56 protein-coding genes and 1 pseudogene (2 of these 57 cut by a window edge) are annotated in these 56,017 nt (G+C 70.9%); 14 read left to right on the top strand and 43 right to left on the bottom strand.

The features are described 5' to 3' along the window. Positions 1 to 367 carry the start of a sugar kinase gene (locus tag ACWEV3_RS27155; RefSeq protein WP_452616591.1) on the bottom strand. It extends 623 nt beyond the left edge of the window, so only the first 367 of its 990 coding nucleotides appear in the window; its start codon is at positions 365 to 367; its stop codon lies off the left edge, out of view. 175 nt (positions 368 to 542) lie between these two features. Between ACWEV3_RS27155 and ACWEV3_RS27150 the strand changes: the two genes are divergently transcribed. From ACWEV3_RS27150 to gdhA, 4 genes are all read left to right on the top strand, one after another. After that, on the top strand, positions 543 to 1,088 hold the full coding sequence (locus ACWEV3_RS27150) for a YbhB/YbcL family Raf kinase inhibitor-like protein (RefSeq protein ID WP_452616590.1): 546 nt from the start codon (positions 543 to 545) through the stop codon (positions 1,086 to 1,088). 251 nt (positions 1,089 to 1,339) lie between these two features. Further along, positions 1,340 to 2,365, top strand: a complete 1,026-nt coding sequence (locus ACWEV3_RS27145; protein ID WP_452616589.1) for a VanZ family protein — start codon at positions 1,340 to 1,342, stop codon at positions 2,363 to 2,365. Positions 2,366 to 2,379: 14 nt separating this feature from the next. Continuing rightward, positions 2,380 to 3,777, top strand: a complete 1,398-nt coding sequence (locus tag ACWEV3_RS27140; RefSeq protein WP_452616588.1) for a mycothione reductase — start codon at positions 2,380 to 2,382, stop codon at positions 3,775 to 3,777. Positions 3,778 to 3,919: 142 nt separating this feature from the next. Further along, positions 3,920 to 5,266, top strand: a complete 1,347-nt coding sequence (gdhA, locus tag ACWEV3_RS27135; RefSeq protein WP_452616587.1) for an NADP-specific glutamate dehydrogenase — start codon at positions 3,920 to 3,922, stop codon at positions 5,264 to 5,266. 271 nt (positions 5,267 to 5,537) lie between these two features. Here gdhA and ACWEV3_RS27130 read toward each other — a convergent pair whose 3' ends face one another. Continuing rightward, positions 5,538 to 6,806 carry a CynX/NimT family MFS transporter gene (locus tag ACWEV3_RS27130; protein WP_452616586.1) on the bottom strand — a complete coding sequence of 423 codons (1,269 nt, stop codon included), beginning with the start codon at positions 6,804 to 6,806 and terminating at the stop codon, positions 5,538 to 5,540. 88 nt (positions 6,807 to 6,894) lie between these two features. Between ACWEV3_RS27130 and ACWEV3_RS27125 the strand changes: the two genes are divergently transcribed. Further along, positions 6,895 to 7,599 carry a FadR/GntR family transcriptional regulator gene (locus ACWEV3_RS27125; protein WP_358575400.1) on the top strand — a complete coding sequence of 235 codons (705 nt, stop codon included), beginning with the start codon at positions 6,895 to 6,897 and terminating at the stop codon, positions 7,597 to 7,599. Here ACWEV3_RS27125 and ACWEV3_RS27120 read toward each other — a convergent pair. The 10 genes from ACWEV3_RS27120 to dxr all read right to left on the bottom strand — a co-directional run bounded on the left by ACWEV3_RS27120 (position 7,575) and on the right by dxr (position 18,634). Beyond that, positions 7,575 to 7,817, bottom strand: coding sequence for a type II toxin-antitoxin system Phd/YefM family antitoxin (locus ACWEV3_RS27120; RefSeq protein ID WP_452616585.1), 243 nt, complete (start codon positions 7,815 to 7,817; stop codon positions 7,575 to 7,577). The genes ACWEV3_RS27125 and ACWEV3_RS27120 overlap by 25 nt on opposite strands. A gap of 39 nt (positions 7,818 to 7,856) precedes the next feature. Then, a complete protein-coding gene (locus ACWEV3_RS27115; RefSeq protein ID WP_452616584.1) occupies positions 7,857 to 9,377 on the bottom strand; it encodes a cobyric acid synthase in 1,521 nt (506 codons plus the stop codon). 525 nt (positions 9,378 to 9,902) lie between these two features. Continuing rightward, on the bottom strand, positions 9,903 to 10,760 hold the full coding sequence (gene map / locus ACWEV3_RS27110; RefSeq protein WP_452616583.1) for a type I methionyl aminopeptidase: 858 nt from the start codon (positions 10,758 to 10,760) through the stop codon (positions 9,903 to 9,905). Between the two features lie 140 nt (positions 10,761 to 10,900). Then, positions 10,901 to 11,296, bottom strand: a complete 396-nt coding sequence (locus ACWEV3_RS27105; protein ID WP_132494124.1) for a type II toxin-antitoxin system VapC family toxin — start codon at positions 11,294 to 11,296, stop codon at positions 10,901 to 10,903. After that, a complete protein-coding gene (locus tag ACWEV3_RS27100; protein ID WP_452616582.1) occupies positions 11,293 to 11,565 on the bottom strand; it encodes a type II toxin-antitoxin system Phd/YefM family antitoxin in 273 nt (90 codons plus the stop codon). Before ACWEV3_RS27100 ends, ACWEV3_RS27105 begins: the two co-directional genes overlap by 4 nt. A gap of 56 nt (positions 11,566 to 11,621) precedes the next feature. Beyond that, positions 11,622 to 13,409 carry a penicillin-binding transpeptidase domain-containing protein gene (locus ACWEV3_RS27095; RefSeq protein WP_452616581.1) on the bottom strand — a complete coding sequence of 596 codons (1,788 nt, stop codon included), beginning with the start codon at positions 13,407 to 13,409 and terminating at the stop codon, positions 11,622 to 11,624. 175 nt (positions 13,410 to 13,584) lie between these two features. Next, positions 13,585 to 14,421 (bottom strand): GNAT family N-acetyltransferase, encoded by an 837-nt coding sequence (locus ACWEV3_RS27090; protein WP_452616580.1) that lies wholly within the window; start codon positions 14,419 to 14,421, stop codon positions 13,585 to 13,587. 195 nt (positions 14,422 to 14,616) lie between these two features. Continuing rightward, positions 14,617 to 15,771, bottom strand: coding sequence for a flavodoxin-dependent (E)-4-hydroxy-3-methylbut-2-enyl-diphosphate synthase (gene ispG / locus ACWEV3_RS27085; RefSeq protein WP_397530863.1), 1,155 nt, complete (start codon positions 15,769 to 15,771; stop codon positions 14,617 to 14,619). A 337-nt stretch (positions 15,772 to 16,108) separates the two neighbouring features. After that, positions 16,109 to 17,392, bottom strand: coding sequence for a M50 family metallopeptidase (locus ACWEV3_RS27080; protein WP_452616579.1), 1,284 nt, complete (start codon positions 17,390 to 17,392; stop codon positions 16,109 to 16,111). Continuing rightward, positions 17,393 to 18,634, bottom strand: a complete 1,242-nt coding sequence (gene dxr, locus ACWEV3_RS27075; protein ID WP_452616578.1) for a 1-deoxy-D-xylulose-5-phosphate reductoisomerase — start codon at positions 18,632 to 18,634, stop codon at positions 17,393 to 17,395. It lies immediately after the preceding gene. A 122-nt stretch (positions 18,635 to 18,756) separates the two neighbouring features. Here dxr and ACWEV3_RS27070 point away from each other — a divergent pair, with 122 nt between their 5' ends. Next, positions 18,757 to 19,026 (top strand): GlsB/YeaQ/YmgE family stress response membrane protein, encoded by a 270-nt coding sequence (locus ACWEV3_RS27070; protein WP_132494180.1) that lies wholly within the window; start codon positions 18,757 to 18,759, stop codon positions 19,024 to 19,026. A 202-nt stretch (positions 19,027 to 19,228) separates the two neighbouring features. Then, positions 19,229 to 19,513 carry a DUF2631 domain-containing protein gene (locus ACWEV3_RS27065; protein ID WP_132494179.1) on the top strand — a complete coding sequence of 95 codons (285 nt, stop codon included), beginning with the start codon at positions 19,229 to 19,231 and terminating at the stop codon, positions 19,511 to 19,513. Between the two features lie 135 nt (positions 19,514 to 19,648). Here the strand turns inward: ACWEV3_RS27065 and ACWEV3_RS27060 are convergent, their stop codons facing one another. The 7 genes from ACWEV3_RS27060 to ACWEV3_RS27030 form a co-directional block, all read right to left on the bottom strand. Beyond that, entirely contained in the window at positions 19,649 to 21,082 is a 1,434-nt protein-coding gene (locus ACWEV3_RS27060; RefSeq protein ID WP_452616577.1) for an aldehyde dehydrogenase family protein, read from the bottom strand. A gap of 137 nt (positions 21,083 to 21,219) precedes the next feature. Further along, positions 21,220 to 22,644 carry an aminobutyraldehyde dehydrogenase gene (locus ACWEV3_RS27055; RefSeq protein WP_452616576.1) on the bottom strand — a complete coding sequence of 475 codons (1,425 nt, stop codon included), beginning with the start codon at positions 22,642 to 22,644 and terminating at the stop codon, positions 21,220 to 21,222. Next, positions 22,644 to 23,585 carry an agmatinase gene (gene speB / locus ACWEV3_RS27050; protein ID WP_452616575.1) on the bottom strand — a complete coding sequence of 314 codons (942 nt, stop codon included), beginning with the start codon at positions 23,583 to 23,585 and terminating at the stop codon, positions 22,644 to 22,646. Before speB ends, ACWEV3_RS27055 begins: the two co-directional genes overlap by 1 nt. Positions 23,586 to 23,647: 62 nt before the next feature. After that, the gene (locus ACWEV3_RS27045) at positions 23,648 to 24,940 is read right to left on the bottom strand and encodes a flavin monoamine oxidase family protein (protein WP_452616574.1); all 1,293 of its coding nucleotides are present in this window, start codon (positions 24,938 to 24,940) and stop codon (positions 23,648 to 23,650) included. Between the two features lie 29 nt (positions 24,941 to 24,969). Then, the gene (locus tag ACWEV3_RS27040; protein ID WP_452616573.1) at positions 24,970 to 26,424 is read right to left on the bottom strand and encodes a purine-cytosine permease family protein; all 1,455 of its coding nucleotides are present in this window, start codon (positions 26,422 to 26,424) and stop codon (positions 24,970 to 24,972) included. 301 nt (positions 26,425 to 26,725) lie between these two features. Next, positions 26,726 to 28,135: a helix-turn-helix domain-containing protein gene (locus ACWEV3_RS27035; protein ID WP_452616572.1), complete on the bottom strand. Its 1,410-nt coding sequence runs from the start codon at positions 28,133 to 28,135 to the stop codon at positions 26,726 to 26,728. Between the two features lie 13 nt (positions 28,136 to 28,148). Further along, positions 28,149 to 29,609 carry a PucR family transcriptional regulator gene (locus tag ACWEV3_RS27030; protein WP_452616571.1) on the bottom strand — a complete coding sequence of 487 codons (1,461 nt, stop codon included), beginning with the start codon at positions 29,607 to 29,609 and terminating at the stop codon, positions 28,149 to 28,151. A 215-nt stretch (positions 29,610 to 29,824) separates the two neighbouring features. Here ACWEV3_RS27030 and gabT point away from each other — a divergent pair, with 215 nt between their 5' ends. Continuing rightward, a complete protein-coding gene (gene gabT / locus ACWEV3_RS27025; protein WP_452616570.1) occupies positions 29,825 to 31,168 on the top strand; it encodes a 4-aminobutyrate--2-oxoglutarate transaminase in 1,344 nt (447 codons plus the stop codon). 36 nt (positions 31,169 to 31,204) lie between these two features. Further along, positions 31,205 to 31,435 (top strand): annotated as a pseudogene (locus ACWEV3_RS27020) (PIN domain-containing protein); the annotation flags it as partial. Between the two features lie 102 nt (positions 31,436 to 31,537). Here the strand turns inward: ACWEV3_RS27020 and ACWEV3_RS27015 are convergent. Together ACWEV3_RS27015 and rlmN are read right to left on the bottom strand one after the other, a co-directional pair. Further along, positions 31,538 to 32,509, bottom strand: a complete 972-nt coding sequence (locus ACWEV3_RS27015) for an alpha/beta hydrolase family esterase (RefSeq protein ID WP_452616623.1) — start codon at positions 32,507 to 32,509, stop codon at positions 31,538 to 31,540. Positions 32,510 to 32,871: 362 nt separating this feature from the next. Then, positions 32,872 to 33,984, bottom strand: a complete 1,113-nt coding sequence (rlmN, locus tag ACWEV3_RS27010) for a 23S rRNA (adenine(2503)-C(2))-methyltransferase RlmN (protein WP_452616569.1) — start codon at positions 33,982 to 33,984, stop codon at positions 32,872 to 32,874. A 145-nt stretch (positions 33,985 to 34,129) separates the two neighbouring features. On the opposite strand from rlmN, the gene ACWEV3_RS27005 reads away from it, so the two are divergent. Then, complete coding sequence (locus tag ACWEV3_RS27005; RefSeq protein ID WP_452616622.1) at positions 34,130 to 34,807, top strand: metal-dependent transcriptional regulator; 678 nt, start codon at positions 34,130 to 34,132, stop codon at positions 34,805 to 34,807. Here ACWEV3_RS27005 and ACWEV3_RS27000 read toward each other — a convergent pair. Beyond that, complete coding sequence (locus tag ACWEV3_RS27000) at positions 34,784 to 35,269, bottom strand: hypothetical protein (RefSeq protein WP_358575423.1); 486 nt, start codon at positions 35,267 to 35,269, stop codon at positions 34,784 to 34,786. The genes ACWEV3_RS27005 and ACWEV3_RS27000 overlap by 24 nt on opposite strands. A 275-nt stretch (positions 35,270 to 35,544) precedes the next feature. On the opposite strand from ACWEV3_RS27000, the gene ACWEV3_RS26995 reads away from it, so the two are divergent. From ACWEV3_RS26995 to ACWEV3_RS26985, 3 genes are all read left to right on the top strand, one after another. Next, positions 35,545 to 36,309 (top strand): VOC family protein, encoded by a 765-nt coding sequence (locus ACWEV3_RS26995; protein ID WP_358575424.1) that lies wholly within the window; start codon positions 35,545 to 35,547, stop codon positions 36,307 to 36,309. Between the two features lie 92 nt (positions 36,310 to 36,401). Beyond that, positions 36,402 to 36,872: an RrF2 family transcriptional regulator gene (locus ACWEV3_RS26990; RefSeq protein ID WP_358575426.1), complete on the top strand. Its 471-nt coding sequence runs from the start codon at positions 36,402 to 36,404 to the stop codon at positions 36,870 to 36,872. 49 nt (positions 36,873 to 36,921) lie between these two features. Continuing rightward, complete coding sequence (locus ACWEV3_RS26985) at positions 36,922 to 38,091, top strand: MFS transporter (protein ID WP_452616568.1); 1,170 nt, start codon at positions 36,922 to 36,924, stop codon at positions 38,089 to 38,091. A gap of 104 nt (positions 38,092 to 38,195) precedes the next feature. On the opposite strand, the gene ACWEV3_RS26980 is transcribed toward ACWEV3_RS26985, so the two are convergent. The 8 genes from ACWEV3_RS26980 to rpsB form a co-directional block, all read right to left on the bottom strand. Next, on the bottom strand, positions 38,196 to 38,726 hold the full coding sequence (locus ACWEV3_RS26980) for a CGNR zinc finger domain-containing protein (RefSeq protein WP_452616567.1): 531 nt from the start codon (positions 38,724 to 38,726) through the stop codon (positions 38,196 to 38,198). Between the two features lie 3 nt (positions 38,727 to 38,729). Then, positions 38,730 to 38,906, bottom strand: coding sequence for a hypothetical protein (locus ACWEV3_RS26975; protein ID WP_452616566.1), 177 nt, complete (start codon positions 38,904 to 38,906; stop codon positions 38,730 to 38,732). Positions 38,907 to 38,955: 49 nt separating this feature from the next. After that, on the bottom strand, positions 38,956 to 39,687 hold the full coding sequence (locus ACWEV3_RS26970; protein WP_452616565.1) for a class I SAM-dependent methyltransferase: 732 nt from the start codon (positions 39,685 to 39,687) through the stop codon (positions 38,956 to 38,958). Positions 39,688 to 40,188: 501 nt separating this feature from the next. Beyond that, a complete protein-coding gene (locus ACWEV3_RS26965) occupies positions 40,189 to 41,034 on the bottom strand; it encodes a phosphatidate cytidylyltransferase (RefSeq protein ID WP_452616564.1) in 846 nt (281 codons plus the stop codon). Between the two features lie 36 nt (positions 41,035 to 41,070). Beyond that, positions 41,071 to 41,628 carry a ribosome recycling factor gene (frr, locus tag ACWEV3_RS26960; protein ID WP_452616563.1) on the bottom strand — a complete coding sequence of 186 codons (558 nt, stop codon included), beginning with the start codon at positions 41,626 to 41,628 and terminating at the stop codon, positions 41,071 to 41,073. 163 nt (positions 41,629 to 41,791) lie between these two features. Beyond that, positions 41,792 to 42,538, bottom strand: coding sequence for a UMP kinase (pyrH, locus tag ACWEV3_RS26955; RefSeq protein ID WP_093262788.1), 747 nt, complete (start codon positions 42,536 to 42,538; stop codon positions 41,792 to 41,794). A gap of 241 nt (positions 42,539 to 42,779) precedes the next feature. Beyond that, positions 42,780 to 43,595 (bottom strand): translation elongation factor Ts, encoded by an 816-nt coding sequence (gene tsf, locus ACWEV3_RS26950; protein WP_132484900.1) that lies wholly within the window; start codon positions 43,593 to 43,595, stop codon positions 42,780 to 42,782. 190 nt (positions 43,596 to 43,785) lie between these two features. Further along, positions 43,786 to 44,604 (bottom strand): 30S ribosomal protein S2, encoded by an 819-nt coding sequence (rpsB, locus tag ACWEV3_RS26945; protein ID WP_242184744.1) that lies wholly within the window; start codon positions 44,602 to 44,604, stop codon positions 43,786 to 43,788. 404 nt (positions 44,605 to 45,008) lie between these two features. Here rpsB and ACWEV3_RS26940 point away from each other — a divergent pair, with 404 nt between their 5' ends. Further along, on the top strand, positions 45,009 to 45,578 hold the full coding sequence (locus tag ACWEV3_RS26940) for a M23 family metallopeptidase (RefSeq protein ID WP_452616562.1): 570 nt from the start codon (positions 45,009 to 45,011) through the stop codon (positions 45,576 to 45,578). Between the two features lie 43 nt (positions 45,579 to 45,621). Here ACWEV3_RS26940 and whiG read toward each other — a convergent pair whose 3' ends face one another. From whiG to rpsP, 13 genes are all read right to left on the bottom strand, one after another. Next, positions 45,622 to 46,581 carry an RNA polymerase sigma factor WhiG gene (gene whiG / locus ACWEV3_RS26935; RefSeq protein ID WP_452616561.1) on the bottom strand — a complete coding sequence of 320 codons (960 nt, stop codon included), beginning with the start codon at positions 46,579 to 46,581 and terminating at the stop codon, positions 45,622 to 45,624. After that, positions 46,556 to 47,530 (bottom strand): tyrosine recombinase XerC, encoded by a 975-nt coding sequence (locus ACWEV3_RS26930; RefSeq protein WP_452616621.1) that lies wholly within the window; start codon positions 47,528 to 47,530, stop codon positions 46,556 to 46,558. The genes whiG and ACWEV3_RS26930 overlap by 26 nt, the downstream gene beginning before the upstream one ends. A gap of 112 nt (positions 47,531 to 47,642) precedes the next feature. Next, a complete protein-coding gene (dprA, locus tag ACWEV3_RS26925; protein ID WP_452616620.1) occupies positions 47,643 to 48,803 on the bottom strand; it encodes a DNA-processing protein DprA in 1,161 nt (386 codons plus the stop codon). Next, a complete protein-coding gene (locus ACWEV3_RS26920) occupies positions 48,803 to 50,323 on the bottom strand; it encodes a YifB family Mg chelatase-like AAA ATPase (protein ID WP_452616560.1) in 1,521 nt (506 codons plus the stop codon). The genes dprA and ACWEV3_RS26920 overlap by 1 nt, the downstream gene beginning before the upstream one ends. Then, on the bottom strand, positions 50,324 to 50,725 hold the full coding sequence (locus ACWEV3_RS26915) for a YraN family protein (RefSeq protein WP_452616559.1): 402 nt from the start codon (positions 50,723 to 50,725) through the stop codon (positions 50,324 to 50,326). A gap of 344 nt (positions 50,726 to 51,069) precedes the next feature. Continuing rightward, the gene (locus ACWEV3_RS26910; protein WP_009943624.1) at positions 51,070 to 51,393 is read right to left on the bottom strand and encodes a DUF2469 domain-containing protein; all 324 of its coding nucleotides are present in this window, start codon (positions 51,391 to 51,393) and stop codon (positions 51,070 to 51,072) included. A 33-nt stretch (positions 51,394 to 51,426) separates the two neighbouring features. Next, positions 51,427 to 52,179, bottom strand: a complete 753-nt coding sequence (locus tag ACWEV3_RS26905; protein ID WP_358582143.1) for a ribonuclease HII — start codon at positions 52,177 to 52,179, stop codon at positions 51,427 to 51,429. Positions 52,180 to 52,186: 7 nt separating this feature from the next. Then, on the bottom strand, positions 52,187 to 53,101 hold the full coding sequence (lepB, locus tag ACWEV3_RS26900; protein ID WP_452616558.1) for a signal peptidase I: 915 nt from the start codon (positions 53,099 to 53,101) through the stop codon (positions 52,187 to 52,189). A 271-nt stretch (positions 53,102 to 53,372) separates the two neighbouring features. Then, the gene (gene rplS, locus ACWEV3_RS26895) at positions 53,373 to 53,732 is read right to left on the bottom strand and encodes a 50S ribosomal protein L19 (protein WP_132484884.1); all 360 of its coding nucleotides are present in this window, start codon (positions 53,730 to 53,732) and stop codon (positions 53,373 to 53,375) included. A gap of 192 nt (positions 53,733 to 53,924) precedes the next feature. Then, the gene (gene trmD / locus ACWEV3_RS26890; protein WP_452616557.1) at positions 53,925 to 54,737 is read right to left on the bottom strand and encodes a tRNA (guanosine(37)-N1)-methyltransferase TrmD; all 813 of its coding nucleotides are present in this window, start codon (positions 54,735 to 54,737) and stop codon (positions 53,925 to 53,927) included. A 72-nt stretch (positions 54,738 to 54,809) separates the two neighbouring features. Beyond that, positions 54,810 to 55,349 (bottom strand): ribosome maturation factor RimM, encoded by a 540-nt coding sequence (gene rimM, locus ACWEV3_RS26885; protein WP_452616556.1) that lies wholly within the window; start codon positions 55,347 to 55,349, stop codon positions 54,810 to 54,812. An 8-nt stretch (positions 55,350 to 55,357) separates the two neighbouring features. Next, entirely contained in the window at positions 55,358 to 55,597 is a 240-nt protein-coding gene (locus tag ACWEV3_RS26880; protein ID WP_010305954.1) for an RNA-binding protein, read from the bottom strand. Beyond that, on the bottom strand, positions 55,594 to 56,017 hold the 3' portion of the coding sequence (rpsP, locus tag ACWEV3_RS26875; protein WP_452616555.1) for a 30S ribosomal protein S16. The gene runs 17 nt beyond the window's last position; the window shows 424 of its 441 coding nt (coding positions 18-441); the start codon falls outside the window, past its right edge; it ends in the stop codon at positions 55,594 to 55,596. The genes ACWEV3_RS26880 and rpsP overlap by 4 nt, the downstream gene beginning before the upstream one ends.

The following is a 56,017-nucleotide window of genomic DNA, read 5'->3' as shown; positions in this document are numbered from 1 at the left end:
AGTTCTCGTCCATTGTGGACGCCGCCGAACCTGCCCGGTAGTAGTAGACCTTGGTGCCGGCGGGGCCGGGGTCCTTGAAGTAGACGCCGGTCGGCGCGTCCGGGCGCACCTCCACCAGGCCGGTGTCCACCCCGGCGGCGGCGATGGCCGCGAGCATCCGGCGGCCGAGGGGATCGTCGCCGACCCGGCTCGCCCAGCCGACGCGGTGGCCCAGCGCTGCCAGGTGGATGGCCACATTGGACTCGGCACCGCCGGCCGAGAGCGTGAACGTCCGCGCCTGCTCCAGGGACACCGGGACGGCCGGGGCGACCAGCGACATCGTCTCCCCCAGGCACAGCACCTCGGGGCCGTTGCCGGACTCCGCCACCTTCGCCTCCTCGGTCCCGCGGCATTCGTCGCCGGACAGCTTAACCGCTCGATGCTGCGAAATGCACATCCCCGTTGCACACCTTGCAACACACTGGCTCCGGCCCGAGCCCCGGCGGCCAACTAGGCTGGGAATCCGGTGATCACGCACACCCCAGGAAAGGGAGGATGCTCGAATGAGCTTGGAGCGCCCGATCGATCCGGACCCGTACTCGCTGCTGCCCGCGGTTCCGGCGTTCACCGTCACCTCCGACGACGTGACCGACGGCCGGCCGATGGCGCAGGCCCACGCCTACGACGGCATGGGCGCCGACGGCGAGAACCGCTCGCCCCAGCTGCGCTGGACCGGTTTCCCGGACACCACCAAGAGCTTCGTGGTGAGCTGCTTCGACCCCGACGCGCCCATTCCCGGCGGCTTCTGGCACTGGACCCTGGTGGACGTGCCCGCCGACGTGACCGAGCTGGCCGCCGACGCGGGCAACCGCAACGGCCACGGCATCCCGGCCGGGGCCTTCCACGTCGCCAACGACCTCGGCGAGCACGCGTTCGCCGGCGCCGCCCCGCCGCCCGGCGACCGCCCGCACCGCTACTACTTCGTGGTGCACGCGGTCGACACCGAGAAGCTCGGCGTGGACGAGAAGGCCAGCCCGGCGGTGGTCAGCTTCAACCTGGCCTTCCACACCGTCGCCCGAGCCGTCCTCACGCCGACGTACCAGCACTGACGTCGCCTGCAAACCCGCGGCGGTGCAAGTTGCGAAGTGGGGGAAGGGAAAGCGGCCTCGCCGCTTGCCTGACGCCACTGTTGCCCCGTCCAGGCTTCCACAGCTGCCGAACCGGTACGCGAAAGGGCCGCGCCTCCCGCGAGGGAAGCGCGGCCCTTTCGCGCACTGGGATCGCCCGATCGAGATGTATCTGAATCGGCACCTCGCTCCTCTTTATCTGCGGGAGGTTTTCCGGGAGTCAGGAGGCCGAGATGAGCGTGCTGCCGGGTTCGTTCGCCGCGCTGGCCGCCACCGGGGTGGCCGCGCTGCTGTTCGCGCCCTTCGTCGCCGGTGAGCACCGGCGGCACGGCGAGCTGCGCGTGGGCATCGCGCTGCAGCGCTTCGCCGTCCTGCTCTACGCCTTCGGGCTGTTCTCCTACGTGTTCCTGCCGTTCCCGTCCGGCGCGGCCTGCTTCGCGCCGCAGTGGCGACCGCTCGCCGGGCTGACCAGCCCCGCGATGCTGGCGCAGTTCGCGTGCAACGTCGCGCTCTTCGTCCCGCTGGGCGCTCTCGTGCGGGGCGGCCGGTCGGCAGCGGTGCTGGCCGGGGCGGCGACATCGGTGCTGATCGAGCTGACCCAGCTGACCGGGTTCTGGTTCGCCTTCCCCTGCCCGTACCGGGTTTTCGACGTGGACGACGTCATCGCGAACACCGCGGGCGCGCTGCTCGGCGGCCTGCTCGCGCCGCTGCGGCAGCGGCTGCCGGTCGCCACCAGCGGGCGCCCGGCGACGCAGCCGCGCCCGGTCACCCCCGCCCGGCGGCTGCTGGGCATGTGCTGCGACGTCCTGGTGCTGTGGCTGCTCGGCGTGGCCTGCGCCCGGGCCGCGGACATCGCGCTGCGGCTCACCGGCACCGCCCCGACGCGGTGGTGGGAGGCGGCCGCGCTGTGGCTCGCCCCGGCGGCGTTGCTGCTGGCCACGATGCTGATCGGGCACGGCACCTCGCTCGGCCAGCACACGGTGATGCTGCGTGCCAGGGCGCCCAACGGCCGCCCACCACCGGCCGCCACGCTGCTGCGGTGGTCCGCCGGCATCGGCGGGCTGGCCGTGGCGCAGGGCGTGGCGGAGGGAACGCTCGGGGAACCCAGTGCCGTGCTCGGCGTGCTGTGGTGCGCCGCGCACGCTTGGGGTGTGACCAGAACCCGTGATCATCGCGGAATCACGGGGCTCGTCGCCGGGTTGGAGATGATCGACGCCCGAAGAAGCCACGGCGCGCCGGACCCGGCGCGCCCGACTTGAGGCAGGATGGACCAGTGCGGCACTTCGATCTAGTAATCATCGGTTCCGGCTCCGGAAACTCGATCCTCGACGACCGGTTCGCCGACTGGGACGTCGCCGTGGTCGAGAAGGGCATCGGCCCCAACGACGCCTACGGCGGCACCTGCCTGAACGTCGGCTGCATCCCGACGAAGATGTTCGTGCACACCGCCGACGTGGCCGCGGCCCCGGCGGGCGGCGCGAAGCTCGGCGTCGACCTCGAACTGCGCGACGTGCGCTGGCACGACATCCGGGACCGGATCTTCGGGCGGATCGACGAGATCTCCACCGGCGGCCGCCGGTACCGCGCCGAGGGCAGCCCGAACGTCACCCTCTACGAGGGCGTCGCCCGGTTCACCGGGGTCAAGCAGCTGACCGTGGAGACCGCCACCGGCCCGGAGACGATCACCGCGGACCGCTTCGTGGTGGCCGCCGGCGGCCGCCCGGCGATCCCGGACATCCCCGGTCTGGACCAGGCCGGCTACTACACCAGCGACACGGTGATGCGGCTCGACGAGCTGCCCGCCCGGATGATCATCATGGGCACCGGCTTTGTGGGCGCGGAGTTCGCCCACGTGTTCAGCGCGCTGGGCGTCGACGTGACCATGATCGGCCGCTCCGGCCGGGTGCTGCGTGCCGAGGACACCGACATCTCCGAGCGGTTCACCGAGCTCGCGGCCGCGCGCTGGGACCTGCGGCTGAACCGCAAGGAGATCTCGGTCGAGCGCGACGGCGACCTCGTCCGGCTGCACCTGGAGGGCCCGGAGGGCGCCGAGGTGGTGGAGGCCGAGGCGCTGCTCATCGCGATCGGGCGGGTGCCCAACTCCGACCTGCTGGACGCCGCCGCAGGTGGTCTCGAACTCACCGCCGACGGCAAGATCAAGGCCGACGCGACCCAGCTGACCTCGGTGGACGGCGTGTGGGCGATGGGCGACATCAGCTCGGAGCACGAGCTCAAGCACGTCGCGAACCACGAGATGCGCGTCGTCCAGCACAACCTGCTGCACCCTGACGAGCCGATCTCCTCCGATCACCGGTTCGTGCCGCACGCGGTGTTCTCCGCGCCGCAGATCGCCTCGGTCGGCCTCACCGAGCAGGAGGCGCAGCAGCGCGGCGTCAGCTACGTGACCTCCATTCAGGACTACGCGGGCATCGCCTACGGCTGGGCGATGGAGGACGGGACCGGCTTCGCCAAGCTCCTGGCGGATCCGGACACCGGACAGCTGCTGGGCGCCCACATCATCGGCCCGCAGGCGCCGACGCTGCTGCAGCCGCTGATCCAGGCGATGCAGTTCGGCCTGGACGCCCGGACGATGGCCCGCGGCCAGTACTGGATCCACCCGGGCATGCCGGAGCTCGTCGAGAACGCGCTGCTCAACCTGCCGCTGAAGTGACCGTTGCGCCCGATGTGTCGGGCGTCATCTTGAGCAGTTCCAGTTTAACGGGTCACCTTAGGAGGATCGAGCTGCTCGCTGTTGCGCTCCCGCCGTGGCGGAGCGGGCCCGGGCGGCCCGGAACGTCATCGGACAAAGGAGCTTGCCTGTGCTTCACGAACGCCTCGAACCGGTCTACGAGAACGTGGTCCAGCGCAACCGCGGCGAAGACGAGTTCCACCAGGCAGTCCGGGAAGTGCTGGAGAGCATCGGTCCGGTGATCGACAAGCATCCCGAGTACGCCGAGCAGAAGATCATCGAGCGGATCTGCGAGCCCGAGCGGCAGATCGTCTTCCGCGTGCCGTGGGAGGACGACCGCGGCGAGGTGCAGATCAACCGCGGCTTCCGGGTGGAGTTCAACAGCGCGCTCGGCCCGTACAAGGGCGGCCTGCGCTTCCACCCGTCGGTCTACCAGGGCATCGTGAAGTTCCTCGGCTTCGAGCAGATCTTCAAGAACGCCCTGACCGGGCTGCCCATCGGCGGCGGCAAGGGCGGCTCGGACTTCGACCCCAAGGGCCGCTCCGACCGGGAGGTCATGCGGTTCTGCCAGAGCTTCATGACCGAGCTGCACCGGCACATCGGCGAGTACACCGACGTGCCGGCCGGTGACATCGGCGTCGGCGGCCGCGAGATCGGCTACCTGTTCGGCCAGTACAAGCGGATCACCAACCGCTACGAATCCGGCGTGCTGACCGGCAAGCACCTGTCCTTCGGCGGCGCCCGCGTCCGCACCGAGGCCACCGGCTACGGCTGCGCGTTCTTCGTGCAGGAGATGCTGACGGCCCGCGGCCAGTCGTTCGACGGCAAGCAGGTCGTGGTGTCGGGATCGGGCAACGTGGCCATCTACACGATGGCGAAGGTCCACCAGCTCGGCGGCACCGTGGTGGCCTGCTCGGACTCCTCCGGCTACGTCGTCGACGAGAAGGGCATCGACGTCGAGCTGATCAAGCAGATCAAGGAGGTCGAGCGCGGCCGCATCGCGACCTACGCCGAACGCCGCCCGGGCGCGAAGTTCGTCGCGCAGCGCAGCGTCTGGGAAGTTCCGTGCGACGTGGCGATGCCGTCGGCGACCCAGAACGAGCTCACCGGCGCCGACGCGGCCACCCTGATCGCCAACGGCTGCATCGCGGTCGGCGAGGGCGCGAACATGCCCACCACGCCGGAGGCGGTGCGCAGCTTCCAGGAAGCCGGCATCGCGTTCGGCCCCGGCAAGGCCGCCAACGCGGGCGGCGTGGCCACCTCGGCGCTGGAGATGCAGCAGAACGCGTCCCGCGACAGCTGGAGCTTCGAGTTCACCGAGAAGCGCCTCGAAGAGATCATGAAGGACGTGCACGCCCGCTGCTACGCCACGGCGGCGGAGTACGGCATGCCGGGCAACTACGTCGCGGGCGCGAACATCGCGGGCTTCACCAACGTGGCCGACGCGATGCTCCGCCTCGGCCTCGTCTGACCGAACGGGGTGCGGCTGGCCGGCGCGCCGAGGGGCGATGTGCCGGCCAGCCGCGCGACCCGTTGCCGAAGGCCGGGGATCAACGGCAGCGAGCCGGGTCTCCCGGCGGCGCCGCGTTCCCGCGACACCACCCACGGCGATCAATGGTGTCAGTGCCGTCTCGCCCGCAAATCCGATTCGGCGTCGTTCACACCATCGGCTCAGTCCACCAGATGCGAAGGGCGTCTTCGACCGGACCGGCCGAAGACGCCCTTCGCAGAACCGCGGGGTGTCAGATGGTGCGGGGGCGACCCGCGATGACGCCGAACACCGCCTGGATCGCGACGATCACCACGATCGCCGTCAGCGACGCCGACCAAGTGCCGGTCACGTCGTGCAGCACGCCGAACAGGAACGGCCCGAAGGACGCGATCAGGTAGCCGACGCTCTGCGACATCGCGGACAGCGACCCGGTGTCGGCGGCGTTGGCGGTCCGCAGCGAGATCAGCACCAGCGCCAGCGGGAACGCGCTCATCCCGATGCCGATCGCGAGCGCCCACACCACCGGCAGCGCCTGCGGCGCCAGCAGCAGCCCGAGCAGTCCGGTGAGGGTCAGCACCGCGAGCCCGATGGCCCACCAGGACTGGCTGCGGGTCCGGGTCACCAGCGGCGGCAGGATCATGTTGATCGGCACACCGATCAGCAGCAGCAGACCGAGCAGCATGCCCGCGGTCGTGCTGTCGATCCCGGCACCCTTGAACACCTCGGGCATCCAGCCCATCACGACGTAGGCGACCAGCGACTGCAGGGCGAAGTAGACGGTGATCACCCACGCCAGCGGGCTGCGCATCAGCGAACGCCGCGGACTCGTCGACGCGGTGCCCGACACCTGCCGCGTCGAGGAGCGGCGAGCCGTCGCCGGCACCCACACGCACAACGCGGCCAGCGCCACGACCGCCCAGGTCGCCAGCGACAGGCGCCAGCTGCCGGTGGTGGAGTTCAGGTACGGCGTGAGAGCCGAGCCGGTCGAGCCGCCCGCCGCCATCGCGGTGGTGTACAGCGCGGTCGCCATCCCGACGCGGGTCGGGAAGGACTCCTTGACCACCACCGGGATCAGCACGTTGCACATCGCGATCGCGGCGCAGACCAGCACGGTCCCGCCCAGCACCGTCCACGGACCGTCCACGACGCGCAGCAGCATCGCGAGCGTCAGCACCGCCAGCGACGCGCCGATGACCTTGTTGATGCCCATCCGCCTCGCCAGCAGCGGAGCGCCGATGCCGGCGATCCCGAAGCACAGCGTCGGCACGGAAGTCACCACGCTCGCCCAGGTCGTCGAGGCACCGAGCGAGTCGCGGACCTCACCGAGCACCGACGCCAGGCTCGTGACCGCCGGGCGCATGTTCGCCGCCGCGAGCGCCACGCCGGCGAGCAGCAGTCCCCCACCCGCGACGGCGACGTGCCGGTTCGGGAAGACCGGCTCCGCGGCGCCCTGGTTCTCGGCGGAGAAGCCATCCGGATGGCATCCGGCGGCGAGTCGCGTGGCATCCTGGTCAGCCACCTGGTCGGGGACATGCTGGGGTCGTGACTTCGTAGACATCACGGCCTATTATGTCAAACGTAGGATGTTTGGACGAAAGGACCTGTCAGTGCCTTTGGTCACTGCCAAACGGACCGGGCTGGTCGATCAGGTCATCGCCCAGATGCGCGAGCTCGTGGCGTCCGGGGAATGGCCGCTGGGCGAGAAGATCCCGCCCGAGACCGAGCTCGTGAACGCCCTCGGCGTCGGCCGCAACACCGTCCGCGAGGCGGTGCGCGCGCTCTCGCACGCCGGGCTGCTGGAGGTGCGGCAGGGCGACGGCACGTTCGTGCGCGCCACCAACGAGATCTCCGGGGCGGTGCGCAAGCTGTGCGGCCCGGAGTTGCGCCAGGTCCTGGAGGTCCGGCGCGCGCTGGAGGTGGAGGGCGCCCGGCTCGCCGCCGGAGCGCGCACCGACGAGGACCTGCGCGAGCTGACGGCCTGCCTGGACAGCCGGAACGAGGCGGTGCAGCGCCTGGACAGCGCGGACGTCATCGTCACCGACGCCGAGTTCCACCGGCTGCTGGTCGCGGCCTCGCACAACCCGGTGCTGATCTCGCTCTACGACGGGATCCGCGAGACGGTGGCATCCAGCGTGGCGACCACCTTCAACCCCGAGATCCCACCGGAGCAGCACGTCTCACACACCGAGCTGCTGGAAGCGGTGCGCGACGGCGATCCGCGCCGGGCGGCCGAAGAGGCGGGCGGATTCCTCGACGAACTGCTCAGCCAGGTGGGTTCAGATCCTGGTCAGGCAGAGGAGTCCGGCCAGTAGTCGGTTCCGACGTCGAACGCGTCTCCGGCGGCCGGGGCCACCCACGCCGCCGCGATCACCCCGGCGGCGAAACCACCGCCGGTCGATCCGCCGCGCGCGGGCTGCAGCCACACCGACGGCGCACCGAACCGGGTGATGACGATCTCCTCCCCCGATTCGGCGCGGTCGAGCAGCTCCACCAGCCGCTCGCGGGCTTCATCAACGGAAAACTCGGCCATGACCAAGACGTTACCGGGATCACAACCGATGACCCAGTTTCAATTGAAACTGTGGTGCACCACCGGGAGCCCGGCAGGTGCGCCGTCGTCGAGCAGTCGGCGCAGGGCGTCGGTGTCCAGGTGCTTCTCCACCAGGTCGCCGAGCAGGTCGAGCTGCCCCGCCCGGACCTCGGCGAAGACGGTGCCATCGGCCGGTTCGAAGCCGTCCCGCCCGGCGCGCCGCGCGGCCCAGCGCAGGAAGGACCGGCGGAAGGCGTCGTTCTCGAACAACCCGTGCCAGTGGGTGCCGAGCACGGACTCGGCCACACCGCCCTCGACCCGCCCGTCGGGCAAGCTCACCAGCGGCGCGAGGTCCCCGCGGCGGACCGCGACGCCGTGGTGGATCTCGTAGCCCTGGACGGGCTCGCCGAAGGCCTGGCCGCGCGGCCGGGCCAGCGTCTTGCGCGGCGCGAACTCGATCTCCAGGTCGAGCAGCCCCAGCCCGTCGACCGCACCGCTACCGGACTCGACCTCGTCGACGATGCGCCGCGTCAGCATCTGGAAACCGCCGCAGATGCCGGCTACCGGCAGCCCGGCGCGGGCGTGCGCGTCGATCGCCTCGGCCAGGCCGCTGCGCCGCAGCCAGTCCAGGTCCGCGACCGTCGACTTCGAGCCGGGCAGCACGACCAGATCCGCGTCGGCCAGCCGCGACGGCTCGGTGACGAACCGGACCGCGACGCCGGGTTCCGCGGCCAGCGCCTCCACGTCGGTGGCGTTGGAGATCCGCGGCAGCCTCGGCACCGCGACCCGCAACCACTGCGCGGCCTTCGGCGGCGCAGGCCGCCCGATCACCCCATCGGCCACATAGGACAGTGAGTCCTCCGCGTCGAGCCACAGCTCCTCGGCCCACGGCAGCACGCCGTGCACCGGGCGACCGGTCAGCGCGCGCAGCTGGTCCAGGCCCGGTTCCAGCAACGCCGGGTCGCCGCGGAACTTGTTGATCAGGAATCCGGCGACCAACGCCTGATCCGCCGCGTCCAGCAGCGCGAGGGTGCCGAAGAGCTGGGCGAACACGCCGCCGCGATCGATGTCGCCGACCACCAGCACCGGCAGCCCGGCGGCCTGCGCGAGCCCCATGTTGGCGATGTCGTTGGCCCGCAGGTTGATCTCGGCCGGCGACCCGGCGCCCTCGCACACGACGTAGTCGTACTCCGCGCGCAGCCCTTCCAGCGTGGATACGACGGTGTCCAGCAGGGCCGTCTTGCGGGCCCGGTAGGACATCGCGGTCACCTCGCCTGCGACCCGCCCCAGCACCACGACCTGCGAACTGCGGTCGCTGCCGGGCTTGAGCAGCACCGGGTTGAATCGCACCGAGGGCTCGACGCCGCACGCGGCAGCCTGCACGGCCTGAGCCCGCCCGATCTCGCCGCCATCGGGCGTGACCACGGAGTTGTTGGACATGTTCTGCGCCTTGAAGGGCGCGACCCGAGCGCCGCCGCGCGCGAGCCAACGACAGATCCCGGCGGTGACCACACTCTTCCCGGCATCGGAGGTGGTCCCGGCGATCAGCACCGCATTCACACGAAGTTCCTACCCCATCACCCGAGCTCACCAAAGGCACCACGAACCACCTGCGACACCCACGCGAAACCAGCCTGAACGTCTCCCCAGGTGAGGGCCCGTGAGTGCTTTTAGCGGCTATGACAACCAAAACCGCTCACGACCACCCACCTGCACAAACACAGGCGCCGCCCAAGACACACCGGCGTCGATACCAGGCACCTGACGCAGACAGGCCAGCGGAACGCCGATTTCGCGCGAAATCGCCGACCAATCCAAAAGCCCCTGCGGGCAGCCGAAGGTACGCACCGCAAACGCACAACCGCCGCCGCGATGCTCGAATCTCACGCCCAATAGCCGCCGCAAGCGGCGCAGCCGCTTAGCCCACCTAAGCAACTTGCACCGCCGCGGGTTCTCAGACGTCTTCTCGCGAGGACAGCCCCGACGCCGCGTATTGGTCATACGAAAGTCGGGGATCCCACAGCGAGAAGGCGTCTGAGGTTCCGCTACTCGCACCGCTTCGCAGAACGAGCCTGGAAACAGGCCCTAGGGCAGGGTCAGGATTTCGTTGCCTTCTTCGGTGATCAGGATGGTGTGCTCGAACTGGGCCGTCCAGCTCTTGTCCTTCGTCGTCACCGTCCAGCCATCGCTCCACATGTCGTACTCGTGGGTGCCGAGGGTGATCATCGGCTCGATGGTGAAGGTCATGCCCGGCTCCAGGACGGTCTGCACCGACGGCTCGTCGTAGTGCAGGATCACCAGTCCACTGTGGAACGCACGGCCGATGCCGTGCCCGGTGAAGTCGCGGACCACGCCGTAGTCGAACCGCTTGGCGTAGGACTCGATGACCCGGCCGATCACGTTGAGCTGCCGCCCCGGCTTGGCCGCCTTGATGCCGCGCATCAGCGCCTCGTGGGTGCGCTCCACCAGCAGGCGCACCTCCTCCGAGACCTCGCCGGCCAGGAACGTCGCGTTGGTGTCGCCGTGGACGCCGCCGATGAAGCCGGTGACGTCGACGTTGACGATGTCACCGTCCTCGATCACCGTCGAGTCCGGGATCCCGTGGCAGATCACCTCGTTCAGCGAAGTGCAGGAGGACTTCGGGAAGCCCCGGTAGCCCAGCGTCGACGGGTAGACGCCGTGGTCGCAGAAGAACTCGTGCACCACCGCGTCGACCTGGTCGGTGGTCGCGCCCGGCTGCACCGCCTTGCCTGCCTCGACCAGGGCCTGCGCGGCGAGCTTGCCGGCCACCCGCATCGCCTCGATGACCTCGGGCGGCTGCACGTACGGGTCGGTGCTGCGCTGGGGAGCCGGCTTGTCGACGTACTCGGGGCGCTCGATGTGCGCAGGGACTGGGCGACGCGGCGTCTGCACGCCTGGCTTCAACGGAGCTCGAACCGGCATGCCCACCACTGTAACCGCGGTGCCCGCCCGAACTCCGGGTGGCGGTCACGAGCGCTCCGCGCCCGATCTCCTCACGGTCGGGCCGCAATTTCCATTGAAATCGAAGGTTCGATTTCAATGGAAATTGCGGCGGATCGGCGTCAGCTCGCGCCCGGGGAGGCCGTGGTCAGGCCCGCCTCGGCGGCCGCCGCCAGCAGCCCCGGGTCGTAGGAGACGTAGGCGTGCAGGCCGTCCTTGATCTTGTAGGCGGAGGCCAGGTGGATGGCGTCCACCGGGCCGACGTTGCAGCGCAGCTCGGTGGCCACGTCCAGCACGTCCTGCTTCACCGGCAGCTGGTCGATCTTGGACACGATGATCGACGCCAGGTCCTCGGCGGCCGGACCGACCTCGCGGAACGTGCGCAGCACGTCCACCTTCGACAACGCGCTGGTGACGCGGGGCTGCTCCCAGCGCTCGCGGACCCACTGGCTCAGCGCCTTGCTCTCCGGTTCGGGGGCGATCAGCTTGATCAGCGCGGAGGAATCGAAGTAGATCAAAACCGCTCCTGTTCACGCCTGCGCAGCAGCCGGTCGGAGACGTTCGGGGTCGGTGCTGCCGGCAACGGTTCGGGGAGCTCACCGCCTTCGCCGGGCACGAGCTCCCCGGCGGCGACGAGTTCGTCGTACAGGGCCTGGTCACGCGTGGGCGGACTGAGCACGGCGACGACGCGACCCCGATCGGTCACCAGGATCGATTCCCCGGCGGCGACCCGCTTCAGGTATCGACTGGCGTGCTGCCGCAGCTCGCGGACGCCGATCCGCTCCATGAGCTACAACGTAGCACCAAGATGACCCTAGGTGATCACCCGATCACGTGAAGCGGTCAGGCGCCCGCCAGGAAGCGCTTCGCCACCTCGACGGCCGGCCCCGACGAGCCCGCGTCCGTCACCAGCACCGCGAAGGCCAGGTCGCCTCGGTAGCCGACGAACCAGCCGTGCGAGTGGGTGCCGTCGCCGAACTGCGCGGTCCCGGTCTTGCCCCGGACGTCGCCGGAGCCGTTCAGCGCGGTCGCCGTCCCGCCGGTGACCACCTCGCGCATCATCGCGCGGAGCTGGTCGAGGGCCTGCGGCGCCGGCGGCTGCGGGGTGGCGTCCGCCTTGGTCTGCGCGCCCCGGACCAGCGTCGGCACCGGCATCCGCCCCTCGGCGATCGACGAGGTCACCAGCGCCATGCCGAACGGGCTGGCCAGCACCGTGCCCTGCCCGATGCCGTTCTCCGCGCGCTGCACCGTGCTGCTGGCCGGCGGCACCTTCCCGGTGATGGTGGTCGCGCCGGCCATCTCGAAGTCCACGCCGAGGCCGAGCTGGCGCGCGGCGTCGGTCAGGGCCTCCCCGGGCATGTCGACCGCGAGCTGCGCGAACGACGTGTTGCAGGAGTGCGCGAAGGCCGTCCGCAGCGGCACCACGCCGAGGTCGAACTTCTTGTCGTTCGGCAGCGGCCGACCGTCGAACACCTTCTCCGCCGGGCATTCCACCGGGGTGTCGATGCCCGCCTTCCCGGATCCCAGCGCGGCGGTCGCGGTCACCGTCTTGAACGTCGAACCCGGCGGGTACTGGCCGGACAGCGCGACCGGGCCCTGCGCGTCGGCGGGCGCGTTCTGCGCCACGGCGAGCACTTCGCCGGTCGACGGCTGCATGGCCACCAGCATCGCGGCCTGCGGAACCGGGTCCACCGCCTGCTCGGCGGCCCGCTGCGCGCGGTCGCCGAGGGTCACGTTGGTCGGCGCGACCGGCCGCTCGGCGACGCCGTGCAGCTCCGCGGCCTCCTGGCCAGCCGCGTCGAGCGTCACGACGCGCCACCCGGCGTTCGCCTGGACCTGCTGGTCGACGACGCGCGCCACGCCCGCGAGCACCTGCGTGCCGTACCCGCGCTCGGTGGTGACCAGCCGCGTCTGGGCCGGGAAGCGCACGCCCGGCAGGTCGTAGATCCGGGACTTGACCTGCTCGTAGTCGCCCTGCCGGAGCGTGACCACCGCGTAGGGCTGGCCCTGCGGCGTCTTCGCCACGCCGTCCAGGATGGACTGCTGGGTGATCGCGGGTTCGATGGTCTTCAGCGCGTTCGCCAACGAGGCCGCGACGCCGGGCACGTCCCCGGCCTCCTGCGCGCTCAGGCTCACCGTGACCAGCTGCTCCGGCCCCATGAGCTGCTTGCCGTCCCGGTCCAGCACCGGCGCCGGGTCCGGGCGCTGCTCGCGGTAGGCGAGGGTCTGCCCGGCCGCCAGCTGCGGGTGGAGCACCGCGGGCGCCCAGCGGACCTTCCAGCCCTGCTCCTGCTCGACGAGCTTGAGCTCGTTCGAGTAGTTCCAGACCTTGCCCGCGCCGAAGTCCCAGGACATGTCGAACCGGGCCGTCGGCGTTCCCTGCGCGTCCTCGGTCACCTCGCGTACCGTCGCGTGCGCGGCCGTCGGCGCCAGGTTCCGCCGGGCCGCTTCGAGCGCCTGCTTGGCCTGATCGGGGGCGTCGGTCTGGTTCGCCGCACCGACCGCGTCACCCGCCGCCACCGCGTTCACGAAGGAGGCGGCGACGTCTTCTTCAGACGGCCCGGTGCTGCAAGCGGCCAGCGGCAGCAGCAGGAGCGCCGCCGCGCCGACCAAGATCCGCGAGGAAACCATGTCCGCGAGTATGCCGAAATGCCCCGAAACGTCCACACCCCTTTTTGACCCGTTGCCCGTTCGGTCAACGCACGCCGCACGGGAGACCACGGTTTCAATTGAAACCGGGGGTTCGGCACCCGCCGGTGGCCTGCAGTTTCAATTGAAACCGCAGATCACCATCCACAGTGGACATTCAGAGGAGGACCGTGCTGAAGGAGCCGACCTGGCGGAAACCGACCTTCTGGTACGCCACCCGGGCCGCGGTGTTGTAGCCGTTGACGTACAGGCTCGCCGTGCGGCCGAGGCCGCGCACCAGCCGGTCCGCGACCGCGGCCGTTCCCGCCGTGCCCAGCCCGGTGCTGCGCCGGTCCGGGTGCACCCAGACGCCCTGGATCTGCCCGACCGTGCGGGACAGCGCGCCGATCTCGGCCTTGAACACCACTTCGCCGCCCTCGAAGCGGGCGAACGCCCGGCCACCGGCGATCAGGTCGGCGACCCGCGCCCGATAGCTCGCCGCGCCGCCGTCGCTGGACGGGTCCACCCCGACTTCCTCGGTGAACATCGCGATCGCCGCGGGCAGGTAGCGGTCCAGCTCATCCGGCCGGACCGGGCGCACCAGCGGGTCCGGGGCCACCCAGGGCGGCTCGGACAGCGCCATGAGCGGCTGATCGGCGCGCACTTCGCGCGCCGGGCCCCACTGCGCCGCGACCTCGCTCCAGAGCGCGAGCACCTGCTCGGCCGGGCCGACCAGCGACGAGCAGACGCGGCGCCGGCGCAGCGCGCGGTCGGCGAAGGCGCGCATCGCGGCCGGCCCGCCGCGCAGCGGGATCAGGTTCGCGCCGGAGAAGCACATCCCGGTGAGCTTGCCGCCGTAGCCCCAGAGCTCGCCGCCGAGGCGCAACGGGTGGATGCCGGCCTCCTCGACGCGCGCGGCCACCATGCAGGCCGCGACGGGGGCGGAATCCAGCACGGAACGGACCAGCACCGCGTCGCGTTCCTCCAACAGCCGTGCACCGGCGAGCTTGAGCACCTGCCAAGACTGCCAGAAACCCGGGGTGCAGAGCCCCACCGGCCGGTGTGCACCACACCGCCCCGAACCGGCACTCACCCATTCGGAGTAGCCCGGTCGACGGATCGCCGCGGATTCGCCGCGGGCGCGGCGCGCAGAAGCCCGGAAAAGCGAGACCGGCCGCCCCCTGATCCGGGGACGGCCGGTCGCACTGGATCAGCTGACGGTGACGACCGGCGCCCCGGCCGCGTCGTCGGCGGGCTCCATGTCCTCGGCGATGCGCATGGCCTCCTCGATCAGGGTCTCGACGATCTGGTGCTCCGGCACCGTCTTGATCACCTCGCCCTTGACGAAGATCTGGCCCTTGCCGTTGCCCGAGGCCACCCCGAGGTCGGCCTCCCGCGCCTCGCCCGGCCCGTTGACCACGCAGCCCATCACGGCGACCCGCAGCGGCACCTCCATGCCCTCGAGCCCGGCGGTGACCTCCTCGGCCAGCTTGTACACGTCGACCTGCGCCCGGCCGCACGACGGGCACGACACGATCTCCAGCTTCCGCGGCCGCAGGTTCAGCGACTGCAGGATCTGGGTGCCGACCTTGATCTCCTCGACCGGCGGCGCCGACAACGACACGCGGATGGTGTCGCCGATGCCCTGCCGCAGCAGCGCGCCGAAGGCGACCGCGGACTTGATCGTGCCCTGGAACGCCGGGCCCGCCTCGGTGACGCCGAGGTGCAGCGGGTAGTCGCACTGCTCGGCGAGGATCTCGTAGGCGCGCACCATCACGACCGGGTCGTTGTGCTTCACCGAGATCTTCAGGTCGTGGAAGTCGTGCTCGGCGAACAGGCTCGCCTCCCACAGCGCCGACTCGGCCAGCGCCTCCGGGGTCGCCTTGCCGTACTTCTGCATCAGCCGCGGGTCCAGCGAACCGGCGTTGACGCCGATCCGGATCGGCGTGCCGTGGTCCCTGGCGGCCTGCGCGATCTCCTTGACCTTGTCGTCGAACTTCTTGATGTTGCCCGGGTTGACGCGCACCGCGGCGCAACCGGCCTCGATCGCCGCGAACACGTACTTCGGCTGGAAGTGGATGTCGGCGATGACCGGGATCTGCGACTTCTTCGCGATGGCGGGCAGCGCCTCCGCGTCGTCCGCGCTGGGGCAGGCCACCCGGACGATGTCGCAGCCCGCGGCGGTCAGCTCGGCGATCTGCTGCAACGTGGCGTTGACGTCCGCGGTGACGGTCGTGGTCATGCTCTGCACGGAGATGGGCGATTCGCTGCCCACTCCGACCGGTCCGACCTGCAACTGCCGGGTCTTGCGCCGTTCCGCGAGCACCGGAGCCGGGGCCGCGGGCATGCCCAGATCGACGGTCATCGATTCCTCTCCACCTCTGCTGGTGTTTTCGGACGGCTTGCACCGCCCGCGCTCCACGATACCGGCGGCATTTCATCCGGCCGGATGTCGTCATGGTCAGCCGAATCACGTTCGGTGATCATCAGAGCCGGTTCACGTCTCGTTCGAGCGAGCGTCGCACACCCGTCACCACTCGATCCGGGTATCGGGTGGGACGCGCGCCGAAGTCCGTTCGGCCGCGCCGACACGGGTTCCGCTTCCCCGCAGGCGCTCGGCCACGCGAGTGAAATCGCCGCCGGTGTCGCGCGGAACCGGCGCCCACCACGCGTGCTGAGCGCCGGTTCCCGCCGAAGACCGATCAGAACAGCTTCACCGGGTTCACCACGTCGGCGACCAGGACCAGCAGCGAGTACGCGATGAAGACAAGGCTCACCGCGTACGCCAGCGGCATCAGCCGCGCCGTGTCGAACGGACCCGGGTCGGGCCGGCGCACCAGCTTGGCGAACTTGCGGCGGATGCCCTCCCAGATCGCGCCGACGGCGTGACCGCCGTCCAGCGGCAGGATCGGCAGCATGTTGAACACGAACAGCGACAGGTTCACGCCAGCAAGCAGGTTGAACATCATGATGATCCGGTCGTCGACGCCGACCTTCTCCGAGGCCAGCACCTCGCCGCCGAGGCGGCTCGCGCCGACGATGCCCACCGGCGAGTCCTGGTGCCGTTCGCCGCCGAAGATCGCGGCGACCAGGTCGGGCACCCGCTGCGGCAGCTCGACGACCTTCTGCGCGGTGAGGCTCACGAAGCCGCCGATGGTGCTCGCCACGCCGCCGATGTCCTGCTTGACCAGCACCGATGTCGGAGTCAGGCCCAGGAAGCCGACCTTCTCGTACTCGCTGGTCGAGTTCAGCTTCGGCCGGTCGGTCTGCATCAGGTCGGCCTGCAGCGGAACCCGCTGCCCGTCGCGCTCGATGATCACCGGCACCGAGCCGCTGGACGCGCGGATCGCCAGCTGCAGCTCGTCCCACGAGGCGTAGGGCTTGCCGTTGAACTCCAGGATCCGGTCGCCGGCCCGGAATCCCGCGGCCGCGGCGGGCGACGGCGGGGCGTCGGCCGGGCAGGTCTCGGTGTTCGGCGCGGTGGCGGGCAGCACGCACGCGCTGACGTCGGCGACCGTGGTCGTCGGGGTCGCGATGCCGTGGCCCATCAGGATCGCCGTGAAGATGCCGACCGCCAGGATGAGGTTCATGAACGGCCCGGCCATCATCACCACGACCCGCTTCCACGGGCTGCGCTGGTAGAACTGCTTGTGCGCGTCCTCCGGGGTGATCTCCTCGGCGGACATCTGGCGGGCGTCCTCGATCATCGCCCGCCACGGCGCGGACGACGTGGTGCGGCCGTACTTCTCGTCCTTCTTGGGCGGGAACATGCCGATCATCCGGATGTAGCCGCCGAACGGGATGAGCTTCAGGCCGTACTCGGTGTCGCCCTTCTTGCGGGACCAGATGGTGCGGCCGAAGCCGACCATGTACTGGGTGACCTTGATCCCGAACAGCTTCGCGGCCGCCAGGTGCCCCAGCTCGTGCCACGCGATGGAGAACAGCAGCCCGAGGAAGAAGATCAGGATGCCAACGACGACCAGCATCTACTCCGCCTTCCCGACGAGCTCGCGAGCCCGAGTCTGTGCCCAGTCCTCGGCCGCGAAGACCTCGTCCAAGCCCGCCGGGTCGCTGCGCCACTGGTCGGCGCCGGCGAGCACGTCACCCACAGTTTGCACGATCGCGGTGAACCCGAGGCGGCCCTCGACGAACGCCGCCAGCGCCTCCTCGTTCGCCGCGTTGTAGATCGCGGGCAGGCAGCCTCCGCCGGAGCCCGCCGCGCGGGCCAGCTCGACGGCCGGGAACGCCTCGTCGTCGACCGGCTCGAAGGTCCACTCCTGGGCCTTCTCGAAGGTCAGCGCCGGGGCGGCCTTGGGCACCCGGCGCGGCCAGTCCAGGCTCAGCGCGATCGGGATCCGCATGTTGGGCGGGCTGGCCTGCGCGATCGTGGAGCCGTCCACGAAGGTGACCATCGAGTGCACGATCGACTGCGGGTGCACGACGACGTCGATGCGGTCGAAGCCGATGCCGAACAGCAGGTGCGCCTCGATCAGCTCCAGGCCCTTGTTCACCAGCGTGGCGGAGTTGATCGTGACCACGCTGCCCATCGACCAGGTCGGGTGGGCCAGCGCCTGCTCCACGGTGACGTCGACGAGCTCGTCGCGCTTGCGGCCGCGGAACGGCCCACCGGAGGCCGTCAGCACCAGCCGCTCCACCTCGTCGGCGCGCCCGCCGAACAGGCACTGCGCCAGCGCCGAGTGCTCGGAGTCCACCGGCACGATCTGGCCGGGCGCGGCGCTGTTGAGCACCAGCGGGCCGCCGGCGATCAGCGACTCCTTGTTGGCCAGGGCCAGCGTCGCGCCGGTGGCCAGCGCGGCCAGCGTCGGTTTGAGACCGCGCGAGCCGTCGACGCCGTTGAGCACCACGTCGGCGGGAGCGGATTCGATGAGGTCGGTGACCGCGTCCGGGCCGGCCAGCAGCCGCGGCAGCCGGAACTCCCCGGCCGCGTAGCCGCGCCGCTGGGCCTCGGCGTAGAGGGCGAGCTGGACGTCCTCGACCGCGGTGCCCTTGGCGACGGCGACGGCCGGGACGTCGAACTCCAGCGCCTGCGCCGCCAGCGCCTGCGGGTCGCTGCCGCCCGCGGCCAGCCCGGCGACCCGGAACCGGTCGGGGTTGTGCCGGATCACGTCCAGGGCCTGGGTTCCGATGGAACCGGTCGAGCCGAGCACCAGGACGGTGCGGGGACCCGGTTCGCTGGGTGCGCTCTGATTCGGGGTGTCGGCGTGCATCACCGGCCATTGTCCCCGAAGAAGGTGAGCCCCCGTCGCTCGCGGTGCGCAAATCACTTTCGGGGCCCACGATCAGGTGGTCGGCCCGGCAGGGTGCGGCGCAGGACGTGAGGAGAACAACCATGGGCATCATCGGATGGATCGTTCTCGGCCTGATCGTGGGCGCCATCGCGAAGGCGATCATGCCGGGCAAGGACCCGGGCGGAATCCTGGTCACGATGCTGTTGGGCGTGGTCGGCGCGTTCATCGGCGGGCTGATCGGCAACTGGATCTTCGGCGTCGGCATCGACCGGTTCTGGTCGCTGAGCACCTGGCTCCTGGCGATCGCCGGCTCGGTCATCGTGCTGGGCGTCTACCGGGTGATCGTCGGCCGCAAGGCGGTGCAGCGGTAGCGCCGGCGCGAGCGGACGCTTTTCGGGGTGTTGCGGAAATCTCTTTCCGCGACACCCCTTTTCGCTGCTCGTGCCGGGTGGGCGCGCGTTCGGTCGCGGAGGGCGTGTGCGAGGATGGGGGCAATGTGGATCGCCGGTCGGTGATCCGCGCACCGAGCACTGTCTTCCGGCCCGCGCGGCCGGCGTGGCACAGGAGGGGAACGTGGCGAGCACCGAGCTGGAGAAGAAGCCCAGCCAGGCCATCGACCCGGCCGAGGAACCGTCGGTCGAGTGGGGCTGGCACGGCGGTTTCCCGAAGGGCACCCAGTTCATGGGCTGGTTCTCGGTCATCGCGTGCCTGGCCATGCTGATCGGCAACCACGGCGGCATCATCAGCGGTGGCGGGCACTTCAAGACCGAAGACGGCTACCTGGTCGTGATCGCGGCGATCCTGGTCATCGGCCTGCTGATCGACCTGCGCCGGAAGCGGACCGCCTGGCGTCGCTGACGCACCGAAGCACCGAAAACGCCGCCCCGGTCACCGGGGCGGCGTTTTTCGTGCGTTCAGCGGGCCTGCCGAACGGCCGTGGGTGGTCGACCGCAGTTTCAATTGAAACCGCGGCCACCGCTCACGGCCGCCGATTCAGGGGTTGATGCCGGTGAGGACCGTGACGTGCTCTTCGGTGAGGTCCGTCATCGCCGCTCGGACGCCTTCGCGGCCGACGCCGGACTCCTTCACCCCGCCGTAGGGCATCTGGTCGGCGCGGAAGCTCGGCACGTCGCCGATGACCACGCCGCCGACCTCCAGCTCGGACGAGGCGCGGAAGGCCAGCTGCAGGTCGCGGGTGAACACGCCGGCCTGCAGGCCGTAGCGGGAGGCGTTGACCTTCTCGAACGCCTCGTCCACCGAGTCGACCGGCGAGATGACCAGCACCGGGCCGAAGATCTCCTCGCACGAGACCTTCGCGTCCTCCGGCGCGTCGGCCAGCACCGTCGGCGCGTACGTCGCGCCCTCGCGGGTGCCGCCGGTGAGCACCCGGGCGCCCGCCTCGACGGCTTCGCCGACCCACTGCTCCACCCGCTCCGCGGCGGCCACGTCGATCAGCGGCCCGACCTTGGTGGCCGGGTCCTTCGGGTCCCCGGTGCCCTGCGCCTCGACCGCCTTGACCACGCGGGCGGTCAGGTCGTCGTAGCTGTCGCGGTGCACGTAGACGCGCTGCACCGAGATGCACGACTGGCCGCCCTGGTACATCGCGAAGGTGGCGATCCGGTCGGCGGCGTAGTCGAGGTCCGACCAGTCCGAGTCGACGATCACCGCGGCGTTGCCGCCGAGTTCGAGGGTGACGTGCTTGCGCGGCGCCGAGTCGCGGATGCCCCACCCGACCGGCCCGGAGCCGGTGAACGACACCACCGGCAGCCGCGGGTCGGCGACGAGCTCGGCGGCCTTCTCGTTGGTGGTCGTCACCACCGACCAGGTCCCGGCGGGCAGCTCGGTCTCGGCCAGGATCTCGCCGAGCAGCAGCGCGGACAGCGGGGTCTTCGGCGCGGGCTTGAGCACGATCGGGGTGCCGGCGGCGATCGCCGGGGCGACCTTGTGCGCCACCAGGTTGAGCGGGAAGTTGAACGGCGAGATGCCCAGCACCGGCCCGCGCGGGACCCGGCGGATCAGGGCCATCCGGCCCGTCGCGCCCGCGTCGGTGTCCAGCCGCTGCAGCTCGCCGGAGAAGCGGCGGGCCTCCTCCGCGCCCCAGCGGAAGGTGGAGGCGGCGCGGGCGACCTCGGCGCGCGCCCAGGTGATCGGCTTGCCGTTCTCGGCGGTGATCAGCTGCGCGATCTCCTCGGCCCGCTCGGTGAGGCGGCGGCTCACGTGGTCCAGCGCCGCCGCGCGGGCGTGCGCGGGCAGCGTCGCGAACTCGCGGCGGACCGCGTGCGCGGCCGCGACGGCGCGCTCCACGTCGGCGTCGGTGGCGTAGCACGCGGTGGCGACCGCCGAACCGTCGTAGGGGTGCCGCACCTCGAAGGTCTCGTCGCTGGTGACCAGCTCGCCTGCGATCCAGTTCCCGGTGACCGATGCCATCGGCTGCCTCCTGTCGTTTCGTCCTCGCCGTGACGCTACGAGCCCGCTGTGGGGGCCGGGAGTGCCAATCTGGCCACCCCCGGCCACCGACCTGGCCGAACCGGCACCTCGGGGCGGCGCCGGTCCCGCGTCGCCGGTCAGGCGTGGTTGTGCATGACGTGCTTGATGCGGGTGTAGTCCTCGAAGCCGTAGCGGGAGAGGTCCTTGCCGTAGCCCGAGTGCTTGAAGCCGCCGTGCGGCATCTCCGCGACCAGCACCATGTGGGTGTTCACCCACACGCACCCGAAGTCCAGCCTCGCCACGAGCCGCTGCGCTCGCCCGTGGTCGCGCGTCCACACGCTCGACGCGAGCGCGTAGTTCACGCCGTTGGCCATGCTCAACGCCTCTGGCTCGTCGCGGAAGGTCTGCACCGTGAGCACCGGCCCGAAGATCTCCTCCTGCACTACCTCGTCGTCCTGCCGGACGCCGCCGAGCACGGTCGGCGCGAAGAAGCACCCCTCGTCGCCGATGCGCTGCCCGCCGGTGAGCACCTGCGCGTGCGCGGGCAGCCGGCCGATGATGTCCTGCACCCGCGCCAGCTGCGCGGCGTTGTTCAGCGGGCCGACGACAGCGTCCACATCGGACGGTGGGCCGCAGCGCAGCGCCGCGACCTCCTCGACCAGCAGCCGGGTGAACTCCTCGGCGACCGGCTCGGCCACCAGGACCCGGGTCGCCGCGGTGCAGTCCTGCCCGGCGTTGAACGTGCCTGCGGCGGCGATGCCCACGGCGGCCGCGGCGAGGTCGGCGTCGGCGAACACCAGGGCCGGGGCCTTGCCGCCCAGCTCCAGGTGCACGCGCTTGACGTCCTCGGCCGCCGCTGCCGCCACCTCCCGGCCCGCCCGGGTGGACCCGGTGATCGACACCATCGCCGACGCCGGGTTCGCCACCACGGCGCGGCCGGTTTCCCGGTCACCGCACACGACGTTGAGCACGCCCGGCGGCAGGATCCCGGCGGCCACCTCGCCGAGCAGCGCGGCGGTCGCCGGCGTCGTGTCGGAGGGCTTGAGGACGACGGTGTTGCCCGCGGCGATCGCCGGGGCGATCTTCCACACCGCCATCAGCAGCGGGTAGTTCCAGGGCGCGACCTGGCCGATCACGCCGACCGGTTCGCGCCGCACGTAGGAGGTGTGGCCCGGGGTGTACTCCGCCGCCGCGGTGCCCTCCAGGACGCGGGCCGCCCCGGCGAAGAACCGGATCTGGTCGATGGCGGCGCCCACCTCTTCGGTGCGCGTGGCGGCGACCGGCTTGCCGGTGTTCTCCACTTCCGCCGCGACGAAATCCTCGGTCCGGCGCTCCATTTCGTCGGCCAGCCGCAGGAGCAGCCGCTGCCGGTCGGCGGGTGTGGTGGTCCGCCAGTGCTCGAAGGCCCGCTGCGCTGCGGCGTACGCAGATTCGACGTCCGCGGCGGACGAGAGCGGCGCGGTGCCGAACACCTTGCCGCTGCAGGGATCGACCAGGTCGGTGGTCCGGCGGTCGGCCGCGTCGACCGGCCGGCCGTCGATGATGTTGCGGATCTGGCGCATCAGCGTCCTCCCGGCAGGATGCACAGCAGGTCGTACAGCACGTGAGCGGCGGCGATGCCGGTGATCTCGGCGTGGTCGTAGGCCGGGGCGACCTCGACCACGTCCGCGCCGACGACGTTCAGGTCGGCCAGGCCGCGCACCACTTCGAGCAGCTCGCGGCTGGACAGCCCGCCGGCTTCGGGGGTTCCGGTGCCCGGCGCGAAGGCCGGGTCCAGCACGTCGATGTCGATGGACAGGTACACCGGGCGCGAGCCGAGCCGGGCGCGGATCCGGTCGATGATGGTGTCCAGCGGCGTCCGGGCGAACTCGCGGCTGTGCACCGCCGCGAAGCCCATCCGCTCGCTCTCGTCGAGGTCGAGCTTCGAGTACAGCGGGCCGCGCAGGCCCACGTGCATCGAGTGCTCGAAGTCGATCAGGCCCTCCTCGGCGGCGCGCCGGAACGGGGTGCCGTGCGTGTAGGGCGCGCCGAAGTAGGTGTCCCAGGTGTCGAGGTGCGCGTCGAAGTGCAGCACCGCGATCGGTCCGTGCCGCTCGTGCTGCACGCGCAGCAGCGGCAGCGCGATGGTGTGGTCGCCGCCGATGGTGAGCAGGGTGCGCCGGGTTCCGGACAGCTCCCGCGCACCGGCCTCGATGGTGTCGATGGCCTCCCCGAGATCGAACGGGTTCACGCCGATGTCCCCCGCGTCAGCCACCTGCCGCGCCGCGAACGGTTCGACGCCGTTGGCCGGGTTGTACGGCCGCAGCAGCCGCGAACTCTGCCGGACGTGGTTGGGGCCGAAGCGCGCGCCGGGCCGGTAGCTGACGCCGGTGTCGAACGGCACGCCCCAGATCAGCACGTCGGCGTCGGGCACGTCGGTCAGCCGGGGCAGCCGGGCGAAGGTGGTGTCGCCGCCGTAGCGCGGCACCTTGGTGGCGTCCACCGGACCGATCGGGTTGTTCATGCATTCCTCCACTTTTTCGTGAGCGCGCAAGCGGGCTGGAGCCCGTTCTCGCACTCACGACGTCACTTCTCGGCCGCCAGGATCTCCGCCGCGGAGCGCTTGCCGGATTCGATCGCGCCGTCGATGAACGCGCGCCAGCGGCGGGCCGTGTGCGAGCCGCCGAAGTGCACCCGGCCCTCCGGACGCCCCACGCACAGCTCGTACTTCGCGAACTGCCCGGCGGCGAACGTCGCCCAGGTGCCCTTGGAGAACTCGTCGTGCACCCAGTCGTGCGAGCGGGCGTCGACGACCTCGGCGTCCGGCGCGAACTCGCGGACCGCGCGCTGCACGTCGGCGAGGTCGCCGGCGTCGACGCGGTCGTGCTCCGGGGCGAAGCACACGAGCACCACGCCGCGCTCGGTGGTCTCCATCGCGCCGACGTAGTCGAAGCTGGTGCCCCAGCCGAAACCGCTGATGTCCTCGGGGACGTTGCGGGCCAGCGCCCAGACCTTCTGGCCCTGCCCGGCGTGGTTCTCCCGCGAGATGGCGAGCTTGTCGGCGGGCAGCTCCGGGCTGAACTCGACGTCCTGCCAGATCCCGACCGGCGTGGTCATCAGCACCCGGTCGGCGCGCGCCGCGCCGCCGTCGTAGGTGACCGTCACGCCGTCGTCGTCGGCCTCGACCTCGCGCACCGGGCTGGACAGCCGAAGCTCGGCGCCGCCGTCGGCCTGGATCGCCCGCGCCAGCGAGGCGGTGCCGTTGACGAAGGTGAAGCCCAGCACGCTGGCCTGCACCATGCCCCACAGCGAGTTGTCCATCGAGGAGCACCAGCGGAGGATGTCCAGCGCCGAACCGGTGTCCTCGCTGGCGTTCGCGCAGCCGCAGAACCAGGACATCATCAGTTCCTTGGCGTTGCCGGTCAGCCCGACGTTCTCGGCCCACTCGCGGATCGGCACGTCGAGGTCGGCGACGTCCTGTTCGGACAGCGGACGCAGCGGGTCGAACCGGGAGGCGGCCTCGATCAGCGCCCGCACCGCGTGTTCCAGCTGCTCGTACTCCTGCGGCGGCACGGGCAGCAGCGTGTCCAGCACCTTGCCGTGGTCGGACCAGGTCATCCGGCCGGGCAGCTCGCTGTCCTTGATCGGGACGTCGTAGCGCTGCACCTCGCCCCACACGTGCGTCTGCTGCGGGACGATCCAGGTGCCGCCCATCTCCAGCCCGAAGCCGTCGAAGCCCTCCGGCTGGTACCAGGTGGAGCCGCCGATGCGGTCGCGGGCCTCCAGGACCAGCACGTCCTTGCCCGCTTCCCGCAGCTCGCGGGCCGCGGTCAGGCCGGCGAAACCCGCGCCGATGACGACGACGTCGTAACGATCCATGCTCGCACTTCCTTGATTCGTAACGGGATTCAGACGCTCGCTGCGACTCGAACGTCGGATTGCCGCGGCATCGGCTGCGGACTGCCGATGCACAGCAGCAGGTAGGCGGCGGCCGTGGCCGCGGCGGCCAGCAGGAAGCTCAGGTCGATGCCGCCGGTGAGCTCCAGCAGCGGCCCCTTGTACAGGGCGGTGTCCACGGACAGCAGGCCGACCGACGAACCGGTCAGCCAGGCGGCCGCCGCCCGGAGGTTCCAGCCGCCGGTGTACCAGTAGATGCCGCCCCGCGCCCGGCGGTTGTAGACCTGCAGCGCATCCGGGTCGTAGCGGCCGCGGCAGCGCGCGAAGCCGATCAGCGTGATCACGGCCCACGGCGTGCCGATCGCGGTCAGCAGCAGCACGAACGCGGTGACCGCGTCCTGGGCGTCCCAGACGAAGTAGCCGAGGAACACCAGCACCGTCGACAGCACCGAGGTGAGGATGGTGGCCTTGACGCGCGACAGCGGCGGCACGATCGCGTCCAGGTCGAGCCCCATGCTGTAGATCAGCACCCCGGCGTTGCCGATCGTGCCGAACACGCCGTTGAGCAGCAGCGGCAGCAGGAACCACAGCGGCGCGGCGGCCACCAGCGGCCCGACGTAGTCGTCCGCGGCGCGGGCCGCGAACGCGGTGAAGGTGCCGAACAGCTGCGGGATCAGCAGCCCGAGGAGCATGCCGGCGCAGGTCGCGGCGAACACCTTCCGGGATGAGTAGCGCTTCGGCGAGACGTAGCGGCTGTAGTCGCCGAGCAGCGTGATGAACGCCATCGGCCCGCTCAGTCCGGCGGCCACTGTGGACAGTGCCCACGTCGTCCAGAAGTCCCCGAGCAGGTAGCCGGCGTCGGTGACCGGCCCGGTCCGGAACTGGTCGCCGTAGGCGAACAGGCCGGCCGCCATCAGCACCACGGTGCCTACCGCGACCCACTTGCTCATCCGGGTCATCAGCTGGTAGCCGAAGATCGCCACGAGCACCGAGAGCACCGCCAGCGCCGCGTACGTGACGCTGTGGCTGACCCCGTCGTCGGGCAGCCCGAACAGCCGGTGCAGCGGGCCCACCACCGCGGCCCCGCCGGTCCACACCGTCAGCGCGGCGTAGCCGAGCGAGAGCAGCAGGCCGATCACCGAGCCGATCAGCCGGCCGCGCACGCCGAAGGTGCCGCCGCTGCTGGTGGACAGGTTCGTGCCGGTCTTCAGCGACACCAGGGCCAGCGGTGCGACCAGCAGCGTGCCGAGCAGCGTCCCGGCGATCATCGAGGTGACGGCCGCCCAGAACGACAGCCCGAACGAGGCGGGCAACCAGCCGAAGATGACCACGCCGAGGCACATGTTGGAGCCGAGCAGGATGCCGGCGACATCGCGGGGACGGCCGGTGCGATCGGTGTCGGGGATGGTGTCGACGCCGTGCGTCTCAATGCCGACGCGCGCGGCCGGTGGCGGATCTGGGGTCATCCGTTGACCTCCTTGGCGGATGGCGGGAGCGTTGAGCCGCGCGGCACCGACCAAGAGTGGGCCGGGTCACCGATCGGAGGTAGTCACCGATCGTCCGAAGTCCACAACCACCGTTGGACGTTCGCACAACGCCGCGCCGAAGATCGTCCGGCGCCGGGATCGAGGCCGCGGCTTCCCGGCGACATGCGCGGCGTTTTCGCGCGAAACCGTCATCCCGCCCTCACGCGGGGCGCCGGTTTCGCGCGAAACCGGCGCCCCGAACGGCCACGCCCACACGGCGGCGCACCGCGCTGAAAGGGATTCAGGCCTGGAGGGCGCGGAGCGCGAGGAAGAGGTCGACGCGGTCCGCCGTGTTGGAAAGGCTTCGGCCGGTGAGCTCTTCGACCCGGTTCATCCGGTGCCGCAGGGTGTTGATGTGCACGTGGAGGCGCTGGGCCGCCTCCTGCCAGCGGCCGCCCGCGTCGAGGAACACCGCCAGCGACGGGATCAGGTCGCTGCCCCGCCGCTCGTCGTGGTCGAGCACCGACCCGAGCAGCGCCCGCGAAGTGGCCGCCAGCAGCTCCGGATCCTGCGCGGAGAGCAGCAGCGCCGGGCTGCTCAGCTGCTCGTGCGTCATCCAGCCGCGCTCCGCCCGCGACGACACCGCCTCGGCGGCGTGCGCCGCCTGCAGCAGGCTCACGCGCAGCTCGGACGCGGTGCCCGGCTTGCCGACGCCGACGTGGACGACACCGCTGGCCACCGCATCGGTGATGCGGCGCGCGAGCTCCGCCACGGTGTCACGGACCTGGGCGAACGCGACGACGTCGCCGCCGCGCTGCGCCGCGACCCCGTCCGTGCCCAGCAGATCGCCCAGCCGCGCGGAATCCGCACCGGGGCTCGACGTGCGCACCACGACGGCGGCGAGCGGCCCGTCCGGCTGCAGGCCGAGCGCGTGCAGCCGGGTGCGCACGGTGTCGATCCCGACCGTTCCACTGTGGACCCATTCGAAGAGTTCCCACGCGTAGCGCAGTTCCGTCGCCCGCACCGCGCGAGTGCGTTCGATCTCCAGCGCGATGAACGGCATCGCCTGCACCACCGCCGCGTGCTGCTCCACGTCGAGATCCGCCAGCGGCCGCGGCAGCAGCAGCTCGGCCTCGGCCAGGCCCTCGCCCACCAGCGGCAACGGGTGGTTCGGCTGCGGCGCGGTACCCGCGACCACGCCTCCGGCGACCCGCACCGCCACGGCTTCGCCCAGCTGCTTGGCCAGCGTGTCCAGCACCGTCTCGACGCCGCGCCGCAGCCGCAGCGCCGCGACGATCGCGTCGTGCTGCGCCAGGTGGCGGCGCAGCGGGCGCTCCCACTCGGCGCGCTTGGTGTTCACGAAGGCCTCGACGATCTGCAGGAACGCGACCTCCACGGGCACCACGAAGCAGGTCAGGCCGTGCTCGCGCGCCGCGTCGACGAACGCCTCGGGGACCTGGGTTTCCGGTGGCACCAGGCCGTATCCGACCGCCGCGACGTCGGCGGCGACCAGGTCGGCGATGAAGGCCTCCGGCGTGGTCCCGGCGGTGCGCCACACCCCGGCGGTGAGCACGACCTCGCCGCCGCGCAGGAACCGGCCGGGGGCCTTGATCTCGATGGTGTGCACCCAGCGGATCGGCCGGTCCACCCGGCCGCGCACCCGCACCTGCAGGGCCAGTTCCGGCCGGTTCAGCAGATCTTCGACGAGCACCGCGCCACCTCCGTCACTCGCCGGGCCGGTCCAGGACCTGCAGCGCCAGCCACAGCTCCGCGCGCACGCCGGGCTGGTCGAGGCTGCGCCCGAGCAACTCCTCCACCTTCCGCACCCGGTTGCGCAGGGTGTGCCGGTGCACGCCCAGCCGGTTCGCCGCCGGATCCCACTGCCCATGGTGCGCCAACCACGTCTGCAGCGACTCCAAGAGCACGCCCTGCCCGCGCAGCGGTGCGAGAACGGCCTCGGCGAACGCCTGCGCGTCGGCGCCGGGAACCAGGTTCAGCAGGCCGTATCCGGCGAGGTCGGCGAAGTGCACCACGGTGTCGCTGCGCTTCGCCGCCCGCGCCGCCTGCTGCGCCTGCCGCAGCCCTTCGGCGAGCCCGGCCAGCCCGCACGGCTCGGACACCCCGATGGCGACGCCGGCCTGCCCGGTGAGCCAGTCGAGCGCGCCGTCGCCGACGAGCCCGACCACCACGTCGCCGTGCTCGGCCAGGTAGGCCGGGGCGCTCGGCTGATCCGCCGCGAGCCGGGACAGCAGCTCGTCGCGATCGCGGGCACCGGCCAGCACCACCACCCGGAACGGCTCGGGCGGCAACTCGGCGTGCAGGTCGGCGAGCACGTCCTGCACCTGTTCGCCGCGCAGCATCAACGCCAGGAAGTCCGCGCGCAGCCGGCGCCGGGCGGAAGCGAGCGCCTCCACCTGCTCCAGCGCCAGGGTCAGCAGCGAGGCGGCCGAGTTGATCACGTGGTGGTCGGTGGTGGCGAACGGTTCGCCGCGCCCCACCACCAGGAACCCGCGCGCCCGGCCGCCGAGCGCCTGCATGCTCACCTCCTGGTCGCCGAGCGAGAACCCGGCCGCGGCCAGGCCCCGCTTCGCCCGCACCTTCGCCACCTCCGGCTCCAGGTCCGGCAGCCGCGAACCGGCCGTCGCCGGTGCGCTGTGCAGGAGCCGGCCGCCCGCGTCGAGCAGCAGCACCCACGAATCCAGCAGCAGCGCGAGCTTCCGGACCAGCGCGGCCACGCCGTTGGTGGTGCCGGCCGCCTGCGCGAGTTCGTGCTGGGCGCGGCTGGTGCGCCGCAGGCTCGCGTACTCGTCCGCCGCGACGGCCCGTGAAACCGCCTTGCTGATCGCGATGAACGGCGTCGGCCGGGGCACTTCGAGCAGCGGCAGCCCGGCTCGTTCCGCCGCGGTCACGAGCTCGGCCGGGATCTGCCGGTGGCTCAGCCTGACGCCGAACCCCAGGCCCGCGACGCCGACGGCGGTGAGCCGCTCGACCAGCCCCGCGCAGTCCTCGGCGCGCAGCGCGAGGCCGGTGGTCAGCAGCAGCTCGCCGCCCTCCAGGAACGGCGCCGGATCGGTCAGTTCGCTGGTGTGCACCCACGCGATCGGGCGGTCGAGGGAGCTTTGACCGGCGCGCGCGACGAGCCCCAGCGCGGCGTCGGCGACCAGGTCGCGCACCGTCAACGGCACCTAAAACCTCCTGACAGTGTGTCGAATCCCGAAACCCGAGTTAAACAGATCGTCCACTGTTCGGTTGCGGGTGGCGGGGCGAACCTGTTCGCAGGACAACACGACCAGAGCCCCTCCCAAGCGGCGACGGGCGCTTGCGGTGCGGGACGCGGCTTGCACCGCCATCCGCACCGCTGCGCAGGCCACTTTCAAGACTGTTCTAGGAGGTCACCACCGTGACGGTTTCCCCGGCCCAGGCGGCACTGCCCCAGGCGCGCGTGCTGCGCACCGAGATCCCCGGCCCGAACTCCCGCGAACTCCAGCGGCGGCGCGCGGCGGCGGTGTCGACCGGCGTGTCCAGCGTGCTGCCGGTCTTCATCGCCGAGGCGGCCGGCGGCGTGCTGCACGACGTCGACGGCAACTCGCTGATCGACCTGGGCTCGGGCATCGCGGTCACGAACGTCGGCAACGCGGCGCCGGAGGTCGTCGAGCCCGTGCGCCGCCAGGTCGGCGAGTTCACGCACACCTGCTTCATGGTCACGCCGTACGAGAATTACCTGCAGGTCTGCGAGGAACTCGCCGCGCTCACCCCCGGCGACCACGACAAGCGCAGCGCCCTGTTCAACTCGGGCGCGGAAGCGGTGGAGAACGCCGTCAAGATCGCGCGCCGGGCCACCGGGCGGCAGGCGATCGTGGTGTTCGACCACGCCTACCACGGCCGCACCAACCTGACCATGGCGCTGACCGCGAAGTCGGTGCCGTACAAGCACGGGTTCGGCCCGTTCGCGCCGGAGATCTACCGGGTGCCGATGTCCTACCCGGCGCGCGATCCGCGCACCGGCGAGCAGGTGGCGCGGGAGGCGATCGACCGCATCGAGAAGCAGCTCGGCGCCGATTCGGTGGCGGCGGTGCTGATCGAGCCGATCCAGGGCGAGGGCGGATTCATCGAGCCCGCGGCGGGATTCCTGCCCGCGATCTCGCGGTGGTGCACCGACAACGGCGTGCTGTTCATCGCCGACGAGATCCAGACCGGCTTCTGCCGGACCGGTGCCTGGTTCGCCTGCGACCACGAGAACGTGGTGCCCGACCTGATCACCACGGCGAAGGGCATGGCAGGCGGGCTGCCGCTGGCCGCGGTCACGGGTCGCGCGGAGCTGATGGACGCGATGCCGCCGAGCAGCCTGGGCGGCACCTACGGCGGCAACCCGGTGGCGTGCGCGGCAGCGCTCGGCGCGATCCGCGCGATGCGCGAACGCGACCTGGCCACCGCGGCGCGCGAGATCGGCGACCTGGTGTTCCCCCGCCTGCGCGCGATCGCCGAGACCACCGACGCGATCCTCGACGTGCGGGGCCGGGGCGCCATGATCGGCATCGAGTTCGTCAAGCCGGGCACTGCGGAACCGGACCCCGAGGTGACCTCGCGGATCGCCAAGGCCTGCCACGCCCAAGGCGTGGTGATCCTCACCTGCGGCACCTACGGCAACGTGATCCGCCTCCTCCCGCCGCTGGTCATCGACGAGGCCCTCCTCGAAGAAGGCCTGACGGTCCTGGAAGGCGCCATCCGCGAACACACCCGCTGACACCGCGGGCCGCAGCTCACCCAGCACGGCGCGGACGCCCGGCGCACCTGTGATCGCCTCCGGACGCTCGGGGTGCTGGTGGAGCCCTTCACCGCCGACGACGCCCTGTGCGCGGGCGAGTTGTGGGCGCACACCCGGTCCTCCGGGTTGTCGCTGGGAGATCGGGCCTGCCTTGCGGTGGCGCTCCGCTTGGACGCGCCCGTCATGACAGCGGACAAGGCTTGGCGGGACATCGATGTTCGCGTTCCGATCCGGCTTCTGCGCTGACGCCACCGGATCTTGGACCGGACCGGTGCGCGCCGTTCGGGGGGCTGGGCGGCGCGCACCGGCCGGGCACGGGTCGGAGCTCCCGCTCCGGCCCGGGTCTTCTCAGCGGAGCCGGTGCTCGGCGAAGAACCGCATGATGATCGGCGTCGCGTCGATGACCGACGGCTGGTCGGAGTCCGGGTTCGGCCGCGTGCTCGGCCAGTCGTGCCCCAGGCCCTCGATCCGGTAGTGCACGACGTTGCCGCCCCGGTCGCAGCCGATCCACTTGCTGACCCGCACCCCGTTGCCCTCGTCGCGGACGATCGGGGTGTCACCGCAGTCGTTGCGATCGGCCCAGCCCGCGAGCCATTCCGGGATCGGCGGCAGGCCCTTCTCCGGGTTCCCCGGATACGGGATCGTCTGGTCGTCGGTGCCGTGGAAGTCCAGGATCGGCGCCGCGCGCTCCGGCTCGCACTCGCCGCCCTGCGGGTAGAACGCGCCGGACACCGGCGCGAAGGCGGCGATGCGGTCGCTCATCCGGCAGGCCAGCACGCCCGTGAAGCCGCCGCCGTTGGACTTGCCCGCGGCGTAGATCCGCGTGCGATCGACGCAGAAATCCCGCTCCAGCTGGTCGAGCAGGTCGCCGGTGAACAGCACGTCGTCGGCCGCGGCGGAGTACGGCGCGCCCTGCCAGGCGGTTTCGCCGTCCGTGCCGACGAGGCCCTGCGGGTACACCGAGATGGCGTCGGTGGCCGAGAAGCCGGACAGCTCTTCCTGGTACTCCGAGGTCCGCGAGTGGCCGTGGAAGGACAGCACCACCGGGGTCGGCTCGTGCGGCCGGTAGTCCGCCGGCACGTGCAGCAGGTAGCTGCGGGTGATCCCACCCGAAACGATCGTGCGGGTCTCCGACGCCCCGGGCACCGCGGCCTCGCCGCAGCCGGCGGACGGCGAGCGATCGATCCGGGATTCGGCCTGCGCCGGCGCCCCGCCGAGCACCGCGACCAGACCCACCGCGGCGAGCAGCGCCAGAATCCGTCCACTTCGGACTGATCGGGCAGATCGGCGGACGAGACCTCGTTTCGCACGGCCAGGCACCATTGCCTCCCACCTCGATCGAGTTCGGGTGCGAGGATCATGGGACCGCCCAGGGCCGGCCGTCACCATTCTGTTCATTGCGTTCACGGAAACCAGCGCGCCATCGGTCAGGGCACGAACGCCGCCAGGATCCGCTGGAGCTTCAGCCGCCGGTTCCGGAGGGAAACGGTGTCGACCGGGGCCAGCCACGAATGATCCGCGAAGTAGTAGCCGGAAGCCGCGGCCCGTACTCGATCTCGCCTGACATCGCGCTCCCCCCGGTCCGCCGGCGCGGGGACCGGACCGCCCCGATCGCGCGGATCCCCGGCAAGATACCGGAGATCAGGCGCGGAATTCGCGACCCGAGGCGATCCGCCGAACGCTCATTCCTCGGCCGCGAGCTGGCCGCAAGCCGCCGCGATCTCCTGGCCCCGGGTGTCCCGGACCGTGCACGAGACGCCCGCTTCGCGGACCCGGCGGACGAACTCCCGTTCCACGGGCTTCGGGCTGGCGTCCCACTTGCTGCCTGGCGTCGGGTTCAGCGGGATCAGGTTGACGTGCGCGAACTGCCCGAGGTGCCGGTGCAGCAGCTTGCCGAGCAGGTCCGCGCGCCACGGCTGGTCGTTGATGTCGCGGATCAGCGCGTACTCGATCGACACCCGGCGCCCGGTGTGGTCGGCGTAGCCGCGCGCCGCCTCCAGCACCTCGGCGACCTTCCAGCGGTTGTTCACCGGCACCAGCGTGTCGCGCAGCTCGTCGTCCGGGGTGTGCAGCGACACCGCCAGCGTGACGTGCAGGTCCTCCGCGGTCATCTTCTTGATCGCGGGCACCAGGCCGACCGTCGACACGGTGACCGACCGCTGCGAGAGGCCCAGCCCGTCCGGGGCCGGGTCGCAGATCCGGTGCACCGCGTTGATCACCCGCCGGTAGTTGGCCAGCGGCTCGCCCATGCCCATGAACACGACGTTCGACAGCCGGCCGGGCCCACCCTGGACGTCGCCGTCGCGCATCGCCGCCGCGGCCGAGCGCACCTGGTCGACGATCTCCGCGGTCGACAGGTTGCGCTGCAGCCCGCCCTGGCCGGTGGCGCAGAACGGGCAGGCCATCCCGCAGCCCGCCTGGCTGGAAATGCACACCGTGGCGCGGTCCGGGTACCGCATCAGCACGCTTTCCAGCAGCGTGCCGTCGTGCGCGCGCCAGAGCGTCTTGCGGGTGGTGCCGTCGTCGGTGTTCAGGTGGCGGACCGGGCTGAGCAGCGTCGGCAGCAGGTGTTCGCCGAGCTTCGCGCGGCTGGCCGCTGGGATGTCGGTCATCGACTCCACGTCGGCGTTGAGCCGGCCGAAGTAGTGGTGCGCGAGCTGCTTGGCGCGGAACGGCTTCTCCCCCAGCTCGGTCACCGCGGCACGCCGTTCGTCGGCGGAGAGGTCGGCGAGGTGCCGCGGCGGCATGCCACGGCGCGGGGCGTCGAAGACGAGCGGAAGGGAAGTCGCAGACATAGCGCCCACCAGTGTCCCATGCCCCGGAACGACCTTGGCGGCGACCACCGGACGAGGCGCGAGTCCGGCCGCCACGCGGCGTCCACGCGGGTGGTGGGTGCGTCCACCGGCCGAGTAGCGCCCGTATCGTGCAAGTATGACGAGTATGGCCGAGCGCCCCTCGTCGTCCGTCGAGGACTACCTCCGGGCGATCTACGGGCTTTGCGAACGGGGTGTGCCCGTCACGAACGCGACCCTGACCCAGCGGCTCGGCCTGAGCCCGTCATCGGTCTCCGGGATGATCAACAAGCTGGCGCAGCTCGGCCTGGTCACGCACGTCCGGTACCGCAGCGTCGAGCTGACCCCGGAGGGCCGCCGGCTGGCCTTCGACGTGCTGCGCAGGCACCGGCTGATCGAGCTGTTCCTGGTCGAGGAGCTCGACTACAGCTGGGACGAGGTGCACCGGGAGGCCGACGCGCTGGAGCACGCGGTGTCCGACGAGCTGGTCGCGCACATCGCCGCCAAGCTCGGCAACCCCACCCACGACCCGCACGGCGACCCGATCCCTACCGCGGAGGGCACCGTCGAGAAGCCCGCGACGCTGCTGCTGGACCAGGTCGAGCCGGGCACGATCGGCACCATCGCGCGGGTCTGGGACACGGATTCGGAGCTGTTGCGCTACCTGACCGATCACGGCATGACGCTGGGCTCGCGGATCGAGGTCGTGGAGCGCAAGCCCTTCGGCGGGCCGCTGGTGGTGCGCGTCGGCGAACCGCCGGACGACGAAACCCACTTCGTGGGCGACGAGATCGCGGCCGCGCTATCGATCAGCGTGCACCGGTGAACCCGCCCCGTCGGTGAGCCGGGAGGCGACCGTGCGGGACGCGACGACGCGCGACACCGGCCACTCCAGCGGATCCGACGGCGGGTCGTCGCCGTAGACCTGCTCGGTCACCAGCCGCCCGTGCAACTCGTCGGTGCGGTGCGCGCCCAGCACCGCGAGCAACAGGTCGAACCGGCTGTCGGTGAGCGCCACGGCGACGTAGCAGAACCCGGCGAGGCCGGTGAACACGAGACCGGACACCCACCACACCGATGCGCCCTGGACCAGGAACATCACCGCGAGGGCGAGCAGCAGCCCGGAGGCGAAGGCGATCCCGCGGGCGATCGTGACCTGCCTCAGCATCGACCGGAACGCCGGGTACTGGTGGCACAGCTGCTGGATGATGCGGGCCCGCTCGCGGCGGTCCAGCTGAGCAAGCCGGCTCAAGCCCGCGGTCACCGGCTTCGCCGCGCGGTTGGCCATGGCTGCTCCTGTAACCCTGGTGCGTGCTTCGATCGGGTTGCTCGGCATGCAAATACGCACACTGAGTGACCGCTACTAGTCGATCACGCGAGACGTTCAGTATCAAGGCGTCATTCGGGGGCGTTCCCATTGCGGAAAAGGCACCGAACAGTAACGCCATCGTGCGGCCGAACATCCTTGATCCGCCACGCGTGTTTTCCGAACCGAAACCTCGGTCACCCTGGGGATACCCCCTGAATTCACCTCGTGTCGAAGTGCATTTCGGAGGAGGAGCGATGGCCATCGCAGTAGGCGCCCCAGCCTGGGTGGACCTGGCCACCCACGACGTCACCGAAGCCCGGGACTTCTACGCCGGCCTGTTCGGCTGGCACTGGATCCAGCGCCCGGACTACAACATCGCGATGAAGGAGCACAAGCCGGTCGCCGGGCTGCTGCTTCCGGAGACGGACGCGCCGACGGCCTGGACGCTGTACCTGGAGTGCGGCTCGGCCCGCCGCGCGGTGGAGCGGATCCGGGCGCTCGGCGGCAAAGTGCTGGTCCCACCGACGGAAACGCCTGCCGACGAGACGTTCCTGGTCGCCGAAGATCCCTCCGGCGCGGCGATCGGCCTGTGGGAGGCGCCGCCCAACGGCACCTTCGGCCGCGACCACGCGGGCATGCTCTGCTGGGCGGAACTGCACACCCGCGACGGCTCGTCCGCCGATCCGTTCTACGCCGAACTGCTGGGCTACCGGCAGGAGCAGATCGGCGAGCCGGGGGACGGCTTCGACTACACCGTCTGGTACGTCGACGACCTGCCCACGGTGGGCCGGTTCGAGACCAGTTCGGCGCTGCCCGAGGACGTGCCCGCGCACTGGCAGCTGTACTTCCAGGTCAACCCGGACAGCAACGCCGACGACGCGGCGGCGAAGGCGGTCCAGCTGGGCGGCAAGGTGCTGCGCGAACCGTCGGATTCCCCGTACGGCCGGCTCTCCCTGATCCAGGACGTCGTCGGTGCCACGTTCTTCATCATCGACACCGCCCAGCGCACCGGGGAATGATCGGCGACGCCTGAACGCCCTGGCAGGAGCAGCCCATCCGGCCGGCGGAGCCCCGACGCGCCCCGGCGAACCTGGACGTCTAACATCCAGGTATGCGAATGGGCGAAGGGGTCGAGTGGGGCCTGCACTGCTGCCTCACGCTGGCGTGGCTGGACGACGAACCCGTGCCGACCGCCCGGCTCGCCGCTCAGTTCGACCTGCCCCCGGCATACCTGAACAAGCGCCTGCAAGCGCTGGTCCGGGCCGAGATCCTCACCTCCACACCGGGGGCGCGCGGCGGCTTCCGGCTGGCCAGGCCGCCGGCGAAGATCACGCTGATGGACGTCGTCGCCGCCATCGAAGGCCCCGAGGACGCGTTCCGCTGCGCCGAGATCCGGCAGCGCGGAGCCGGGACCGGCACCCCGGCAGGCGAGTTCCGCAAGCGCTGCGGCATCGACGTCGCCATGCGCCGGGCCGAGCTGGCCTGGCGCCGCGAACTGGCCTCGCAGACCATCGCCGACCTGATGGCCACCGCCCCGCCTCGCGCCGCCGGGCGAGTACGGCGCTGGCACGCCGCCGACTGACTTTTCCGGATCACCTGCTCAGCAGGGCCTCTTCAGCTGGAGAACCTGGATGTCAAATGTCCCGAATCCGACGCGGAGCCGAGGCCTGACGGCCACCCTGGTGCTGGCGCTGGGGACCTTCGCGGTCGGCACCGACGCCTTCATCGTCGCCGGATTCCTCCCGGTCATGGCGGACTCGCTGGAGGTGACCACGGCCGCGGCAGGACAGTCGGTGACCACGTTCGCGGTGGCCTACGCGGTCCTCGCCCCGGTCCTGGCGACCGCGACCGCCCGGATCCCGCGCCGCGCCCTGCTGGTGGCCGCCCTCGTCCTGCTCGGGATCGCCAACATCGGCTCCGCGCTGGCCCCGAACCTGGCGGTGCTGATCGTCAGCCGGGTCATCGCGGCGGCCGGTGCCGCCGCGTACACGCCCGGCGCGGGTGCGGTCAGCGCGGCGCTGGTGCCTGCGGAGTTCCGCGGCCGGGCGCTGGCCGTGGTCGTCGGCGGCCTCACCGTGGCCACGGCGTTGGGCGTTCCGCTCGGCGATCTGGCCGGCGAATGGTTCGGCTGGCGCGCCGCTCTGGGACTGGTCGCCGCGCTGTGCGTGCTCGTCGGCGTCGGCGTCTACCTGATCATGCCCGCGCTGCCGGGCGGCGCCCGCGTCCCGCTGCGCGACCGGCTCGCGCTGCTGCGCCGCCGCAGCGTCATGGCGGTTCTGCCGCTGACGGTGCTCGGCATGGGAGCCAGCTACACCGTCTACGCCTACAGCGTTCCCGCTCTGAACGCCGTCGGCGTCCCGGTGAACTCGACCATGCTGATGCTGTTCATGTACGGGCTCGGGGCGGTGCTGGGCAACCTCCTGTCCGGCTACGCGACCGACCGCTGGGGCCCGACCAGGGTCTTGACCTGCGGTTACCTGAGCATGACGCTCGCGCTGGCGCTGCTGGCGTGGTTCGCCTGGACCGGCACCACGCCGCAGGTCGCGGTCGCCATCCTGGTGTTCGCGTGGGGCGGGAGCACCTGGACCCAAACGCCGCCGCAGCAAACCCGCCTCATCGACGCGGCGCCGCAGGAGGCGGCGATCGTGGTGTCGCTGAACGCGTCGGCGATCTACCTCGGCATCGGAGCGGGCACCCTCCTCGGCGGCGCGCTGCTGGCTCTCGGCCCGGCCCCGATCTTCACCGCAGCGGCCGCGGTCGCCGCCGTCGCGGCGCTGTACCTGCGCATCACCGCGTCCTGAGCCACCGGAAATGTCCGCCCGCGCTGGCACGATCGGCGGCGCGAGATCGAAGCACGGGCTTGAGCAGTGCGTTCAGGACTGGGTGCGCGGTTGGCTACTCCGGCTCAGATGCCGTGCCGGCCCGCGACTCTTGCCCGGTGGCGGGCCACCGCATCGTTGTTCGCGCAGCGCAGGGAGCAGTAGGCCCGCCGACCGTTCCGGGAAGTGTCCACGAAGGCCTGGTCGCAGACTTCGCGCGCACACCGGCCGAGGCGATCCGCCCCTGCGAAGCAGACCACGTAGGCGAGCCCGGCAGCCGTGACCGCACGGATGTGGGCCACCCGGTCCGCACCCGGCGCGCTGTAGTGCAGGTGCGGGTGCCCGTCGTGCAGCGAGATGTACGGCTGGCTCGCGGTCTCGGCGAGCAACTGGTTGATCTCGTAGCACCGCTGCTCCAGGTCCTGCGGATCGAAGCAACGGCCGAGCCGATCGCACCAGAGCGCCAAGTCGCGGACCTGCTCGGCGTCCAGCGCGCCTCCCGCGACGCCGCGCGCGGACAGGATCGGCTCCAGCGCTTCGGCGGTCAGCGGGCCGACCGCGTTGACGAGATCGGCCGCCAGGCAGGCCGCCTCGCCGCCGTAGTCGTTGAACCGCATCGATCACCTCGCCGGAGATCTCGTCGGCGAGCGCACCTCGCGGTCGTCGAGGAAAACGCCGATCCGGCCGCAGATGCACATCCGATAGGTGACCTCGCCCTGCGACGTCCGGTGCCGGGACAGCACCACCCACCGCGCGCGGTCCCCGGGACAGACCCCGTTCGTGCTGGTAGCAGGCATGGGTCTCACCCTGGTGTCAGGGACTAGTCCACTTCAACCATTACATCGCTCAGGCGCGCAGCAGGCCGGTCGGCTTGCGGCGGGTCCGGACGCGGTAGCCGACCGGAACGGTGCGGTCGGGCACCTCGCGAACCGCGCGGGCGGCGACCTTCGCGGAGAACTCGATGCCCAGCACCTTTTCGAGGGTCTCCCGGTCGTCGAAGCGCCACAGCGTGTCCACGGAGGCGCTGTCGAAGCCGTGGCGCTGGAAGAACGACTCGATCGCATGCGGATCGACCTGCGGCGCGTCCGCCCGCATCCAGTCCCCGTACGGCGAGCTCGACGCGTCCAGATCGACGATCGCGATCACCCCGCCCGGACGGAGCACCCGCTCCGCCTCGGCCAGGCCCGGTTCGCAGCCGGGACCGAAGAAGTACGCCGTGCGGGCGTGCACCAGGTCGACGCTGCCGTCGGCGACCGGCAGCTGCTGGGCGGGCGCGATGCGGACGTCCACGCCCGGCGTGCCCGCCATCCGGGCACGGGCCCGCTCGGCCAGCGGCGGATGCGGCTCGATGCCGATGACCGTCCTGGCCGCGGCGGCGAACAGCGGCAGGTGGAAGCCGTCGCCGCAGCCGATGTCGACGACGTCCAGCCCGGCCCAGTCACAGCGCTCCCGCAGCGCCTGCCACAACGCGCCGGTGGAATCCTGCGCGCGGTTCTCCAGTTCGAAGAGCTCGGGCCAGTGCCAGATGTTCGGGCTCGGCGTCACCTGCGGCCGCGCCTGCTTCCGCCAGGTACGCATTCACAGTCCTCTCTCCGACGCGATTTCAATGAGGTTTTCTCAACCTGGTCCGCGGCGTCAGGCCAGGTCCCGAGTGTGCAGGGGTCGTGAGTGCCCATGGTCGCCATAGCAGCCATAGCCACTCACGACCCGACGTCCCGCGGTCGTGAGTGCCCATGGTCGCCACAGCAGCCATGACCACTCACGACCCAGGACACAGGCCATCCGCTGGTCGGCCCGCAGCCGCGGGTCGCAAAGCCACACGTCGATGGGTGTCGCATGCGCCGCAGGCGCATAAACCCGCCTACGACGCTGGCATCGCCGCGGGTTCACGGTGCCCACCCCTCCGGGGTTCCCTCGGCGAGGACGGCCCCTCCGCCGTGTATTTGGACATACATCAGGAGGGGCACCCACAGTCCAGGGAGCCTCTGTAACTCCCGCAGGGGGCCGCTACCCGCACCGCCACGCAAAACGAGGTTGGAACAACCTCATTGAAATTGCGCACCCCGAGCCGGGGTTCCCTCAGCCCGGGACGAGCCAGAAGAGCATCATCCAGGCGGCCGCGGCCGACGGCAGCAGGGAATCCATCCGGTCCATCAGGCCGCCGTGCCCGGGCAGCAGGTTGCCCATGTCCTTGATGCCGAGGTCGCGCTTGATCAGCGACTCCATCAGGTCGCCCAGCGTCGAGGTGCACACCAGCGCAGCCCCGAACAGCGCGCCCTGCCACCACTGGCCGTCGAGCATCAGGGTCACCGAGAGGACCCCGGCCACCACGCCGACCAGCATCGACCCGCCGAAGCCCTCCCAGGACTTCTTCGGGCTGATCTTCGGCGCCATCGGATGCTTGCCGAACAGCACGCCGAATGCGTAGCCACCGGTGTCCGAGGCGACGACGCCGATCATGAAGCACAGCGCCCGGAAGGCACCGTCCTCCGGCCGCACCAGCATCGCCGCGAACGCGGCGAACAGCGGCACGTAGGCCGCGGTGAACACCGATGCGGTCACGTCCCGCACGTAGCCGTCGACGCCGTGCCGGAACCGCCACGCCAGGCACGCCAGCACGGTGATGACGAACGCCACCAGCGTTCCGCGCAGGCCGAACGGCCAGGACAGCCACAACATCGCCTGCCCGCCCACCAGCACGGGGAACAGCGAGATGCGGATGTCGGCACCGCGCTTGAGCGCGTTCGCCAGCTCGACGGTGGACACCGCCACCGCGGCGGCGACGATGCCGATGAATACGAACCGCACCATCAGCAGCGAAAGGATGATCGCGGCACCGAGCACTACCCCGACGCCGATGGCGGCACGGAGATCGCGTCCGGCCCGGGAAGGACGCGAAGGCGGGTCCGGGCTGTCTGCGGACATTCCGGACTCACCTTCGCATTGGCCGGCCGTCACCACTCAGACCTCGAGAAGTTCTGCTTCCTTGTGCTTGACCAGCTCGTCGACCTGGCCGGTGAAGCGGTGCGTGAGGTTCTCCAGCTCCTTCTCGGCGCGGGTGCCCTCGTCCTCGCCGGCCTCGCCGTCCTTGACGATCCGGTCGATCTCTTCCTTGACCTTGCGGCGGATGCCCCGGATGGTGATCTTGCCTTCCTCGCCCTTGTGCTTGGCGAGCTTGACCATCTCCTTGCGGCGCTCCTCCGTCATCTGCGGAATCGCGACCCGGATGAGCTGGCCGTCGTTGGACGGGTTCACGCCGAGGTCGGAGTCGCGGATGGCCTTCTCCATCGCCGCCAGCTGGCTGGCGTCGTACGGCTTGATGACCACCAGCCGCGCCTCCGGCACGGAGACGCTGGCGAGCTGGTTCAACGGCGTCGGCGAACCGTAGTAGTCGACGACGATGCTGGAGAACATCGCGGGGTTCGCACGGCCGGTGCGGACGGTGGCCAGGTCGTCCTTGGCCACCTCCACCGCCTTTTGCATCTTCTCCTCGCCTTCGAGAAGAGCTTCGTCGATCACGGCTGCTCCTTAAGTCTGCCGACCGGTGGACATTCGTAGTGTCGCCTGCTGCGCAGCGCCGCCCCAGGGCGGGCCACCCCAGATCAGGATTCCAGCACCCCTGGTGGGGCGACGTGCCGGGTCGCTCAGGTGGTCACCCGGCACGACCTCGAATGCGCGTCGCTCAGGCCTGCTGCTCGGCCGGGGTGCTGACCAGCGTGCCGATCTTCTCACCGCCGACGGCGCGGGCGATGTTGCCTTCTTCCAGCAGGTTGAACACCAGGATCGGCATGTGGTTGTCCATGCACAGGCTGAAGGCGGTCGCGTCGGCGACCTTCAGCCCGCGCTCCAGCACCTCGCGGTGCGTGATCCTGTCGAACAGCTGCGCGTCCGGGGTGGTCTTCGGGTCGGCGGTGTAGACGCCGTCGACCGCCTTGGCCATCAGCACCACCTCGCAGCCGATCTCCAGCGCCCGCTGCGCCGCGGTGGTGTCGGTGGAGAAGTACGGCATGCCGGTGCCGGCGCCGAAGATGACCACGCGGCCCTTCTCCATGTGCCGCATCGCGCGCCGCGGGATGTAGGGCTCGGCGACCTGCCCCATGGTGATCGCGGTCATCACCCGGGTGTCGATGCCGTGCTCGCGCTCCAGGAAGTCCTGCAGTGCCAGGCAGTTCATCACGGTGCCCAGCATCGCCATGTAGTCACCGCGCGCGCGTTCCATGCCGCGCTGCTGCAGTTCGGCGCCGCGGAAGAAGTTGCCGCCGCCGATCACGATGGCGACCTCGACGCCATCGGCGACGATCTCGGCGATCTGCCGGGCCACCGCGCCGACCACGTTCGGGTCGATCCCGACGCTGCCCCCGCCGAACATCTCGCCGCCCAATTTGAGCAGCACCCGGCTGTAGCCGCGGTGCGCTGGGCCGTCGGTCACTGGATTCCTCCCGCGAAGTTCGGTTTCGCTCTAAGTTTGCGCGGATCGCTCCGCTCGCCGACAGCGGCACCGGGTTCCGGCGCCGTGATCTTGCGAAAGCGCCCCGCCTTGCGAACGAAGGCGGGGCGCTGATGCCGTGAGTCGCGGCCGCCGGGTCCCCACCGGTTTCACCTCACCCGGTGAACCGGCGGCGCACCACCTGATCGGGGTGCCGCCCGGCGTGCCGCCGAACAGCGACCGGTCAGGCCTGGCCGACCTCGAACCGGACGAAACCGGTGACGGTGACGCCGGCCTCGTCGAGCAGGGCCTTGACGGTCTTCTTGTTCTCCTGCACGGACGGCTGGTCCAGCAGCGCGTTCTCCTTGAAGAACCCGTTCAGGCGACCCTCGACGATCTTCGGCAGCGCCTGCTCCGGCTTGCCCTCGGCCTTCGCGGTCTCCTCGGCGATGCGCCGCTCGTTGGCGACGATGTCCGCCGGGACGTCGTCGCGGCTCAGGTACTTCGGCTTGAGCGCGGCGACCTGCATCGCGGCACCCCGAGCGGCGTCCGCGTTGCCACCGGTGAACTCGACCAGCACGCCGACCGCCGGGGGCAGGTCCGCGGAGCGGCGGTGCAGGTAGGTGGCCACCTCGCCGTCGAACTTGGCGACGCGGCGCAGCTCGAGCTTCTCGCCGATCTTGGCCGACAGCTCCTGGATGACCTCGGAGACGGTCTTGCCGTCCAGCGGGGCCGCCAGAGCGGCTTCCAGGTCACCGGCACCGGCGGCCTTGACCGCGGCGACGATCTTGTTGGCCAGCTCGATGAACTCGTCGTTCTTGGCGACGAAGTCGGTCTCGCTGTTCAGCTCGATCAGCACACCGCCGTCGGCGGCGACCAGGCCCTCGGCGGTGGCGCGCTCGGCGCGCTTGCCGACGTCCTTGGCGCCCTTGATGCGCAGGCTCTCGACGGCCTTGTCGAAGTCGCCGTCGGCCTGCTCAAGAGCCTTCTTGCAGTCCATCATGCCGGCGCCGGTCAGCTCGCGAAGACGCTTGACGTCGGCCGCACTGAAGTTCGCCATCGTGCGTTATCCGTCCCTCTTAGTACGCAGCTTCGAAGGTCTTGCAGACATCGGCCGGGCCGCGTCCCGTGGCGTTCAACCAGCTCAGCGAGGATGCGAACCCGGCCCGGGTGGCACCCGCCAGATCGTCTGACGGATAGCCGGACCGCGCCGCGCGCCGATCTTCACGACCGGCGCGCGGCAAGCGGACTCAGGACTGCGCGGCCTGCTCGCCGCCCTCGGCGGCCTGGCCGGAGCCGGCCAGCAGCTCCTTCTCCCACTCGGCCAGCGGCTCGCCACCGGCCGGCTTCTCCTCGCCCTCCGGGGCACCGTTGGTGCGGCCGCTGCGGGCCATCAGGCCCTCGGCGACACCGTCGGCGACCACGCGGGTCAGCAGGGCGGCGGAGCGGATCGCGTCGTCGTTGCCCGGGATCGGGTAGTCGACCTCGTCCGGGTCGCAGTTGGTGTCCAGGATCGCGACGACCGGGATGCCCAGCTTCCGGGCCTCACCGACGGCGATGTGCTCCTTCTTGGTGTCCACGATCCACACGGCGCTGGGCACCTTGCTCATGTCGCGGATACCGCCGAGGGTCTTCTCGAGCTTGTCCTTCTCGCGGGTCAGCATCAAGATTTCCTTCTTGGTGCGGCCCTCGAAGCCCCCGGTCTGCTCCATGGTCTCGAGTTCCTTGAGACGCTGCAGACGCTTGTGGACGGTCTGGAAGTTGGTGAGCATGCCACCCAGCCAGCGCTGGTTCACGAACGGCATGCCGACCCGCAGGGCCTGCTCGGCGATCGCTTCCTGCGCCTGCTTCTTGGTGCCGACGAACAGGATCGTCCCGCCATGCGCGACCGTCTGCTTGACGAAGTCGAACGCCCCGTCGATGTAGGTCAGCGTCTGCTGCAGGTCGATGATGTAGATGCCGTTGCGCTCGGTGAAGATGTAGCGCTTCATCTTCGGGTTCCAGCGCCGGGTCTGATGCCCGAAGTGCACGCCGCTGTCGAGCAGCTGCTTCATGGTGACGACGGCCATGGCCTGGTTCGCACCTCTTGAGTCGGGCGCGCCGGTCGGCGCGCGATTCGGTTGCCGCGACAGACCGGGTGGTCCGTCGCCCTGGTACCCGCCCGGTCACCCCCACCCTCGCTCAACGAGCTCGGGACCGCGGGAGCACCGGCACCCTGCGAGAGCAGCAGCATCCGAAGCGTTGAACTCGGTACTGTTCCGCTCAGCGGCCGACCGCGAGGTCGGGCCACTTGCGCAGGCATGGCGTGCGGGCACGCGAAGTCGGTCCGTGCGGACACGAAACCGCGCTGACAGTGTACTGGACGCCCCGGCTGACCCGATCGTGGACTGCGAGTTGTCCACAGCGGCCTGGTTTGTCCACAGATCTGGTTTCCCCCCTGTTCACCTGGACCGCCGGCAGCCACCGTTGCACCATGCGCTTGTTGATCTCCGCACTCGTCTGCTGCGGTGCCGCCGCATCCCTCGGCCTCCCCGCCGGACTCGAACCGCCCCGCGGACTGCCTGCCGCGGAGCAGGCACTACCGATGCCTGGCGCACCCCTGCGCGCCTCGCCTTCGGCGGACGCGTTGTTCGGCTGGCCGCTGGCGCCGCCTCCTGCCGTCGTTCGCCCCTTCGAGGCCCCGGCACACGCCTTCGGCCCAGGTCACCGGGGCGTCGACCTCGCAGGTGAGGTCGGCCAACCGGTGCTGGCCGCCGGAGACGGCGTGGTCGTCTACGCGGGCTGGATGGTGGACCGGAACCTGGTCTCCATCGAACACACCGGCGGCCTGCGCACCACCTACGAGCCGGTGGCGCCGGGCGTCTCGGTCGGCGACCAGGTCACCCGCGGGCAGCCGATCGGCCATCTGGAACCAGGACATCCGGAGTGCTCCGCCGAGCCGCCGCCGGTCTGCCTGCACTGGGGCGCTCGGCAACGCCTGAACTACCTCGACCCGCTGCGCCTGCTCGGGTTCGGCCACGTCCGGCTCAAACCGCGGCAGTGATCTTCGGTGGGGACCGGCACGCCGGTCCCCACCGGGTCGCCGATCAGGCCTGTTCGGTGAGCTTGGTGCGCAGGCGCAGGACCGCGCGGGTGTGCAGCTGGCAGACCCGCGATTCGGTGACGCCGAGCACCTTCCCGATCTCGGCCAGCGTCAGGTTCTCGAAGTAGTAGAGGGTCACCACCACGCGGTCCCGCTCACTGAGCCGCTCCACCGCCTCGGCCAGCTGGCGCCGGCTGTCCCGGTCCACCAGGGCCGCGACCGGGTCTTCGGCCCGGTCGTCGGGCAGCGTTTCGGCCAGCGACGCCTGCGCCGTTCCCGCGCCGATCAGGTCGTCGAGCGCGATCACACTGGTCATCTGCAGCTGCGCGAACAGCTCGCGCAGCTCGTCGAGCGATAGTTCGAGCTCGCTGGCCAGTTCCGCATCGGTCGCGGTGCGCTGCAGCTTCGCCTCCAGGCGCTCCAGCGCCCGCTCCACGTCGCGGGCGCGGCTGCGCACCGACCTCGGCACCCAGTCCTGGGCCCGCAGGTCGTCGAGGATGGCGCCGCGGATGCGCTGCATGGCGTACGTCTCGAACTTCAGGCCGCGTTCTGGTTCGAACTTCTCGATCGCATCGACCAGCCCGAAGATCCCGGACTGGATCAGGTCGGAGACCTCGACGTGCGACGGCAGCCCGGTTCCGACGCGGCCCGCCACGTACTTGACCAGCGGCGCGTAGTGCAGCACCAGCCGGTCGCGCAGTTCCTGGTCGCGGCGCTGGCCGAATGCCTGCCACAGCGCGACTATCCCGGCCTCGACCTCGTCTCCGCTGCGCTGGTCCCTGCCCGCGGCCGGCCCGGCAGACGCGGTGGTCGCCACGGACAGCCGACGCGCGAGGCGGTCACCGACGTGGCCGTTGGTTCCACCGCCTTGGTCACGGGCAGTCACCGGTACCGAGGTCGATCTCGCGGCCACCGTGTCGGCGCCGCCCCCGGTGTGGTCAGGAACGGGGGTGGGTTCGGTCATGGATCGCCTTCAGCCGTTCAACGGTCACGTGGGTGTAAAGCTGGGTCGTTGCGAGCGTAGCGTGACCAAGCAACTCCTGAACGCTACGGAGGTCCGCACCGCCCTCCAACAAATGGGTCGCAGCCGAGTGACGTAGCCCATGCGGACCGACGTCCGGGGCACCGGAAACCACGCCGACCGCGTCGTGAACGGTGCGGCGCACCGCACGCGGGTCGAGCCGTCCACCTCGGACACCCAGGAACAACGCGGCGCCCGACGATTCCCGGACCAGGCTCGGCCGACCAGCGGAAAGCCAGCGGCTGAGCGCCTGATCCGCCGGTACGCCGAACGGCACGACGCGTTCTTTGTCACCCTTGCCGATCACGCGGACCAGCCGGCGCTCGCGATCGACGTCGTCGACGTCCAGCCCGCAGAGCTCGGCGACGCGGATTCCGGTGCCATACAGCAGTTCGAGCACCGCGTGGTCCCGCAAGGCCACCGGGTCCCCCTGTTCCGCGCCCACCGCCGAAGCCTGCATCGCCGAACCTGCCTGGTCAACGCGCAGCACGGCGGGCAGTTTCCGCTGCTTAGACGGAACCGCGAGCCGCGGGCCCGGGTCGACGCGCAGCAGCCCTGCGCGGAACGCCCACCCGGTGAAGGTGCGAGCCGACGCGGTCCGCCGGGCGAGCGTCGCCCGGCTCACGCCATCCGCGTGTTGCGCCGAAAGCCATTCCCGCAGGACGGAAACGTCCAGCAAAGCAAGGGTTGCATCGTCTGCCGAGCCGGCGAGGTGCCCCAGCAACGAGACTATGTCGCCGATGTATCCGCGAACGGTGTGCGCGGATAGCCCGCGTTCCGCGGCGAGGTGCCTTTCGAACGCGTCGACCGCGGTTCCGAGCGGCTCGGGCAATTTCGCCCGAGCCGCGCGAAGATCCGGTCTTCGCGGTTCGGCGGAACGTGTGCGGGCCATGTATCGAAGCTGGCCGTTCCACCGGCGTCGGTCAAGCATCGCCACGCCGAATCATGATCACTTGACCGGTATGCGAATCATCTTGCGTGACGGGAGGCCATCTGCCTCGACCTCATGACCCCGTCATCGACCACCCCCGTTCGGATCGAGCCACGAACCCGGCCAGCTCCAGCTCCGGCAACAGCGCCCGGACTTTGCCCAACGGCAGCCCCGAATCCCGCGCCAGCTCGTCCGCGCTGGCGCAATCGATGCCGGTCAGCGCATCGTGCAGGCGCCGCGCATCCGGATGCAGCGCGTCGGTCCGGCGCGGCTGGGCGGGGATTTCCACCGGCAATTGCGCGCCGAGCGGACTCAGCGCTTCCAGGACCTCCTGTGTTCGGGTGACCAGCACGGCCTGGCCGGACCGCACCATCCCATGGCAACCAACGGAATTCTTCGAGGTCACCGGCCCGGGCACGGCCAGCACGGGCCTTCCCAGGGCATCCGCTGTGTGCGCGGTGTTGGCGGCGCCGCTGCGCGCGCCCGCCTCGACCACCACCGTCGCGCTGCCGAACGACGCGATCAGCCTGTTGCGCACCAGGAAGCGGTGCTTCCGCGGCGGCGTGCCGAGCGGATACTCGCTCACGACGGCGCCCTGTTCGGCGATGGCGCGCAGCAACCTGCCGTGCCCGGCCGGGTAGTCGACGTCGACGCCGCAGGCGAGGAACGCCACCGTCAGGCCGCCTGCGGCGAGCGCGCCCCGATGCGCGGCGCCGTCGATGCCGTACGCCGCCCCGGAAGCCACCGTGAACCCCGCCGTCGCCAGCCCGTGGCCGAACTCCGCCGCCACGTGCTCGCCGTAGCCGGTGGCGGCTCTGGCGCCGACGATGGCCACCGCTTGCTCCGCCGCCTCGGCCAGCGCCGCCTTGCCGCGGACCCACAGCGCGATCGGCTCGGCGATCCCCGGCAGGTCGACCGATCTCGCCCCGAACAGGCCGTCGAACGCCTCGCGCGGCCACTCCGGGGCCTCCGGCACGACCAGCCGGACACCGGCGGCCTCGGCCGCCACCAGCAGCTGTTCACCCGAAACGTGCCATCGCCGCGCCTCGACCTCCGCCGTGACATCCGCCGGTGCCTTCTCGCGCTGGATCAGGCCGACCGCGCGGCAAGGGCCGTACTCCGTGACGAACCTGGCCAGCGCCGGAGCCGGCGGTTCGGCGACGGCGCCCAGGAAGGCCCTCGCTACCAGCAGTTCTCGCTTCGACCTCTCCCCCATCGACGCCCACCGAGCCATCACGCCGCCCTCCTGTCCCGGAACTCCAAGGCCGCAGCCACGTGCTCCGCATCCGGTCGATCCCGGCCGTCCAGGTCGGCCAGCGTCCAGGCGACGCGCAGGCACCGATCCGCACCGCGCGCCGTGATCGCGCCGACCTCCAGCCCGCGGTCCAGCAACGCCGTCGCCGCCGCGGGCAGCGCGAACTCGCGCCGCAGCACCGGCCCCGGCACCTCCGTGTTGGTTTGCCACCCGTGCGCGGACCACCGCTGCCGGGCCGCCGCTCGCGCGTTCTCCACCCGCTTGCGCACGACCGCGCTGCCCTCCGGCTCGGCACCCGCCTGCACGGTCATCGCGGTGATCGGGCGCATCCGGACCCGCAGGTCGACCCGATCCAGCAGCGGCCCGGACAGCTTGCCGAGGTAGCGCCGCCGGACCTGCGGCGGACACTGGCAGTCGAGGTCCCGAGCCGGCGCGCACGGGCACGGGTTCGTCGCCAGGACCAGCTGGAACCGCGCCGGGTAGCGCAGCGTGCCGTCGCGCCGCGCCAGCCGGACCTCGCCTTCCTCCAGCGCCGTGCGCAACGCCTCCAACCGCTTCGCGCCCAACTCGCAGGCCTCGTCCAGCAGCAGCACGCCGCGATGCGCCCTGCTGACCGCACCCGGCCTCGCCAACCCGGTGCCGCCGCCGATGAGGGCCGGGATCGACAGCGAGGGGTGCGGCGCGACGAACGGCGGCGTCCGGATCAGCGTCGCCGACTCGGACAGGTCACCAGCGATCGAGCGGATCGCGGTGACCTCCAGCGCCTCCGGCACGGTCAGGCTCGGCAGCAGTCCGCTCAGGCGCTTGGCCAGCATCGTCTTGCCGGTGCCCGGCGGCCCGACCATCAGCAGGTGGTGGCCGCCCGCTGCGGCGACCTCCAGGGCCCACCTCGCCTCCGGCTGGCCGAGCACGTCGGAGAGGTCCGGCGCATCGTCCTCGGCCGGCGGCTCGGCGTCCGGTGGCGGGCGGCGGTCGAGCTCGCCGAGGTCGCGCAGCCAGGCCACCACGTCCCGCAGGTGTTCGGCGCCGAGCACGTCGATGCCCTCCACGAGGTGCGCCTCGGCCAACCCGTCGGCAGGCACCACCGCGCGGCGCATGCCCTCCCGCCGAGCCGTCAGCAACGCCGGCAGCAGCCCGCGGACCGGCCGGATCCGCCCGTCCAGGGCCAGCTCGCCGAACAGCACCGTGCCCGCCAGCCGGTGTGGCGGGACCAGTTCCGCCCCGGCCAGCACCGCGCAGGCCAGCGCCAGGTCGTACGACGTACCGGTCTTGGGCATCGCGGCCGGGGACAACGCCAGCGTCACGCAGCTGGCCGGCCAGTCCTCCTTGCAGTTCTGGATCGCCGCGCGCACCCGGTTCTTCGATTCCTGCAGGGCCGTGTCGGGCAGCCCGAGGAGCTGGACCGATGGCAGTCCTCCCTTGCGCACGTCGGCTTCGATCTCGACGAGCGCGCCGTCCACTCCGAAAAGCGCGACCGCCCACGTCTTCCGCAGCGCCATCTAGAACACCCCCTCGAGATGCTTGATGCGGGGGCGCTTGCCCGGTGGCCACAGCACAGACACGACGTCGAACCGCACCCGGCAACCCACCAATCGGCGCGCGGCCAGCCAGGACCGGGCCGCGCTCCTGATCCGGTTGATCTTCTCCGGCACGAGCGCGTACTCCGGTCCGCCGTAGTCCACGCCGGAGCGGGCCTTGACCTCGCAGCACACCACCGTGTCGCCGTCGGTGGCGACGATGTCGAGTTCTCCTTGCGGGCACTGCCAATTCCGGTCCAGCACGGTCAGACCGCGGCGTTCCAGGAGCACTGCCGCCAGCCGCTCCCCTTCGATTCCCAGCGCGTGTCTGCGGCCCCTGGTGTCGTCGTCCGACAGCCGGCCCACGACCTTCTTCCGGCGCACGGCTTCCTCCTCGGTTCGGGATTCAGGTTCCCGTGCCGGTATCCCGGGCGCATGTGAGCGAGTTTCGCCAACTGCGCCAACGGTTCCGGGCACGTCGATGAATCCAACGTGCCCGGAAGCGAAGCCGATATCCAGTGATATTCCGGAATCTGTGGACTAATCGATCCCCTGTGGACAACTCGGCTCACCCCGACGAGTGGGGACGGCCCACTTCCGAACCAAAAATGCTTGGCACACTGCGCAATTTGCAAAATCTGCGGCGCCGCCACGACCCACCAGCCTGCGCGCATGAAAAAGCTCGGGCGGCCGGATTTCAGGCCGCCCGAGCTTCCTCGAGACCGGGATCAGGAACCGAACGGGCCGCTCTCCGGCAGCCGCAGGTCCGGTTTGTCCAGCTCCTCCACATTGACGTCCTTGAACGTGATCACCCGCACGTTCTTGACGAACCGCGCCGGGCGGTACATGTCCCACACCCACGCGTCCGACATCGCCACCTCGAAGTAGACCTCCGAGTCGGAGTTGCGCACCTGCACGTCCACCGCGTTGGCCAGGTAGAAGCGCCGTTCCGTCTCCACGACATAGGTGAACTGCCCGACGATGTCGCGGTACTCCTTGTAGAGCTGCAGCTCCATCTCGGTCTCGTACTTCTCGAGATCCTCGGCGCTCATCGCTGTGCGAGCCCTTCTGCATTGCCGTTCGGACTACAACGCCTCATTGTCCACCACATCCCTGTCGGAAGCATCGAACAACCCGGGCTTGCTCGTCACGGTTCGCGGCGAGCGCATCCCGTGCCGCTGCGCCGCGGCCACCACGTTCGCATAGGACCACCGGTGCTCGACGCAGGGGCCGAACTGCTTCAGCCGGGCCGAGTGCACCGGCGTGCTGTACCCCTTGTGCTCGTCGAACCCGTAGTCCGGGAACTCGGTGTGCAGCTGCGCGGTCATCATCCGGTCCCGGGTCACCTTCGCCAGCACCGACGCCGCGGCCACGCAGGCCGCGACCAGGTCGCCCTTCACCACGGCCACGCTGGGCGTCGCGAGCCCCGACACCCGGAAGCCGTCGGTCAGCACGTAGCCGGGATGCGGGGTCAGCTGCGCGACCGCCCGCCGCATGCCCTCCAGATTCGCCACGTGGATGCCGAGCGCATCGACGTCCTCGGCCGAGATCACGATGGTCGACCAGCTCAGGGCACGCTCGGTGATGCGGCCGTACAGGCGCTCCCGGTCGGCCTCCGAGAGCACCTTCGAGTCCGTCAGCCCGTCGAACCGCCGCGCGTCGCCCGGGCGGAGCGCGCACGCCGCCACCACGAGCGGGCCGGCACACGCACCACGCCCGGCCTCGTCCACACCTGCCACCGGCCCGAGACCCCGGCGGTCCAACGCGCTCTGAAGGGCCCAATTACCGCTGCTGCGCCGGATCACCGACCTCGGCGGCCGGAACGCCGCCACCGTCACGTCGACGTCACTCCGACGACCGTCGCTGTTTCACCACACCGACGAGCCTACGACCCAACCAGAGCGTCGGGAACGCCGCGGCGAAACCGACGCCCAACGGCACCCCGGTCTGCCAGGCGGGCGCGCCCAGCGCGGTGGTCTGCGGGTTCGGCTCCGGGATGCTCTGCCAGCGGGTCGGCGGCAGGACGATCAGCTGAGCCTTGCCGATCACGTTGTCGACCGGCACCGCACCGTTGGTGCCGCCACCGCCCTGCACCCGCGAGTCCGCCGAGTCGTTGCGGTTGTCGCCCATCACCCACAGGTGACCCGGCGGGACCGTCACGGCCTTGAACTCGTCCTGGCCGACCCCGCGGCCGGGCTCCCAGTACAGGTACGGCTCGTTGAGCGGCTTGCCGTCGACCAGCACCCGGTTCTGCGCGTCGCAGCACTCCACGGTCTGACCGCCGACGGCGACCACCCGCTTGACGAAGTCCTTCTCGTCCGGGGCGCCGAAGCCCAGCAGCGAAGCCGCGCCCTGGAAGAAGCCGGCGACGGGGTTGGACGGCTCGTCCGCCTCGAACTCGTTCTGCACCCAGGGCTGCGGGCCGCGGAACACCACCACGTCACCCGGCTCCGGATCGCTGAACCGGTAGGTGATCTTGTCCACCAGCACCCGGTCGTTGTTGCAGCCGGTGCACCCGTGCAGGGTCTGCTCCATCGACTGCGACGGGATCACGTACACCCTGGCCAGGAAGGCCTGGATGAGCACCGTCAGCACGAGTGCGGTGACGATCAGGATCGGCAGCTCGCGCCAGAACGAGCCCTTCTTCTTGTCCTTGGGCTTGCGGCGGCGGGAAGCGCCACCCGGCGCGTCCGGGGCACCGCTGGAGTGCTCCGCACCCTGGGGGTCTTCCGCTGATCCGCTGCGCACGACGTCGGCCACCCGGCCAGGCTACTGGAACCGCGGTGGGCGCCGTCGCGCTCCCCCGGCTCCGGTGGCCCGTTCCACCGCCTCGCGGCGCCGCTGTGACGTGCTCTTTTCCGGTACATCCGATTCGCGCCGGCACGACGGCGGGGCTCAGCACCCCCGGCGATCACTCAAAGGTGGAACATCCGGTTCCCCCGGCCACCGGGCAAAACGAGCGCGCCCGGACACGCGAAACGGCCCAGGTGCGTGCACCTGGGCCGTTGTCGTGGTTCCGAATGGCTATCGATCAGGAAGCCGGCGCGGTCTCGCGCTTCTCCTTGATCTTCGCCTTCTTGCCGCGCAGCTCGCGCAGGTAGTACAGCTTCGCCCGCCGAACGTCACCGCGCGCCGCGACCTCGATCTGCGCGATGTTCGGGGTGTGCACCGGGAACGTCCGCTCCACACCGACACCGAAGGAAATCTTGCGCACGGTGAAGGTCTCCCGGATGCCATCGCCGTGGCGGCGGATGACCACGCCCTGGAAGACCTGGATCCGCTCGCGCGAACCCTCGATGACGCGGACGTGGACCTTCAGCGTGTCGCCAGGCCGGAAGGCCGGAATGTCGGAACGCAACGACTGGGCGTCCAGCGCGTCCAGGGTGTTCATCGGTGGTCCGTCCTCATCCGTGTCGAAGGCACCCGTGTTCTCCAACGTCGATGACCCGACCTACTGGTGGGCACCGCCTGACACGGGGTGAACTTGCATGTGAGCTCGCCGAACTCGTCATTCGGCTGCATCAACCGTTCCAGTGTGCCAGATCCGCATTTCGGCGTCTGAACCGCCCCCGCCGACGCGGGGTCAGCGCTGCGCGTCTCCGGCATCCCGGGACTCGTCGGAATGCTCCGACTCCCGCAGTTTATCGAGTTGCGCTCGGTCGGCCGCGTTCAGGGTGCCCTCCGGCAGCTCGGCCAGCAGTTCAGGGCGCCGCAGGTAGGTCCTGGCCAGCGCCTGATCGCGGCGCCAGCGGGCGATCGCGGCGTGGTTGCCGGAGCGCAGCACGTCCGGCACCGCGCGCCCGCGCCACACCTCGGGGCGGGTGTAGCAGGGGCCTTCCAGCAGCCCGTCGGAGAACGAGTCCTGCTCGGCCGACAGCGGGTTGCCCAGCACCCCGGGCAGCAGGCGGGCCACCGCCTCGATCATGACCAGCGCGGCGACCTCGCCGCCGACCAGCACGTAGTCGCCGATGGACACCTCCTCCACCGGCATCCGGGTGGCGGCGTCGTCGATCACCCGCTGGTCGATTCCCTCGTAGCGGCCGCAGGCGAACACCAGCCACGGCTCGGCGGACCAGCGGATCGCGGTGCGCTGGTCGAACGGCCGCCCGGCCGGGGTCGGCACGATCAGCCGGGGCACCGGGGCGGTGGAGTCGGCGGAACCCTCAGCAGCGCCGCAAACGCCGTCCAGCGCCTCGCCCCAGACGTCCGGCTTCATCACCATGCCGGGGCCGCCGCCGTAGGGGCTGTCGTCGACCGCCCGGTGCACGTCGTGCGTCCAGTCCCGCAGGTCGTGCACGCCGACCGCGATCCGCTCGCGCTCGATGGCCTTGCCGAGCAGCGCTTCCCGCAGCGGCGCCAGGTAGTCGGGGAAGATCGTGATGACGTCGATGCGCATGTGGCCCTCGGAAAAGGAAAACCCCCGCTCCGGCGGCGGGGGCGGTTTGATCTTGCTGTTGCCGGTCCGGCGTCACTCGGCTTCGAGCAGGCCCTCCGGCGGATCCACGACGACGCGACCGGCGGCGAGATCGACCTCGGGGACGATCTCGGCGACGAACGGCACCAGGACCTCGCGGTCGTCGGCGGTGCGCACGGACAGCAGCTCACCGGCCGGCGTGTGCAGGACTTCCCGCACCTCGCCCACCTCTTCGCCGGAGGCCCGCTCGACCCGCAGGCCGATCAGCTCGTGGTCGTGGAACTCGTCCGGGTCGTCGATCGGTTCGAGGACGTCGGAGCTGACGGTCAGCAGCACGCCGCGCAGGTCCTCGGCGGCCTCCCGGCCCTCGACGCCCTCCGCACGCACGAGCAGCCGCCCGGCGTGCTGCCGGGCGGCTGTCACCGTCAGGTTCTGCGCGCGGACCACCCCACGACGCTGCATCCCGAGCACCGAGCCGGGAGCGAAGCGCAGCTCCGGGCTGTCGGTGAGCACCTCGACGACAAGCTCTCCCCGCACGCCGTGCGGCCGGACGATGCGGCCGACGGCCAGGGTTTGCAGCTCGGGCTCGCTCATGTTCGTGCTCAGCGGTCGGTGTCGACCACGTCGACCCGGATGCCGCGGCCGCCGATGCCGGACATCACGGTCCGCAGCGCGGTCGCGGTGCGACCACCGCGACCGATGACCTTGCCCAGGTCGTCCGGGTTCACGTGCACCTCGAGGGTGCGACCGCGTCGGGTCGTGAGCAGCTGGACGCGGACATCGTCGGGGTTGTCGACGATGCCGCGCACCAGGTGTTCAAGCGCGTCCGCGAGGACCGTCACGCCTGACCTTCCTCGGACTTCTGCTCTTCAGCCTTGTCCTCGGCCTTCTTCGCACCCTTCTTCTTCGGGGTGGTGGCCTCGGTGGTGGGCTCCTCGCCGGCGGCGGCCAGCGCGGCCTCGAACAGCTCCTGCTTGCTCGGCTTCGGCTCGGCGACCTTCAGCCGACCCTCGGCGCCCGGCAGGCCCTTGAACTTCTGCCAGTCGCCGGTGATCTCCAGGATGTTCTGCACCGGCTCGGTCGGCTGCGCGCCGACACCCAGCCAGTACTGCACCCGCTCCGAGTTGACGATGATGCCGCTCGGGTTCTCCTTCGGGTGGTACTGCCCGATCGTCTCGATGGCCCGGCCGTTGCGGCGGGTGCGGGCGTCGGCAACGACGATGCGGTAGTGCGGCTCGCGAATCTTGCCGATCCGCGCGAGC

This window comes from Saccharopolyspora sp. NPDC003752, from assembly GCF_053605825.1.
This window is presented reverse-complemented; position numbering and strand designations above follow the sequence as displayed.

Coding starts and splice junctions, on each gene's coding strand:
- ACWEV3_RS27095 (WP_452616581.1), bottom strand. CDS start 13,409: ATGGTTTCCTCGCGGATCTTGGTCGGCGCGGCGGCGCTCCTGCTGCTG.
- dprA (WP_452616620.1), bottom strand. CDS start 48,803: ATGGCTCGGTGGGCGTCGATGGGGGAGAGGTCGAAGCGAGAACTGCTG.
- ACWEV3_RS27150 (WP_452616590.1), top strand. CDS start 543: ATGAGCTTGGAGCGCCCGATCGATCCGGACCCGTACTCGCTGCTGCCC.
- ACWEV3_RS27080 (WP_452616579.1), bottom strand. CDS start 17,392: ATGCTGGTCGTCGTTGGCATCCTGATCTTCTTCCTCGGGCTGCTGTTC.
- ACWEV3_RS26985 (WP_452616568.1), top strand. CDS start 36,922: ATGTCAAATGTCCCGAATCCGACGCGGAGCCGAGGCCTGACGGCCACC.
- rpsB (WP_242184744.1), bottom strand. CDS start 44,604: ATGGCCGTCGTCACCATGAAGCAGCTGCTCGACAGCGGCGTGCACTTC.
- ACWEV3_RS26975 (WP_452616566.1), bottom strand. CDS start 38,906: ATGCCTGCTACCAGCACGAACGGGGTCTGTCCCGGGGACCGCGCGCGG.
- ACWEV3_RS27070 (WP_132494180.1), top strand. CDS start 18,757: ATGGGCATCATCGGATGGATCGTTCTCGGCCTGATCGTGGGCGCCATC.
- ACWEV3_RS27040 (WP_452616573.1), bottom strand. CDS start 26,424: ATGACCCCAGATCCGCCACCGGCCGCGCGCGTCGGCATTGAGACGCAC.
- rimM (WP_452616556.1), bottom strand. CDS start 55,349: ATGAGCGAGCCCGAGCTGCAAACCCTGGCCGTCGGCCGCATCGTCCGG.
- ACWEV3_RS26940 (WP_452616562.1), top strand. CDS start 45,009: ATGCGCTTGTTGATCTCCGCACTCGTCTGCTGCGGTGCCGCCGCATCC.
- tsf (WP_132484900.1), bottom strand. CDS start 43,595: ATGGCGAACTTCAGTGCGGCCGACGTCAAGCGTCTTCGCGAGCTGACC.
- ACWEV3_RS26990 (WP_358575426.1), top strand. CDS start 36,402: ATGCGAATGGGCGAAGGGGTCGAGTGGGGCCTGCACTGCTGCCTCACG.
- ACWEV3_RS26980 (WP_452616567.1), bottom strand. CDS start 38,726: ATGCGGTTCAACGACTACGGCGGCGAGGCGGCCTGCCTGGCGGCCGAT.
- ACWEV3_RS26920 (WP_452616560.1), bottom strand. CDS start 50,323: ATGGCGCTGCGGAAGACGTGGGCGGTCGCGCTTTTCGGAGTGGACGGC.
- ACWEV3_RS27045 (WP_452616574.1), bottom strand. CDS start 24,940: ATGGATCGTTACGACGTCGTCGTCATCGGCGCGGGTTTCGCCGGCCTG.
- ACWEV3_RS27100 (WP_452616582.1), bottom strand. CDS start 11,565: ATGGAGCGGATCGGCGTCCGCGAGCTGCGGCAGCACGCCAGTCGATAC.
- ACWEV3_RS26995 (WP_358575424.1), top strand. CDS start 35,545: ATGGCCATCGCAGTAGGCGCCCCAGCCTGGGTGGACCTGGCCACCCAC.
- whiG (WP_452616561.1), bottom strand. CDS start 46,581: ATGACCGAACCCACCCCCGTTCCTGACCACACCGGGGGCGGCGCCGAC.
- dxr (WP_452616578.1), bottom strand. CDS start 18,634: ATGCACGCCGACACCCCGAATCAGAGCGCACCCAGCGAACCGGGTCCC.
- map (WP_452616583.1), bottom strand. CDS start 10,760: ATGCCGGTTCGAGCTCCGTTGAAGCCAGGCGTGCAGACGCCGCGTCGC.
- ACWEV3_RS26930 (WP_452616621.1), bottom strand. CDS start 47,530: ATGGCCCGCACACGTTCCGCCGAACCGCGAAGACCGGATCTTCGCGCG.
- ACWEV3_RS26965 (WP_452616564.1), bottom strand. CDS start 41,034: ATGTCCGCAGACAGCCCGGACCCGCCTTCGCGTCCTTCCCGGGCCGGA.
- speB (WP_452616575.1), bottom strand. CDS start 23,585: ATGAACAACCCGATCGGTCCGGTGGACGCCACCAAGGTGCCGCGCTAC.
- ACWEV3_RS26970 (WP_452616565.1), bottom strand. CDS start 39,687: ATGCGTACCTGGCGGAAGCAGGCGCGGCCGCAGGTGACGCCGAGCCCG.
- ACWEV3_RS27000 (WP_358575423.1), bottom strand. CDS start 35,269: ATGGCCAACCGCGCGGCGAAGCCGGTGACCGCGGGCTTGAGCCGGCTT.
- ACWEV3_RS27005 (WP_452616622.1), top strand. CDS start 34,130: ATGGCCGAGCGCCCCTCGTCGTCCGTCGAGGACTACCTCCGGGCGATC.
- rlmN (WP_452616569.1), bottom strand. CDS start 33,984: ATGTCTGCGACTTCCCTTCCGCTCGTCTTCGACGCCCCGCGCCGTGGC.
- ACWEV3_RS27055 (WP_452616576.1), bottom strand. CDS start 22,644: ATGCGCCAGATCCGCAACATCATCGACGGCCGGCCGGTCGACGCGGCC.
- ACWEV3_RS27060 (WP_452616577.1), bottom strand. CDS start 21,082: ATGGCATCGGTCACCGGGAACTGGATCGCAGGCGAGCTGGTCACCAGC.
- ispG (WP_397530863.1), bottom strand. CDS start 15,771: ATGACCGTCGATCTGGGCATGCCCGCGGCCCCGGCTCCGGTGCTCGCG.
- ACWEV3_RS27145 (WP_452616589.1), top strand. CDS start 1,340: ATGAGCGTGCTGCCGGGTTCGTTCGCCGCGCTGGCCGCCACCGGGGTG.
- rplS (WP_132484884.1), bottom strand. CDS start 53,732: ATGAACACCCTGGACGCGCTGGACGCCCAGTCGTTGCGTTCCGACATT.
- ACWEV3_RS26910 (WP_009943624.1), bottom strand. CDS start 51,393: ATGAGCGCCGAGGATCTCGAGAAGTACGAGACCGAGATGGAGCTGCAG.
- ACWEV3_RS27120 (WP_452616585.1), bottom strand. CDS start 7,817: ATGGCCGAGTTTTCCGTTGATGAAGCCCGCGAGCGGCTGGTGGAGCTG.
- trmD (WP_452616557.1), bottom strand. CDS start 54,737: ATGCGCATCGACGTCATCACGATCTTCCCCGACTACCTGGCGCCGCTG.